We start from the raw sequence: 50425 nt of genomic DNA, 5'->3' as shown, positions 1-50425 counted from the left end.
TCTTTTGCAGCAACAGTTACACCTGGATTGCCATCTTTGTCGATAACTTTGATTTGACCATCTTCACCAGGTTTGCCGTTTTCACCTTTTTCACCTATTACTAGGTTATTAGCAAGTTTTAGGTCATAGGTGTTGTTATCTTCACCGCCATGAGTAAGTTTTAGGTTACCATCTGTGTAAGTGCCGTCTGTCGGAGCGACTGTGCCACCATTTACAGTAACTTTTGTTTTATTACCCTCTACGCCTTTTTTCAACTGCCATACATTAACAGCATCAGTGTCATCTACGCCAGGTGCGACATTAGTCAATGTTACATTTTTATCATATATAGGCTCACCCGCCTTGTTATATGAAACAAGAGTAATAGTGTCATTGTTATCACCACCTAGCTTAACAGGGACTTTCAAATCATAGTTTGTTGTCATATTATCATCGCTGCGTGTAGTAGCTATGATAACTGTTCCGTTTTTAGAAGTTACATTTGTATCTTTCGCGCTAAATTTAATGCCATACGCACTACTAGTTTCATTATTATCTTTGCTTAGCTCGACATACGAGATATCTACATTATCCCCAGCGATAAAGTCAAGACCAGTTTTATTATAATCCTCAGTGCCTACTGTGTGTTTGCCAAATGTAAGAGTTCCGTCTTTGTTCGTGCCAGTGCCATTTTTGTCTATACCCACAGACCAGATTGTGCCAGCACCGCTCACTGCTCGTTTTAGTTGAGCGACATTGACTGCGTCTGTATCATGCCAACCAGCTGCTACGCCTGTGATTTGGCGAGTGATATTATTATCAAAATCGCCTACCGAGATTGCATTGCGTGTGCCAATCCATACAGCATTATCAGGCATTTTTAAATTCTTATCGCCTGCTGTTTTTGTTTGAACATCGTAGCCTTTATAAGTTTGAGCAAGCCAAGTAGCGTTATTTTCGCCTAGATTATCTCTATTAGCCACCGAACCGCTACCAAGCGCTATGGTATCAGCCACAGATACAGTCGCGCCCTTGCCGATAGCAGCTGAATTTATACCATCTATTTCTACGATACCACCCAATGCACCAAGTGCATTTTCGGCATATACTTTTGAGCTATCACCAAAGGCAGTAGAGTAATCTCCTGCTGTATTGCCATTTTTTCTAATCCATCTTTTGACATCTTCTCTATGGTCTTGGTCAAATTCTCCTGAATAGACCCATTCCCACTCATCTTTTCTTTCAATCTCTACTAACTCACCTGCCTCATTTCGACCTTGCACCCAGTAAGTACCTAATTGGACTTGAACAATTTTTTCTTCAAATATTGGTTCGTTATTTTCATCAAGCTTTTGATTGCCTTCTTCATCAAGCACTGGCACTTTATATGTATCACCATCAGGATTATCACCTGTTCTTAATTCAAACTGGATACTAATGTCTGTATATTTTTTGCCAGTAATAGGGTCTGTCCATTCACCAGAATAAACTTCCGAATCTTTACCCCATGCAGTAGAATTATCACCGCCTGCTAAGGTATGACTTCCCCATGCTGTCGCTCCTGTGCTTGTGGCTTTTGAATTTGAACCCCAAGCAGTAGCGTTCTCATTGCTAGCTTCTGTTCTATAACCAAATGCGGTTGCTTGACTACCACTAGCCCAAGTTTCTGTTCCGAAAGAAGTAGCTCTCTTGCCAGTAGCAGCAGTTTCATGACCCCATGCAGTGGCATTCCATGCAGTAGCTGCTGAACGCCAACCAAACGCAGTAGCGTCTTGACCGGAGGCTATCGTATGCTCACCAAAAGCAGTAGCATAAGTGGCAATGTTATTTGCATCTTTATCGCCATCGCCTAGTGCATTAGGATTGGTATTTTTATTAAATAATGCACTATAACTATAAGCGTATGCTTCGCCATTAACTGCAACATGATCTTTATAGGTATCGCCTTCATTATAGAACATCACTTTTTCTTTAAGAATAGTGCCATCTTGTTTTAAAAGAACCCAAACTTCTTTTTCTCTTTTTCCCGCTTCATCTTCTAGCGTTATAACTCTTCTTAAAGGTGTAACGACTTCGCCTTTATATGTAAATACCGTTCCTGCATTTGTGTTCGCACCAAAAGCAGTTGCGCCTGTGGAATTAGCCGCCGTGCTAGAACCAAAGGCTGTCGCGTTATTTTTAGTTGCTTTTGTGTTTGTTCCAAATGCAGTAGAGTCGCTACCACTAGCTTCTGTGTCTTTACCCCAAGCAGTAGCACGATAATTGCTAGCTGTTGTGCCATCGCCAAATGCAGTAGCTTGATTTTGTTTAGCTGTTGTATTTTTACCCCAAGCAGTAGAATTATCTTTGGTTGCTTTTGTTCCCTCGCCAAATGCTGTGGCTTGTTGCCCGCTAGCCTCTGTGCCTTTACCCCAAGCAGTAGAACGCCAATTAGTAGCTTGATTGCCAGCATCGCCCCATGCCATAGCTCTATTACCAGTTACCTTTGTTCCCATAAGCGCCACAGAGTTCTCGCCCCCTGCCTTAGAGCCATTACCTATCGCTACGGCACTTGTCTTATTGGCTTCTGAATTTATACCGATTGCAATAGCATTTGAAGCTTTTGCTTGTGCAGAAGTAACATTAGTCGCAGAGCCTACACCGTTTATGTGTATATATGGGCTTACTATTTTATCATTATCGATTCTTACGACTCTGTCGTCGCTAGTGATACTACCGCCACTTGGCAAATTCTCTATCACAGAGTATAGTTGGCTTCCATTTATTGCGTCTGTGCTATCAGCAGAAATCAGACCAGCGGCGACATTTTGGATTCTGCGTGGAGCAGTGGCGTTGCCTATGCTCACTACGCCCTCAGGTTTAGCACCTGCAAAGCTTAATTTATTTGCCGCAATCTTTCCTATCGCGACAGAATTTGTAGAGTATGTATCCATACTAGCCGAGGTCTTGCCTGTCACATACGCTGCACCATCGCCTAAAAATACAGAATTTTTATAAGTGTTAGTAACATTATTTCCTAAGATAAATACGCTATTATCTCCTTCTTTTATCTTACTATTATTACCTACGACATAGCTATCATCGCTATCAATAATATTCGGATCACCAAATGCACCTGAGCGATCGCCTTTTACGGTATTGCCAGAACCCATAGCGATAGAATTTTTACCACTCACAGTATTATCAAAACCGTGAGCGATAGATTTATTGCCATCTATGGTTACGATATTACCAGAACCCACAGCGAAAGATTCCGACGCTAATGCTTTGTTTTCATAACCAAGAGAAGCCGATTTTTCACCAGCAGCTAAATTTCTCATACCAGCAGCAACAGAATTTTTCGTAGTAGCGTTGTTTTCTGAACCCAACGCCATAGAATTCAAACCAGTCGCATTGTTTTCTGAACCGATAGCTAGGGTATTTGCAACCCAAGCCTCATTTCTGATACCAAATGCGGTTGAATTTGCATCCCACGCTATATTTCCTCCACCCACAGCAATAGCACCATTGCCATGAGCATAGTTTTTTAGACCTACGGCTGAACTAGTGTTACCATCTGCGGTATTTTCCAAACCGACGGTAATAGTATTTTCGTTTTTGTTTGTATTATAGTAACCAGCTGCGATAGAGAAGTTAGAGTCATACATCCTATTGCGGTTACCTAATGCCATAGCATTTTGAGAGCGCTCGTCGATATAGTTTATTACACCGATTGCAGTAGAATTTGCGTCATAGACTTTATTTTCTACACCGATTGTGGTAGAGAGGTTACCCGCGGAGATATTATTTACACCGATAGCGTTAGAGGCGATACCACCAGCGGTATTTGTAAAACCAAGAGCATTTGCAAATGTGTTATTAGCCTCAGAGCTCTGACCTATCGCCATAGAAGAAAGCCCGCTAGCCTCTGTCGCCTTGTATCCTTTGCCTTTCATCCATCTGCTCTCAGGATTAGAGTCCTCTATTTTATTGTCACTATAAAAGGCTTCTTGTAAAAGTTTAACTCTATCGGAAACATTGTTAGGTCCGCCAACAACTTCTATATAATCAGTTATTAGTTTATATTTATTGTATGGGTTGTTAGGATCTTTATCTGTACGAGCACCGATATCATCACCGCCGATAGAGATAGAACCATATCCACTAGCCACGGTATTTGCACCGATCGCTAATGTTTGCGAACCAATAGCCTTAGCTTGCGTTCCGATAGCTACGCTTTGTCCAGCATTATCAGAGCGTTTCGATAAATCCTTTGCGATAGCTAGGTATCCGATAGCGACATTGCCTTGACCACCACCACTATCAGCCCAAGAATTAGAGCCTAACGCAACACTACCATCACCAATTGCCTGTGCGCCAGCAATCCCTATTTCATATCTTCCAAATCCATCTTTTGAAATCTCTACGCCGTTCCAATACATCTTCTGATTCTTATCAGCAGGCATCCAAGCAGTTTTACTACTATCTCCACCACCGATAGCTACGGTTCCGAGATCTTTTGCAAATGTATTTTTACCTATGGCTGTGCTTTTATCGCCAGTTGTCACTGAGTTACCTCCGACAGAAATAGAGTCTTCACCATACGCAACCCCGCCCATACCAGCTAATGCATTATTGCCATAAGCGATAGAATTTACGCCAAACGCAAATGCTTTACTACCAGTATCAGCCGTAAAAATGCCTTTCTTGTTATTGGCTATAAATTGTTTTATATTATTAAAGACTGTATAGATATTGTCGCCGACCCAATTTTGTCTTGGATTAGGATCACTCTCCATAGCAGTATCATAATTATACGCTTGGATTACATCTGGGCGTAAGTTTCCATTGCTATCATACAATTCAGTATCATCAGCCAAACCACCGATTTTGATAAATCGACCAGAAGAATCTGTATAACCTAAATAGTGGAAATTTTTAGTCGCACCAGCATGACCAAAAGCATCCATTTCTGCGCTAGTATATTTTCTAACCTCTAAATTTACCAAAGGCGCATCTCTATATGCACCTTTAAAAAGTCCAACTGCTGGCGCACCCTCACCAGCACCTGCTATCGAGCCATCACCTATCGCAACTGACTGAGACTTGTTCGCATGAGCACCAGTGCCTCTCTCAATCTGTTCTGCATACAGACCCTCTGGCGCAAATGGCGCACTAATAGCCACTATCGTAGCTAGCGACATAGCCAGCCGTCCCAGAGCAGGCGCGCTCGCTATCTTGCCAATGCTTGAAAAAATCGTGCTACCGAACCCCTCGCGCACAGTTTTTTCGCCACTGTGTCCCTTAGCGATCTCGCTAACGACCTTGACGCCGTGAGAGCTCCTTTTGAGCTTATAGACCTTGTTCATGAAAAACTCCTTTTTTCTGCGAACTTAATCGCAAAATGTGATAAATAACTCCGTATTTTATCTCTTTAAAATTTAAAAAAAGTTTAATTACACATTTGTAAAGGATAAAATTTATCGCCGTTTTTTTTTTGCGCCGTTTTGGGGGAAATTTGAGGGAATTTTTGAGGGTTGTGAGCATGGAAATTTTTTCGCTAGTTATGTCATTTTTGGAATTCGCTAAATCTGTCATTGCGAGCGTAGCGAAGCAATCCAGAAAAATTTAGAGAGAATTTAAAATTTGTCAAAATTCATTTGATAATTTGAAATTTATCTGTGAATTGAAATTTATCGGAATTTCCCTAGATTGCTTCGTCGCTTCGCTCCTCGCAATGACAAAACAAGGCAAATTTGCTTTACCCCTCACAATGACAAATCAGGTGAATTTTGATATACTTTACAAAAAATGAAGGCAAAAATTTGAAACAATACTTCGTTTATATCCTTTTTAACGAACGAAACGGCACTTTATATGTCGGTGTTACAAACGACTTAAAACGCCGAATTTACGAGCATAAAACTAAAATCATCAAAGGTTTTACCGAAAAATATGGCGTGGATAAACTCGGGTATTTTGAGAGTTGCGATAGCGTAGAAAGTGCGATTTTGCGCGAAAAACAGCTAAAAGGCGGAAGCAGAAAACAAAAACTAGCTTTGATTGAAAGCGTAAATCCATTTTGGAAAGATTTGTATTATGAGATTTGAATTTTATCATTGTGAAGCAATTTTCGCTCGATATGTCATTGCGAGAATTCGCCTAATCTGTCATTGCGAGCGTAGCGAAGCAATCCAGAAAAATTTAGAGAAAATTCTAAAATTTGTCAAAATTCATTTGATAATTTGAAATTTATCTGTGAATTAAAATTTATCTAAATTTCCCTAGATTGCTTCGTCGCTTCGCTCCTCGCAATGACAAAACAAGGCAAATTTGCTTCGCTATGCTCGCAATGACAAATCAAAGCAAAATTTACTTTGCTTTTGCAATGACAATAGCATACAAAAATCTCGGGGCAGTGTTTAGAAGTTGCGCTAGCGGAAAAAATGCGAAATAAAAAAGCCTAGACACAAGGTCTAGGCAAAAGGGAAAATGAAATTTAAAATTTAAACAAAATTTCAAGTAAAATTTTAAGCTATAAGCCCAAAATTTTAATCGTAAATTTAAACAAAATTTCAAATAATCAAAATTCCAATCACAAATTTAAATGACCAAAATTTAAAACAAAAATTTAAATAATCAAAATTTCAAACCAAAAATTTAAAAAACTAAAATTTAAACAATCAAAATTCACAATCCACACAAATTTAAATCATCAAATTTCAAGCCAAATTTAGCCAAAAAGCTTCCTCATCGCCTTAAAAAACAGCGCAGTAATCGGGTTTGACTTGCCAGTAATGCGCACAATCCAGCTCTCATAAGTCTCGCCTTGTTTTTTGAGATACTCGTTTAGAAGCGCCTCGCTAGCCTCCATACCGCCTTGCTCCTCTGCGGCGAGAAGCTTTTTATACAGCGGTTCGACGATATCGATAGCAGCGCGTGGCGGAGCCTTGCGGTAGGCTGTGTATTCGACAATCTCGCCTGTGGCGGGGTCTTTTTTAGGGATAAATTCGGTCATGACCCAGTAGTAACTGCCGTCTTTCGCCATATTTTTGACGACTGCGACGAAATCGCGACCTTTTTGGATCGTATCCCACATGAGCTTAAACGCGATTTTTGGCATATCTGGGTGGCGGATTATGTTGTGTGGCTGACCGAGTAGCTCCTCGACGCTATACCCGCAAATAGCGCAAAAATACACATTGCCAAATGTGATGATGCCCTTAGGATCGGTGCGAGAGACGATATACCTGCCCGGATCTAGCTTGATTTCGTTGTTTTTAGGGGTTGGTCTTGGCATTTTTTTCCTTTACGATAAAATTTCTCTCAATTTTACAAAGTGATTTATAAAATTTAACTTAAAATAAAAAAATAACAATAATATTATGTGGAAAATTTAAAATTCAGGCAATCTAAGTATCTCAAATGGCGCGATGAAACCCTGCGCGAAATCCGCGAAAATCGCTATTTGCGCCTGAGAAAGAGCGCACGAAAATACAGCCCCTGTGTCGGTGAAATTTAGCGTGTAAGCGAAATTTTGCTTTTTCATAAAATGCTCAAATTTCGCAATTTGCGCAAACGGCACGAAAAATTCGCAAGGCTTTTTGAGCTCGTATAATACTAGCTCGCTCGCATTTATCGCCAAATTTACAGCCCCGCCATACGCGCGCACTAGCCCGCCAGTGCCTAGCTTGATCCCGCCAAAATACCGCACCACAAGCACAGCCGTGTCAATCAGACCTGCGCCACGAAGCGCATTTAGGCACGATGGGCCGCTCGTGGATTTAGGCTCGCCGTCGTCGCTTTGGTTTTCGACGATTTGGGAATACTCATTTAGCGCTCGATACGCCCAGACGATGTGGCGGGCTTTGGGGTGTTCGTCTTTTAGTCGCTCACGCACGCGCTCAAACTCAGCTAACGGCACCAAATGCGCGATGAAATTTGACTTTTTGACCTCTAAATTCGCGCTAAATTCGCGCTGTATGATATACATTTTCGCCTTTATGATTAAATTTTAGATTTTGAATTTGAAATTTGCAGGCTTACCACCCACCGCTGGCACCGCCACCGCCAAATCCGCCTCCGCCACCGCGAAAGCCACCTCCTCGCGAACTACGCCCAAATCCACCAGAGCCACCGAAACCGCCGCCAAATCCGCCATTTCTGCCAAATCCGCCAGAGCCGCCAAAGCCACCGCGCAAAATTTCATCAAGCCCGTCGCCCAAGATGATAGTGTTGCCATAATCCCCGTGTGAGCGCGATTTATTTCTCATCATCATAAAAAATACAAAGAAAAAGAAAAGCATAAAGATTATGAAATCAATGTCGATTTCCTCGCCCTGAGCGCGCTCGATTTTGGCGAATTTTATGTCGCCACTCTCGATAAAATCGAGGATCGTAAGCACCCCGGAAACTATTCCGCCCTCAAAATCCCCAGCCCTAAAATGGGGCAAAATTTTATACTCGATTATGCGTTTTGACACGCCGTCAGTCAGCACGCCCTCCAAGCCATATCCGACCTCGATACGCACCCTGCGCTCGTTTGGCGCGACGAGCAAAAGCACGCCGTTATCATAGCCCTTCTGCCCTATGCCAAGCGCCCTAGCCTGCTCGTTCGCGACCTCTTCGATAGAGTAATCCCCGAGCGTTTTTAGGGTTACGACCATAATTTGATTGGTAGAATTTTCGTCAAATTTAAGCAAAATTTCATTTAACGCACCAGCCGTAGAGGCGCGCAAAATACCCGCCTCGTCGATAATGGCCGTGTCGTTTGGCAAGGCTAGATAGTCTGAAATTTTAGCCTGCGAAAAAGATAAAGCCAAAAATAAAAAAAGTAAAATTCTTCTCATTTTATTTCCACAATCTTTTCTTTGATTTCATCTTTATCGCCCATTTCATGGGGGATTTTCGCCATTATTAACGCGCAAAGCCTATCTATACCCACGCTCACAGCCTCGCCAAAATTCGCAGTTTTTGCCTGGGCGCAAAATTCCTGCACAATCTGCAAAAATTCAGAATCATCAATCTTCGCGCTGATATTTTCACCACAGACTATGTGCGCGATTTTTTCGTTTTTGCAAACGCAAAAAATCACAGCGTTTGGGATTTTATCATATCCAAACAGCTCAAATTTACTCACGGCAAAGTCGTAAGTAAGCCTAAATTTAAAGAATTTAGGTATAAAAAATTCTAAAAATTTAGGAAATTTAGAAAATAGAAATTTAAAGAGCAAAAATACAATCGCAATCAACTCAAACGCGCCTATTTTGCCTACTTGCTGGAAAAACATCAGCGCAGTCCCCATTATAAAGGCAATCGTGCAAGCCACGCCCCAGCTAAGGGGCTCTAAGTCCAAAGCCTCGCCACTTAGTACGCAGATGATTTCAGCGTCGCTCGCATCTTCGGCCTTTGAAATTTTATCCGTTATGGCGTCTTTGTAAATTTGCTCAATCATCTAAAAAGAAACTTTTGGCGCGTTTTGATTGGCTTCGCCTGCGTTAAATACAGGCTTAGCTCCACCCTTGCCTACGAGTTTGGCGATGATATTTGTAGGGAAAACCCTAATCATCTTATTATACTCTTGCACCACAGCGATATAGTCCTTGCGAGCCACAGCTATGCGGTTTTCGGTGCCCTCTAACTGATTTTGCAAATCCGTGAAATTTGAGTTCGCTTTTAGCTCAGGGTAGCGTTCTACAACCAGCATTAAGCGCGATAGAGCCGAGCTTAGCTCGCCTTGTGCGTTGTTAAACTGCGTAAAGGCTTCCGGGTTATTTGCGATATCGTTTGCGTCGATTTTCACGCTCGTTGCCTTCGCGCGAGCCTCGATTACGCCCTCTAAGGTGCCTCTTTCATGGCTTGCGTATCCTTTGACAGTTTCGACGAAATTTGGGATCAAATCGGCTCTGCGTTGGTATTGGTTTTGCACCTGCGCCCAAGCCGCATTGACATCTTCGTCTTTTAGGGTCAGTTTGTTATACACAGGCACGGCGAAAATCGCAAACACAGCCAAAATTATGCCAGCGATAATCAGCCATTTTAGCCAGCCTTTTGATGATTTTTTCTCGCTAGTAGCAGAGCCATTGTAAGTTTGGCTTTGCTCTGCACCTTTTGCGCCTTTTTCGCCGTCATAGCCGATTTGTTCGGCGCCATTTTGGTTTTCTAACTCGTTCATACCACTCTCCTTGATATTTTTTCATGAAGTTTAACTAACACATCATACTCAATCGTGCCAAAAAATCTCGCCCACTCTCTGGCGTCATTTATCACGCAGACTCGCTCGCCACCAAATTCAGCACAAAAGCTATCCATGGACATTTTGCCAAGCACTCTTTCGCCACTGGCTAATCGTAAATCCCCAAGCCCAGCGTATCGCAAAAGTCCGTCCGCATAGCCTAAATCATAGGTGCCGATTTTCATATCGCACGGCGCGCAAAACACCCCGCCATAGCCTACTCTCTCTCCTTTTTTAAGCACTCTGTGGCTGATTAAATCAGCCCATAAGCTAAGCACAGGGCGCAAATTTAGGCTATCATCGAACTGAGCGTATCCATACTGCGCCATACCCACGCGCACAAACTCATCATCAAACCCCGCTCTACGCTCGATCGCTGCTGAATTTGAGGAGTGGAAAATAAGCTCATTAAATCCAGCCTCATTTGCCTTAAATTTGGCGATTTTTTTAAATTCGGCGAAATTTTGCCTTTGTGCGTAAAAATCAGAGCTTAGCTCATCGCTAGCGCGGTAATGGGTAAAAAATCCGCGTAAATTTAGCGAGTATTTTTTGCAAAGTGCCAAAGCCTCGCTTAAATCCTGCGCGCAAATGCCGTTTCTATGCATAGCTGTATCAGCCACGATATGGACTTTCGCGCCCTGTTTTAGGCGCGAAAAATAGCTCATATCGTTTATGGCGTAGGTGAAATTTAGCTCTTCGCTGCCGTTTGGGATATGCGATAAAATCAAAATTTCCTCGAAAAATTCCGAAATCTCGCGCGCTTCATCTAGCGTCCTAGTAACGGCTCTTTTGATACCAAACTCTCGCGCCCAGCCAGCGATTTCGCGCATGCCATGCCCATAAGCGTTGTCTTTGAGCACCAGCATAATGCGCTCTTTGGCTACTTTTTGCGAAATTTGCGAAAGATTGTGAAAATACGCTGATTTATCAATCAAAATTTCAGACATTAAAGCTCACTCCATACGCCTTGTATAAATACGGCAAAAGCTTGCGAATAGCGTAATCATAGCCGTAAAATTTGGCGTAAATTTCCTTTAAATTCGCCTCTTTTGCGTTTGCGAAATCAAACACATCTGTGCCCTCTATTTTTGGCACTTTTTCGTCTAGTAGCGCGAAAAATTCAGCCCTAGCGCCAAGAAGCTCTTTTATATTTTGCTCGACTAGCTCTTTTTCCATTATTTTGCAATCTCCTCTAATGCGCCCATTATCACCCTTTGCATTTCATCGCGAAATTCAGGGCTTTTTGCCTCAAATCTCGTTACGATTATCGGTGTGGTATTGCTAGCTCTCACCAAAGCCCAGCCATCATCAAACCTCAATCTAACCCCGTCGATTTCTATCATATCGCGCACGGCTGGAAGCCCAGAAATGCCGCTTTTGGCTAAATTTTTAAATTTTTCAATTATCTCAAATTTTGCGGTGTCTGTGGTTTTAAATTTAATCTCATCGGTGCTGTACATTACAGGAAGCGCGTCAAGCTCGGCGTCTAAATCAATGCCCTTTGCGACGAGTTCTAGCACTCTCATCATCGCATATACGCCATCATCGAAGCCAAAATATCGCTCCTTAAAATAAATATGCCCGCTCACCTCAGCTGCCAAATCAATGCCAAGCTCCTTCATAGCCTTTTTGATATTGCTATGACCTGTTTTGCCCATAAAGCTCTTGCCACGGCGGTTTATCTCATCATACATTACCTGCGAGCATTTCACCTCGCCCAAAATTTTCGGCTCTTTCATATTTAGCGATAAAAGACAGGCTAGCTCGTCGCCTTTGATATTTCGCTTCGCTGTTAGCACGGCGATTCTATCGGCGTCTCCGTCAAAACCAAAGCCCAAATTTAGCCCGTTTTCGCTAATTGCATTTTTTAAATCGGCTAAATTTTTCTCTTCGCTTGGATCTGGGTGGTGATTTGGGAAATTTCCGTCAGGTTCTGGAAATAAAATTTTAGCGTTTAAGCCCAATCTTTCCACGATTTTGCACGCCGTAACACCTGCTGCGCCGTTTGCGCAATCAATCACAAATGGTGTTTTGAAATTTTTCAAATTTGCAAATTCTTTTTCGAAATAATCCAAATACTCGCCCAAAATATTATATTTTTCGCAAAATGTATTTGTTGGGATCTCTACGCCACTAGCCATAAATTCAGCCACTTGGCGGCCGAGTGTTTTAAGCTGTGCGCCAAAAAAACTATCCGTGCCGATTGTGATTTTAAAGCCGTTATAATTTTTCGGATTGTGCGAGCCTGTAATCATAATGTTTGCATCAAATTTATGCGTAAATACGCCAAAATACCCCACAGGCGTAGGCAAAAGGCCAATATCAAAAATCCTAAGCCCAGCGTAATTAAGCCCACTTACTAGGTATTCAAACATATCTGGCGCGCTTAGCCTCGCATCATAGCCCACGCTGATGCGCTCACGGCCTAAATGGCGCAAATGCATACCAAAGGCAAAACCAATCGCCTTAACGCTCTCTTCGTTTAGATCCTCGCCCACGATTCCGCGGATATCGTATTCTCTAAAAATATCTTCAATCATAAAATTCCTTAACAAAAAAATTACAATATTTTAAATTATAAATGTTAAAATTTGTCAAATTTAAGGAGTCAAAATGAAAAAATTTTTTCTTGTTTGTGCGATTTTGGGCGCAGTTTTTGCTAAGGATTATGAGGTGATTGATAGCGTAAATACTTCGTTCAGAATTTTTGGCAAAAACGATAGAATCGAGGTTATCAGCGTCAGCGACCCTAAAATCGACGGGGTTACATGCTTTATCTCATACGCCAAAAAAGGTGGCGCCAAAGAGATTGTTGGCGTCGAAGAAGACCGCTCAGAAGCCTCTGTTTCATGCAGCCAAACAGCCCCAAAAATCATAATCAAAGAGGAGCTTAAAAAAGAGGATATATTTGCGAAAAAATCCTCGCTAATCTTTAAAAAAACCCATGTCGTGCGTATGTTTGACGAAGCAAGCCAGAGCATAATTTATCTAGTGTATTCAGATAAAATCATCGACGGCTCGCCAGATAATTCTATCTCGGCAATTCCGTGCAATCAAGCCGTAGGCAAGGTGTGTGAATTTAATTACAAAAAATGAGAATTTTTAAGAATTTTTTGATAAAATCCCAGCTCTTAATAAAATTTATCATTTAGCAAGGAAAAATATGAAATCTATTTTTAGCATGGAATCTGCCAGCATTATGCTTGCCCTGCTGGCTATCGCGTGTGCGGTGGCGACATTTGTAGAGACTGCATTTGGCACGCCAGTAGCGTGGGCGAGTGTGTATAATGCGTGGTGGTTCGGGCTGATAATGCTACTTTTAGGGCTAAATTTGGCCTACAATATCTACCGCTACCGCCTCGGCGATATCAAAAAGCTTCCGACCTTTATATTTCATTTAAGCTTTCTTTTTATTTTACTTGGGGCTGGGCTTACGAGGTATTTTGGATTTGAGGGAAATTTGCACATTAGAGAGGGAGAGGAAAGCTCGCTAATTAGCACCAAGGACGAATTTGTGCAATTAATCAGCATAGGCGAGGATAAAAATTTCATCTCAGCCGATGAAAAAAACTACCTAAGCAGCGTAGGAAAGATGAAATTTGATTTAAATTTAGATGTAAATGGCAAAAACGCAAATTTGAAATTTAAAAAATTTATCCCGCACGGCGAGCTAAAATGGGTCAAAGACGAGAGCCAAAGCGCACCCGCTAGAATCGAGTTTTTGTTTTCAAACGATACCCAAAAACAGCCCCTTTCGCTACTTTCTGGCCAAAGTATCGAGCTAGGCGAGGTTAGCATTAGCTTTAATACCATGCCAAAAACCAAATATTTCATCTATGTCAAAAACGACGGCGATAAATTTTACATAAACTCAAATTTCGACATAAACGCCACCAAAATGGGCACTAGCGAAAAAATCGCACTGAATAAAAATGAAGATAATCTAATCGATGATTTATCGCTTTATAGCTTTGAGGGGACGAATTTCGCCCCAGTTAGCCTACTAAGCTCAGCTGTGGAAAAATTTGTTAGGGTCGAGGAAAATTTAGCTGGTATGGGTGGCATTATCGCAGATCTTAGCTATAACAACGAAAGCAAAGAGGTGCTAGTAATCCAAGGCGAAAAAGGTCTTCAATACGAAGTCGGCGGCGCAAATTTTATCACGCTTTTGGGGCCAAAAATGGTAAATTTGCCGTTTAAATTAGCTTTGCGCGATTTCGTCATGGATCGCTATCCAGGCACGAACTCGCCCTCAGGATACAAAAGCGAAGTCACCGTCAAAGACAGCGCAAACAGCTATGATTACGATATTTATATGAACCATGTCCTAGATCACGGCGGATACAGATTTTTCCAAAGCTCGTATGACAGGGACGAGGGAGGCACCGTGCTATCTGTAAATCGCGACCCGGGCAAATTCCCGACATATCTAGGATATTTTCTGCTCTGCCTTGGCATGTTTTTAAACTTTTTAAACCCAAATTCGCGCTTTTTCAAGCTTTCTAAACTCATCAGCGAAAACACTCACCTTGCAAAAAGCGTGGCGATTTTGGCTGTAATTTTCGCCTGTGTTGCGCCAAATTTAGCCCACGCAGAGGGAAATGAGAGTGTGAATTTAAATGAAATCAAGCTAAATTTGCCAAATTTTGATAAGGAATTTAGCAAAGAATTAGGCAAATTAGTCGTGCAAGGTTTCAATGGCCGTATGGAGCCATTTGATACAGTTTCGCGCGAAATTTTGCACAAAATTTACCGCGGCGAAACCTACAAGGGCGAGGACGGGATTACGCTCAATCACAATGAAGCCTTGCTTTCATTTATGCTAAATCAAGATTATTGGCGCACCGCTAAAATTATCCGCGTGGGCGATAAGGAACTACGCAAAATTTTGGGTCTTAACGAAAATCAAAAATACGCTTCGATGATGGATTTTTTCGAAATGAAGGATAATGAGAGCTTTTATAAGCTTGATAAATTAAGCGAGGAAATCAACCGCAAACCACTTGGCAACCGCTCTACGCTCGATAAAGAAATCATCAAAGTAAATGAGAGAGTAAATGTGTTTTACGGCGCGATTATGGGCGAATACTTCCGCATAATCCCTGCTGGAAAGTCAAACGATAGCACCTGGATTTCGCCGTTTGCAACCCTTGAAATGCTAAGCGAAAGCGAGCGAGATAAGGTGCGCGATATGAGCGCGATGTTTGCCACAGCTGTGATTTACGCCCAAAACAAAAACGACTGGCAAAGCGCGAACAAAATGCTAAGCATTATCAAGGATTATCAAATCAAAAACGGTGGCGAGTTAGCACCTAGCGAGAGTGCGATAAAATATGAAATTTTATACAACAACGCGCATATTTTCAAACGACTTTTTTCGATTTATACAACCGCTGGATTTTTGCTTTTAATCTTTATTTTTATCCGTATGATGAAGCCAAATTTGGGCTTAAAATGGGCGTTTAATCTAGTTTGGTTTGTAAATGTAGTGGCGTTTTTGATACATACTTTCGGACTTGGGCTTAGAGCGTATGTATCAGGACACGCGCCATGGTCGAATTCGTATGAGTCGATGATTTATATCGCGTGGGCGCTAGCACTTAGTGGAATTTTCTTTTCGCGCAAATCCGCGATTTCTTTGGCGCTAACGGCGATTATGGCGGGAATTACGCTAATGGTGGCGCATTTAAGCGATATGGATCCGCAAATCACAAATCTACAACCAGTGCTAAAATCACACTGGCTGACAATCCATGTCTCTGTAATCACCGCTAGCTATGGATTTTTGGGGCTTTGTATGTTGCTTGGAATTTTCACGCTTTTGATGTTTTGCTTCGGCAAAAACAACCCAGAAATCGCGCGCAATATCACAGAAGCCACTAGAATCAACGAAATGTCGATGATTCTAGGGCTTTGTTTGCTAACAGCTGGAAACTTCCTAGGTGGCGTGTGGGCGAACGAGAGCTGGGGCAGGTATTGGGGCTGGGATCCGAAGGAAACTTGGGCTTTGATTACGATTTTTGTCTATGCGATTGTGGTACATTTTAGATTTATGCCAAAGCTAAATTCACAATTTGCCTTCGCCGTAGCGTCGATGTTTGCGTATTTTAGCGTCATAATGACATATTTTGGAGTAAATTTTTATCTCACAGGTATGCACTCTTACGCAGCGGGCGAGAAAATCCCTGTGCCAAGCTGGGCATATATAATGACAGCTTCTATGTTTATTTTGGCAATCGTTGCATATTTTCGCTCGGGAAAATCGGCTAGATTGTAAAATTTATTATATGAAATTTAGAGTTTGTAAAAATAAAATTTCAAACTCTAAATTTTAAAATTTCATTAAATAATTCCCTTAAATAGGCATTTTAAGCCAAAATTCTTAACTCAAATCAATTAAATTTAATATTTATTTGGCTAGAATTACCCTTTTATTTCACAAAAAGAAAGGGTAAAGATGTCTGTTAAATCTGATTTTAGTGAAAATAGACGAGGCTTTATCGGACTTGCGTTTGGTGCGGTCGCTGCTGTGGGTGGCGTATTTGCATTAGGCGGTATGAAAAAAAGCTGGGATCCGCTTCCTAGCGTCAAAGCAGCCGGCGTAACGACTGTGGATTTAAGCCCGATTAAAGACGGAGAGCTATACAGGACAGAGTGGCGCAAAAAGCCAATATTTATTCTCAAAAAGACAGCCGATATGGGCAAAAACGATGAACGAGATGTCGTCGTAGGTGGCGCTAGATACACGCTTTGTATCGGTTTATGCACGCATTTGGGCTGTATCCCTAGCTACAAACCAGCTTCTAAACAATTCGTTTGCGCATGCCACGGAGGCGTTTTCAACACTGACGGCGTAGCTGTGTTTGGTCCGCCACCACGCGGCATGGATATACCTCCGTTTAAAATCGACGGAACTAAACTTGTCCTTGGCGAAGAGGGTCCTGAATATCAAGCTCTAATGGGCAAAGCGTAGGAGGATTGATATGCATGTAAGAAAATCAACAGGCATCTTGGATTGGTTAGATCAAAGACTTGCTGTTAATAAATTTATGAAAGTTATGATGACGGAGTATTGGATTCCGAAAAACATCAGCTTTTTATGGGCTATGGGCGTTATTTTAATGACGCTATTTATCGTGCTTTTCGTAAGCGGTTTAATGCTTGTAATGTATTACAAACCAGACGCTGCTTTGGCCTTTGATAGCGTAAATAAAACTATCATGCAAGAGGTAGAATATGGCTGGCTATGGCGACATATCCACGCAGTGGCTGCTTCGGTCGTGTTTTTGGTGATTTATATCCACACTTTTGTGGGACTTTATTATCGCTCATATAAGCAAGGTAGAGAGATGATTTGGGTCAGCGGTATGCTACTTTTCATACTTTTTTCAGCCGAAGCTTTTAGTGGATATATGCTTCCTTGGGGACAAATGAGCTACTGGGCAGCTATGGTTATTACAAATTTATTCGGTGGAATTCCAGTCATCGGACCAGCTGTGGTCGAGTGGATCAGAGGCGATTACGCTGTAAGCGATCCGACTTTGACAAGATTTTTTATGCTTCATGTCTGCTTGCTTCCGATAGTCGTAATCTCTGTCATCGCGCTTCACTTCTACGCGCTTCGCGTCCCTCATGTCAATAACCTAGACGGCGAAGAAATCGATTTTGAGGTAGAGAGCGAAAAATTCCTAAGCGGCGATACAAAAAATGCGAAAGTTATCCCATTTTGGCCAGGATTTTTATCAAAAGACTTCTTATATCTCTCAATCTTTATGATATTTTTCTTCTATTTGGTTGGCTTTCAATTCAATTTCGCAATGGATCCGATAAATTTCGACCCTGCAAACAGCCTCAAAACACCAAACCATATCTACCCAGAGTGGTATTTCTTGTGGCAATATGAAATTTTACGCGGATTTTTCTTTGATGTTGGACCATTAAAGGCAGCAGATATCGGACTTATGGCGTTTGCGTTCGCTGGCGTTTCACTAATGATAGTTCCATGGATGGATAGAAGCTCTGTTGTAGCCCCAGCTCACAGAAACAAAGCATATTTTATCTGGTTTTGGGTATTACTAATCGATATGATACTTTTAAGCCTATTTGGCAAACTCCCAGCAGACGGCGCAGAGCTTGGCATATCAAATACATATTGGGGCTTTATTTTATCGATACTTTATATCGCATTGATAGTAGTTGTCTTGCCTTTGATAACAATCGCAGAAAGAAAGAAAAGAGGTTAAGATGAAAGAGATAAAAACATTAGCAATACTCGTTGTTTTAGTAGCGGTTTTATACTGGATGATTGAGCCTTTTGCTCATACTAGACTTAGCCCGCATGTTGATCCTGCTAATTATGACTTTGCGGCCGAGGATATCACGCTTGCTACTACAAATGTAGAAAAAGCGCAAAAAGCCCTAGAAACAGCCCAAAACTCAGGCGATGAAGGTATGATTGCAAGTGCGACTAGAACGCTTCAAGACGCGAAAAACCAACAAGACAAAGTTACGCTATTTTGGGACGAGATCAACAAAATCGACATTATCAAAGGTGACGCCACAAGAGGCGCTGATACCTTTATGAACGCAGGTTGTGTGGCATGCCACGGCGTAAGCAAGCTTGGCATGGACGCTCCAATGGACGCGACAAGTGCTAGCGAAGCTTATGGTGTAAATCCGCCAGATCTTAGCAGTGCAGGATATCTATACTCACCAAAATTCCTATCCGCTCTTATCAAAGATCCTGTAATGGCGATGAAGCTAGATCATAAATTTGGCGATGAAAATCCGCACCCAATGCCAGCATTTTACGGACTTGGCGATGATATAAACCAAGAAATCGCAGATATCGTAGCATATCTACGCTCAATCGCACCAAGCGCAATGGAAAACGCGCAGGTTTTCGAGGACTCATGCCAAAGATGCCACGATGTCAAATATGCTGGTCGCAAAGTCACAAGCGATATGGAGAAAGTCGCAGCCTACATGGGCTCTACTCCGCCAGATTTATCAATGATGATTCGCTCGAAGTTGCCTGATTATTTGCACGAGTTTATCAACGATACACAAAAGAAACTCCCAGGCACATCTATGCCTCGCGTTGGTTTGACACAAGAAGCTGAAAATCAAGTCGTCGCCTACCTCGAAGAAGTCGGCGATAGCAAAAAAGATGAGCGCGAAAAAACAGCACTTTACATAATGCTATATTTCGCGATTTTATCAGTTTTCGCTGGACTTTGGAAAAGCAAAGTTTGGTCAAAACTACACTAAAACTAAGTAGTCGGTTCGCCGACTACTTTTAAATTTATCCCCTAAATTTCAATAAATTTTCTCAAATTTTACCTTTAAAATTCACTAAATTTCGATTTTGAATTCATATAAAATTTGCCCTAAATTTGGCTAAATTTCGGCTATCATTTAGCCTTGTTTTTGATAAACATTTTTATTATAGTTTAAGTATTTTGCTGTATAATCCCAAACTGATTTTGAAACCAATTAGCAAAAAGGCAGGTTATGAAATTTATCCTAAAATCATCTTTTTTACTGATTTTTCTGTTTTTATCATCGCTTTTTGGCGCAGATTACCAAGTCCATGCCCAGGCGATAAAGGCTAAATTCGAGCAGGCTTTGAGCGCGTATGATAGCGGCGATAGCACTAGTGCGCGCAAACTAACCCAAGAGGCGTATTTTAGCCATTTTGAAAATTTAGAAGCTGGAATCCGCATAAATTTAGGGCAAAAAAAATCCTACGCTATGGAAAAGCAGTTTGGAAATATCCGCAAAGCCTTTAAAGCAGGCACTCCAAGGGGCGAAATCGAGGCTATGATAGCAAAGCTAAATAGCGAAATCACTGAAATTTTGCCAGTCATCGAAAGCGGTCATAAACTAGTCGCCCAATATCAAAACGAGGGCGAAGAAGGGGAGCAAACTAGCGCAAATCAAAGCGAAAATTCTGCTCCAAACGCTACGCAAAATTCTAGCGCAAATTCGGGTGCAAATTCGGCAAATCAAACCCCAAATTCCGACCCAAATTCTCCATGGCTTAGCGTTTATAATGATTTCATCACCGAGCTAAATAATGCAAAAACTGCCTTTGATAACAAAGACGAAACCGCGCTAAAATCGGCTCTAAACAAGGCTAAATTTGACATTTATCGCAACACTAGATTCGAAGAGGTCGTGCGAAAATATGTTTCTAGCAAAAACGACCAAATGATTCAACGAATTATCTCAAATTTATTGCGCGATAGCCTAAATATGGACGAGGCCAAATTTAACCAATCTCTAAAAGATTTAGACGATTTGCTTCTTAGTGCCACGCAAAATTTGCCTAGCCAAACTTACGCCCTAGCCCCACAAAGCGCGCAAGAGACTAGCGAAAGTGAAGTGGCGCAAAATGCAGATTTTAGCCAAACCGTAGCAAACATAAAATCCAAAATGGCGCAGGTTTTGGCTCTGTATGAGGCTGGCAAAACCGATGAGGCAATCGATGAGAGTGGAAATATCTACTTTGACGAATACGAAGAAAGCGGTATGGAAGCCCTCGTGGGGGCGAAAAACTCCCAACTCAAACTTGACACCGAGGCTAGCTTTAATAAAATTTCAGCTCTAATTAGCTCTGGCGCGCCAAAAGAGCAGATTATCGCAGCGCAAAACGAGCTTTTCGCGCAACTTAAAGAGAGCCTAAATTTGACGCAAAATTCTAGCGCATGGGATCTGTTTTTATACTCACTCATAATTATTTTGCGCGAGGGTATGGAGGCCCTAATCATCGTGGCTGCCGTCATCGCCCTACTTATCAAATCAGGTAACGAGGGCAAACTAAAAATCGTTTATAGCGCGCTTGCGGTCGCAATTGCGCTTAGTTTTGCCACAGCATGGGGCATAAGCGCGATTTTTGGCGCCGCAAAAGCAGGTCAAAGTCGCGAAATCCTAGAAGGCGCGGTCATGCTAGTAGCCGTGGGATTGCTGTTTTATGTCGGGTTTTGGCTACTTTCAAATGCAAATTCGAAAAAATGGAGCGCATATATCAGTGGAGCGATTTCGCAAAGCCTGAGCGAAAAAGACGGCAAAATGCTATGGTGGATGGTCTTTTTAGCGGTATATCGCGAGGGAGCCGAGACGGTGCTGTTTTATCTAGCGCTAATAATTGACGCTAAAACCCCAAGCGCGCTAGGTATGGTGGGCGCGGGATTTGTCGTAGGTGTAATCGCACTGCTCGTGGTTTATATCCTAATCAAAAAATTCTCGCTTCGTATCGCAATCAAGCCGTTTTTTATGATAACTTCGGCGATTATTTTTTATATGTCGATTGTCTTTGTCGGCAAGGGAATAATGGAGCTAGTCGAGGGCAAGGTATTTACACCAACCATAATCGAGGGCTTGCCAACGATTACATGGCTAGGATTTTACCCTTACAAAGAGAGCCTTATCCCGCAAGCTGCGCTAATCGTGGCTTTAATAGTTGGAATTTTGATAATCAAGCAAAAAAACAAATCTATTTCAAAGGAGAATTTATGAAAAAATTATTTTCATCAGTTTTGGCTTTAAGCCTTGCTTCAAGTATCGCCTTCGCTGGCGAGCAACCTATCGGTGAGCCTGTGGAGATGAACGGCATGGAGATAGCCGCTGTGTATCTACAACCAATCGACATGGAGCCAAAGGGCATTGATCTAGCCCCTAGCTTAGCTGATATTCATTTAGAGGCTGATATCCACGCGATCGAGGGCAACGCAAACGGCTTTGGCGAGGGCGAGTGGATCCCATACCTAAAAATCGGCTACGAGCTAAAAAACCTAGATAACGGCAAAATCCAAAAGGGAAATTTCATGCCAATGGTCGCAAGCGACGGCCCACACTATGGCGCAAATGTCAAAATGGAAAATGGCGTGGGAAATTATGAGCTGATTTTCCATATCGAAAACCCAGGCGCAAACGGCTTTGGTCGCCACGCTGACAAGGCCACAGGCGTGGGCAAATGGTGGGGCGCATTTGATGTGAAATACACATTTGCATACACTGGAACTCCAAAAGAATAACGAAATTTCACCCTTTTTGGGTGAAATTTTAGAAGTGTTTGAAAAAAGGAAATTTGCAAATTTGGCGTTGCGAGAAATGCGAAGCATTTCAGTAAAAATAAAACCAGCTAAATTTTAAAAAGCGAAGCTTTAAATTTAGCCACCTTAAAAGCGTCGTCGGGGGTTGGGGGTTTGTAAGGGGGAAGGGGCGCGACCTCGCAATTCAAGCCCCCTTCCCCCTTACGAGAAAAGCAAAATTTCGCCTAAAATTTCAGTGTTCGTTCAATGCTAAATTTAGGTTGAATTTTGAATTTAAATTTCCCTGGATTGCTTCGCTTTCTGCGAAAGCTCGCAATGACAGCAAATTTAGCGCAAGGAATTTTAAATTCGTAGATTGCCACGAATTTTGCTAACGCAAAATTCTCGCAATGACAAATTAGACAAAATTTAAATTTTAAATTTGCATTTATTTCGAACAGCTCTAAAATTTCACATTTAGGTTGCAGTTTTGTCGATATTTTTTTACCATTTTGTTTTGGCATTTTTGCCACTATTTATCATCACCGCGCACTTTGGCAAAAAAGATTTTGCATTTGCCTTTTTTGGAGCGTTGCTAGGAAGCGCCTGTTTTAGCGCGCTAAATCATAGTCTAATCGCGCAAGAGGGCAAAATTTTCTTTGATATTTTGGCTTTGGTTGCGCTATTTTTACTGCCTTTTTGCGCTAAATTTTGCCTTTCAAAAATTGCCAAATTTTGCATTTTTGCCCTTGGCGTTTGCGCCTGTTTTGAGTATTTTTTAATCAGTGCAAATTTCAAAATTTTTAGCACCGAACTCCTTGATAGCGGGGCTATTCTAAACCTTTTTATGGTGATTTTGGCTCTTTCGTGCTTAGTTTTATTTTACCTGCTTTATAGCGAAATTTTAAAAAATCGTGCGCGCGCAAATTTTGGCGCCCTTGCCCTAACCTGCGCCCTCTTATTCATCGCCAAGCTCGGATTTGTGGGGCTAGGGATTAGGCAGGGCGGATACTTCACAAATTACGCCTCGCTAAAATTTATAAATTCGAGCGAATTTCTAAGTATAATCGCCAAAATCATCTACCACAACAACCAGCATTTAATATTGATTTTGTGCGCAATCGCCCTATTTATGGGGATTTTCTACCTAAATTTAGCCCCCAAAAAACTAGCGCGAGATAAAAATATCATCGCTTGGCGCATAAACAAAAGCGCAAGGTTTAAAATTTGGCGCACTTTCCTCTGCACACTCGCACTTTGCGCCCTATTTTGCGCTATTAGCCTCTATTATTTGCTAGTGGCCTCTCGCCCGCCTACGATCGATACGCCCACGCTCGTAGAGCCAGTAAATGGCGAGTTTGTCTTTGACGCGCAGGCTTTGCAAGACGGGCGCCTTCACAGATACGCCTATATCAGCGATGATGGGCATAAAATCCGCTTTTTTTTGCTAAATAAATTTAGCACTCATCTCTCGCCGGTTGCGGTCTTTGACGCGTGCTCGATTTGCGGAGATATGGGCTATGTCAAAAAGGGTGACGAGCTAATCTGCATAGCGTGCAATGTGCGAATTTTCTTGCCAAGTGTGGGTAAAATGGGTGGCTGCAACCCAATCCCTATGAAATTTGACTTTGACGGCGAGCGCGTAAAAATCGCGCTTAGCGAAATTTTAAGCGGGGCAAGCTATTTTAGCGAAATCGTCGAAAAACAGGTCATCGACCCTGTCTCGCGCGCGCAAATTTCGAATTCATCGAAATTTAGCTATTTGTATTATGGCAGGATTTACTTTTTCGAAAACGAAAAAAACGAAGAAATTTTTACTCAAAATCCGCAAAATTTCGTCGATGAAAACGGCACTTTAAAGGAGCTTAAATAATGTTTTTTAGAATTTTAAAAGCTTCGATTTTTGGGGCTAAGGAGTCGAAATTTTTAGCGTTTTTGACGATTTTTTTATCTGTTGGCTTAATCGCTTGCATGCTAAATATCACTCTTAAAATCGGCGACAAACTAGCAAGTGAGCTTGGAAGATATGGCGCAAATATCGTGGTTTTGCCCAGATCTGCTAACCTAAATATCGAAATTGCAGGGCGCGATTTTTCGCCACTTGCAAACGATGATTTTTTAGCCGAAAGCGATTTAGTCAAAATCAAAGAGATTTTTTGGCGCAACAATATCACAAGCTACGCGCCGTTTTTATCCGAGCAAATCGATGAATTTGAGGTCGTTGGGACATACTTCGACAGACCCGCAGGAGTGAGTGATGAGCCTGATTTTAGAGTCGGGGTAAGGCACCTTTATCCATTTTGGCGCGTTAGTGGCGAGTGGGCAAAGGACGGCGCAAATGATGAAGTCATCGCAGGCGAAAAGCTGGGTTTAAAAATCGGCGATGAGATTGATCTTGGCATTTATACTGTGCGCGTGGTGGGGATTTTGCACGACGCGGAGGAATACAGCGGTAAAATCATCGCGAATTTGGGCTTCGTGCAAAAGCTCACTCACCGCGAGGGTCAAATCACCAAAGCAGAAGTATCTGCAATGACAATCCCAGAAGATGATTTATCAGTAAAAGCTAGGCGCAATTTAGACAGCCTAGACGCCGTCGAGCACGATACTTGGTATTGCTCAGCCTATGTTAGCTCCATAGCATACCAAATCGCCGAGGATTTCCCAAACGCAAGCGCCAAAGCAGTCCTTAGCGTGAGCGAAGCCCAGAGTGGAATCACCAAAAAAATCCAAGGCCTAATGGGCGTGGTGAGTATCCTCTCGCTCATCATTTCTAGCATTTGCATTGCAAGCTTGCTTAGCAACGAAACTTTCAAGCGCAAAAAGGAAATCGGGCTTTTAAAGGCGCTTGGGGCAAGCGGTTTGGCTATATATTTGCAATTCATCGCCGAAACCCTCGTCGTTTGCCTTTTCGCTTCGATTTTAGGGGCGAGCGCGGGATACTTAGCAAGCCAAATTATCGCACAGCAAATCTTTGACTCGTTTTTGGGCTTTGCTCTGCTAGTTTTGCCACTAAGCATTGCATTTGGGTTTGTAATCTGTCTAATCGGCTCGATTTTGCCACTTCGTAGCGCGCTAAAACTGCCACCAGCGGAGATTTTATATGGTAGAAAATAATAAATTTTATCGCACGATAGTCTTAAAAAGCATTTTTGCCAACTCTTTGCGCTCATTTGTGATTTTTATCGCAATCGCCCTTGGCTCGGCAGTTTGCGCGGCGTTTGTGAATATCTGGGCAGATATCGACAAAAAAGTCGCAGGAGAATTAAACTCTTATGGGGCAAATTTGATAATCTCGCCAAATTCCTCGCAGAATTTTATCATTAGCGAAGATGAGCTAAGGGCAAAATTTGAAAAAATTCCAAATCTCAAAGCGCACAATAGCTATCTGTTTAAAAGTGCGAATTTAGGGGTAAATTCGGCTGTGGTAATGGGCGTGGAGTTTTCAAATTTAGCAAAAACAATGCCATATTTGGGGCTCAAAGAGGGCGAGCTAATCAGAGTGGATTTCGACGATAAAAACGCCCTAATCGGCGAGGATTTAGCCAAAATTTTAGGCGTGAAGCTAGGCGATGAAATCGGCATTTCTCCGCACAACGCAAATGCAAATTTCACTCACAAAGTCCGCATAAAGGGCATTGTTTTTGACGGAGGCAAGGAAGATGGCTTGCTTTTAATCTCGCTAAATTTGGCGCAAAATATCTTTAATGCCAAAGGCGAAATCAACTACGCCGAAGCGATTGTAGATAGCGATTTTAAGGGTCTTAGCGAAATTTCACAAAATTTAAGCGATGAGAAAATGAGCTTTAATGTCGTGGGCAAAGTATCCAAAACACAAGGCATAATCCTTGATAAAATCAAACTTTTAATGCTACTAAGCGGTTTTACTATTTTAGCCATAACCTCGATTTGCATAAATACAAGCCTAAGCCAGGTCCTACTCTCTCGCATTAAAGAATTCGCCCTGCTTCGCGCAATCGGCGCAAACAGGGCCAATATCTTTCACATAATTTTGGGCGAAATTTTGCTTTTGTGCGTTAGCGGGGCAGTATTTGGCGCGATAATCGGGTATTTTTTAGCCATAATTTTGGGTCAAATTTTATTTTCTAGCGGAGTGGATTTTAGATTTATAGGGCTTGTAATGGCGGTGATTTTATCGCTGATTTTCGCGCTTAGTGCGAGTTATTATCCCATAAAACGGGCACTAAATCCAAATTTGGCAAATTTATTAAAGGAATAATATGGAAATTTTAAAATTTAATGGTATTTGTAAATATTTTGGCGATGTAAAGGCGCTAGATGACATTAGCTTTGGCGTGAAAAAGGGCGAGTGGGTGAGCATAATGGGGCCAAGCGGGAGTGGCAAAAGCACACTTGTAAATATCCTTTCTTTGATGGATAGCCCCACAAAGGGCGAGTATTTGCTAGGCGGAGATGATGCTAGCTCGCTAAATGAAGCGCAAATTTTAGAATTTCGTCGCAAAAAAATCGGCCTTGTTTTCCAGCAATTCCACCTCATACCATACCTAAACGCCATTGAAAATGTTATGCTAAATCAATACTACCACTCCTGTGTCGATGAAAAAAGCGCAAAAAGCGCGCTCGAAAGGGTTGGCCTAGCGCACAGACTGGCGCATAGACCAAGCGAACTTAGTGGTGGCGAACAGCAGCGATTATGTATCGCGCGCGCCCTAATCAACGAGCCTGATATCATCATCACCGATGAGCCTACGGGCAATCTAGACGAGGCGAACGAGGCTGTGATTTTGGAGCTTTTTAAGGGACTGCGCGCCGAAGGAAAGAGCCTCATACTCGTTACGCACAACGAAGAATTAGGCAAATACGCTGATAAAGTCGTGCGTTTAAGGCACGGAAAATTAGATAAAATCGAGGTTTTAAATGAAATTTAAAATTTTAAAATTTGCGCTAGGGCTAGCGTGCGCCTTAATGCTTGGCGCATGCGATGGCGAAAAACGCCATTTGGCCCTAAATGGCGAGAGTATCGCGACGAAATTTGACCCAAAAACTCGCTCTTTTAGCGTGAGCGGAAACGACAAACCTGTGATTTTGTTTTTTTTCACGGCTTCGTGTGGGGCATGCGGGGCGCAAACCCCTATCCTAAATGAAATCCACGCCTCGCAAAAAGCCCTTGTAATCGGCGTTTTAGGCGGTGGTGGCGAGCTAGAAACGGATCTGAAAACCGCGCGCGAAAAAGGGGTAAAATTCCCTACGCTTAGCCCGCCAGCCTCCGTGAAATACCTATCAAATGTCGCTGGCGGGATATTTGGCACGCCAACCTCGCTTATATATGATAAAAACGGCAAAATGGTAAAAAAACTAATCGGTCTGTATCCAAAAAGTGCGTTTGAAAATGAAATTTAAAAATTTAGCCTAAATTCAGTAATTATTTAAATTTTTCCACTAGAATTAGTAACTTTTTTATTTAAGGATAAGAAAATGACAAACCGCATATTAATCGCGATTTTCGCCCTATTTAGCGCACTTTGCGCCGAGCCGTATAGCGCGTATTCAAACGACGCTATAATGAAAAAAAATCCTAATGGTGGTGCAAACCTCGACATCGCCAAACTCTACGAATACTCCGACGCGCTGTGCAAGCATGCCTGCGAGTATCCGCTGAAATTTGACAGCGAGGACGAAGCCGAGCAAGGATACAACGACTCCGTGCTAATGGCGAGCGTTTTTGAATACATAAACAAAGAGATCATCACCGATCAAATCGACGCCAAAGACCGCACGCAATTCGATATGAAATTCGCCCAAATTTATGTATCCCAGCACAATTTCGATGTGCTAGGTGCGAAGGAAAAAGCTGACGCGATTTATGAGAGAATACTAGCGCGCGATAGCCAAAACGCCGAGGTTTTAACCACTTATGGCGAGTTTTTGCTAAATTCCACTCGCACAGACAAGGCAAAAGAAATTTTATCTCGCGCTACCGAACTTGGCGCAAAACGCCCGTATTTAGCACTCGCAGCAATCGAGCTAATGAATCAAAACAACGCCAAAGGGATTGAGTATTTGGAGATTTACTGCGCCGAGTTTAAAGACGACGAAAAGGCCAAAACCACGCTCGAAGGGCTAAAATCAGGCGATATCATAATCGAAAAAATTGAGCGATAATTTTGGGCTAAATTTGCGAAATTTGGCGAATTTTAAAATTTCTCAAATTTGCAAATTTTAGCCAAATTTAGCCAAATTTCGCGCGCTAAGTTTAGAATTTATCGCGCGTGCCACGCAAAGAGCGCTAGCAAAGGCAAAATGCAGATTATATCCCCCTAGCATTCCAGATGCGTCTATGCACTCGCCTGCAAAATACAGCCCGGGGATTTTCCTACTTTCACAATCTGTGCCTAGCTCGTCCGTGCAAACCCCACCCGCGCTAATTTCGGCCTTTTCAAAGCCAAAAGTGCCAGCAGGCGCAAACTCGTAAGAAAAAATTCGCGCGATTTTTTCCAACTCACTTTCGCTGTATTTTGAGAAAATTTTATCCTGCAAATTTTGCGAGCGCAAAAACTCCAAAACAAAGCGTTTTGGCAAAAACGGCAAACTCGAAAGCTGTTTTTTCCCGCCATTTAGGGCCTTTTCCAGGCTTTGCATATTGTGATTTGGGGCGAAATTTAAAGTGATTTTGCCACTTCTCCAAAACAGCGACGCATTTAAAATCGCAGGCCCACTAATGCCTCTGTGCGTAAATAGCGCCTCGCCTACAATCTCGCGCCCTGCGAGCTTTGCGCGCACGCCAAGGCTCACGCCGCTTAGATTTTTGAACCAAAACTCGCCCTTTTGCACGCAAAGCCCCACAAGGGCTGGGCGAAATTTCTCGCACTTTATGCCAAAATTCGTAGCGATTTCTAGCGCGCTATCACTTGCACCAAGCGCCCTAAAACTGGGCCCGCCTGTGGCGATTATGAGATTTTTGGCGCAAAATTTCTCGCCTTTGACGCTAAGCACATTAAAAATTTCGCCACTCTTTGAAATTTCGCAAATTTCACAATTTGTGCGAATTTCACAGCTCTTTTGCGCCATAGATAGTAGTTTTTGCAATACTGCGCGCGAGTGGTTTTTGCAAAAATACTGAGCGTTTTTTTCTAAGCCAAATTCCAAAGGCGCAAACACGCTCAAAAGCTCATCTACGCTTAGCCGGCGCAGTATTTGCGAGATAAAATTTTCATCTCCTAAATAATTTTTCGCACTCAAATTTGCATTTGTGATATTGCACCGCCCGCCACCGCTGGCTAAGATTTTGCGCCCTGCTAAGGCGTTTTTCTCCACAATCAAAACGCTTTTTGCACGCAAATTTATCGCGCTAAAAAGCCCAGCCGCACCCGCGCCCACAATAATCACATCGTAAATCAAAATTTCTCCTATTTTTGGCACATTTTACTAAAATTTGCAAAATTGGGCAATAAATTTGGAGAATTTGTCTAAGCAAAATTTCAAAATTTCGCTAATATAAACCAAAAATTTCAAAGGGAAAAAATGATTTTAAAATCGGTTTTTTGGTTTTTTGCTACGGTTTTGTTTTTGGGCGCGCTCGTGCTTTGCTTCGTGAAATTTCACCCTGTTTTTGGCGGAGTGCCAGATGAGATTTCTATGGCGAAAATCCGCGCCAGCAAGGCTTACAATGGCAAAACCTTCGAAAACGCCCAGCCTACGGTGCTTGCGACCAGCGATGAAATGCCAAGCATGCTAAGCTGGCTTTATGATATGATTTTTACCCCCGAGGGCAAAAACCCCTCCCGCGCACTTCCTAGCGTGAAATTTGAGCCTAGCACCCTCAAAAACGGCGATTTTGTCTGGTTCGGGCATTCGAGTGTGCTATTTCGCATAAATGATTTAAATGTCATCACCGACCCTGTATTTTACCGCGCCTCGCCGATTTTCGTGGGTGGTGCGCCATTTGAGTATGAGATAACGCCTAGGATTTCGGACCTGCCTGAAAAGCTATGCGTGGTAATCAGCCACGATCACTACGATCACCTCGACATGCGCACTATCAGGGAGATTGACGCCAAAGCAGAGCGCTATATCGTGCCTCTTGGCGTGCGCGCCCACCTGCTTCGCTGGGGCGTAAGCGACGAGAAAATCACGGAGCTAGATTTAGAAGAGAGTACGCGTGTAAATGGCGTGAGCTTCACGCTCGAACGCGCTAGGCATTTTAGCGGTAGATTTCACAGAAATACCACGCTGTGGGGCTCGTATGCGATTATCGCTGATGAGGCTAGGATTTTTTACGGAGGCGATAGCGGAGATGGCGAGCATTTCGCGCAAATCGCGCAAAAATACGGACACTTTGATATCGCCATGCTAGAAAACGGCGCCTACAACCGCGCCTGGGCGCAGATCCACTCCATGCCAGAGCAAAGCGCAAAAAACGCCAGCGTGCTTGGTGCGCGCGCGATTTTGCCGATACACTGGGCGAAATTTGATTTAGCCTATCATAAATGGAGCGAGCCTATGGAGAGATTGGTGCGCGCTAGTAAGGAAGCTGGGGCGAAATACACTATCGCAACGCCGCTTGTGGGGGAGGTTTTCAACCTCTCAAATTTACCGCAAAACAGATGGTGGGAAGGTGTAAAATAGCGAAATTTGGCGTTAAATTTCGCTTTAAATTTTACTATATTGCTTCGTAATTTCACGCCTCGTAATGACAATAACAAGCAAATTTCAGGGCAGTATTTTGCAAAATTTATGAAATTTTATAAAATCCGTCTTTTAGAGTGATTTTTCCTAAATTTAGCAAATTTGCTAAATTTGCCTTTGAGAGTTCGCTAAATTTAGCTTCTATATCGCTTAGGCTTTGGGGACGGCGAACTAGCATAGAGAGAATTTCTTCTTCGCTAAAATCGAGCTTTTCGCTATCATATTTTGGTTTTGCGACTATATTTACGCTTTGATTTTTCAAAAATTTGCTTAAAAATTCTAGCCTATCAAAGCTTACTGGCTTAGCATTTTTAAACGCAGGCGGACGATCGATCGTGCCTAAATCAATGCGAGCGGGATTTATTTTTTCAAGCACCGAATTTAGCGCTTCAAATTCGCCGACAGTATCATTTAGCCCAGATACGACGAGAATTTCTATGACTAATTCGCCCTTGAATTCGGCACTAAATTTAATCAAATTTGAGATAATTTCGTCCAAATTTACACTATCATGCGGATTATCAATTTTTTTAAAAGTTTCACTAACCACGCTATCAAGGGAAAATTTACAAATATCGCATTTCAAAAACGCTTCGCGGTTTTGAGAAATTCTGCTTGAATTTGATAAAACTAGCAGTTTTTGGGGCAATTTTAAAGCCTTAATCTCGCTTACAAGTTCGCCAAATTTAGGGTGAAGGCTGGGTTCGCCATTAGCCGTAAGCGTGATGACTTGGGTATTTTTAAATTTAGCCAAAGCCGTTTTTAGCTCATCAAGCACGGGCGAAATATCGCAAATCTCGCTCATTTGAGAAATAGGCTTTTTGGCTTTTAATTCGCAATACGCGCAGTTAAAGTTGCATTGTTTTAAATTCGGGCTTAAATCAATCCCAAGGCTCTGCCCAAAACGGCGAGAACTCACAGGACCGAAAATGTATTTCATTTTCCCACGCTCATTTCATGCACTAAATTTATGAAATATTTCGCATTTTCCACAGGAATATCAGGCAAAATTCCATGCCCCAAATTAAAAATGTGCGGGTGATTTTTCATAACTTCCAAAATCTGCGAAACACCCTGTTTTATGGCATTTTTGTCATAAAGGCGGGTTGGCTCCATATTTCCTTGAAGCGTATATTTCTGCCCAAGTTTTGCCGCAGCTAGCTCTATCGGAGTGCTCCAATCCACGCCAAAAACATCGAAATTACCGCTAATCTTATCCAAATATCCGCTAATGCCCTTTGGAAAGACAATAATCGGCACTTGCGGAAATTTCGCCTTTAAATAGTCGCAAATTTCTAAAATATACTTCCAGCTAAACTCGAAAAACGCGCTTTCTTCTAACGCACTCGCCCAGCTATCAAAAATTTGCACCGCATTTACGCCGTTTTTGATTTGATTTTCAAGGTAAAGTTTGGTCGTCTCCGTAACGGCGCGCAAAATTTCGTGCAAAAGCTCAGGGTTAGAATACACCATTTTTTTGCAAATCGCATAGGTCTTTGTCGTGCCGCCTTCGATCATATATGTCGCCACCGTCCAAGGCGAACCACAAAAGCCAATCAACGCCTTATCATCGCTTAAATTCTGCCTTGTTAGCGCGACCGTATCATAGACATATTGCAGATTTTTCACGGCTTTTTCGGGGCTTAGGGCCTTTAAATCTTCCAAATTTTTCAATGGATTTTTAAATTTTGGACCCTCACCTGCGACAAATTCCAAATCAAGACCCATTTCAAGCGGAACGACCAAAATATCGCTAAATAAAATCGCCGCATCGACGCCTAAAATCTCCACAGGCTGGATTGTAACCTCGCTTGCTTTGCGAAAATCCTTGCAAAGCTCCAAAAATCCGCCCACGCTTTTTCGCACTGCCATGTACTGGGGCAAATAACGCCCGGCTTGTCGCATCATCCACACAGGCGTATAAGGTGTCGGTTTTTTCAAACATGCGTCGATAAAAATCATCATTGCTCCTTAAATAGGCTAAATTTAGTGAAATTTGTAAAATTTAAAATGGGCGCAACGAATTTGCGCCCATAAATTTATTTGTTTTCTTGAAGTTCAATCCAATCAAGTGCGATTCTAACGGCATTTGTAGCCGCTCCGACGCGGATTTGATCGGCACTGCACCAAAGGTGCAAGATTTTATCATCATAAATATCGCGGCGAATCCTACCTACGAAAGTCTCGTTCGTATCGGTCGCCACGATTGGCATAGGGTATTTTTTCTCGCTTGGATCATCGCAAAGCACGACGCTTTTTGCGTTTGCTAAAATTTCGCGCACCTTTTCAAGGGTGAAATCTTGTTTAAATTTAATCGTAATCGCCTCGCTGTGGCTTCTCATGACAGGCACACGCACGCAAGTGGCGGCTACTGGGAAGTTTTTGTGCAGGATTTTTTGCGTTTCATTGACCATTTTTAGCTCTTCTTTGGTAAAGCCATTTTCGTTGAAAACATCGATATGAGGGATTACATTCATTGCGATTTGGTGAGCGAAAACCTTTGGCTCACACTCATCAAGCTTAAAGGCAAAAAACGCTTGGAGTTGTTCGACTAGCTCGCTCATACCCTCTTTACCTGCGCCACTTGTGGCTTGATATGTGCTCACATCTACGCGCTCGATATCAAATGCGTCGTTTAGTGGTTTTAGGATTTGCACCATTTGGATAGTTGAGCAGTTTGGATTGGCGATGATTCCTGTTTGCTCCCATAGCTCGATATCGCCAGGATTGCACTCAGGCACCACAAGAGGGACATCATCTTGCATTCTAAAATGGCTTGTATTATCGATTACCACTGCGCCACTAGCTGCTGCAAGCGGTGCGAAATGCGCCGAAATACTGCCACCTGCGCTAAAAAACGCGATATCAATCTCGTTTTCTTCAAAAGTAGTATCGGTAAGCTCTTTTACCACATACTCTTTGCCCTCAAATTCTACGACCTCGCCAGCCGAGCGTGCGCTAGCTAGTGGCAAAATATCTGCTACTGGGAAATTTAACTCAGACAAAACTCTAAGTATCTCTTCGCCAACAGCGCCTGTTGCGCCAACGATTGCGATGTTATATCTATTCATCACCCTCTCCTTGTATGATTTGATTTTCGCTATTTTCTAAATTTAGGCTCTCGCCACCATTTTCTTCGCCCACTTCGCCCTCATCATCGCTTTCTGCTTTCGGGCAAGTGGCAATGCTTACCACATCATCGCCCTCGACATTTACCACGATGACGCCACTTGTGTTGCGTCCGGCTTTGCGTATGCTTTGGATATCTGTGCGAATCATCTTGCCACTTGTGGTTAGTGCCATGAGATCCATTTCCTCATCAACCATTACTACGCCTACCAAATCGCCGGTGCGGTTTGTGAGCTTCATGCAGATTACGCCCTTGCCACCGCGGTTTGTGAGGCGATATTCGCTAGCTGTGGTGCGTTTGCCAATACCTTTTTGGCTCACGCTTAAAATTTCTAAATTATCATTTAAAATAAATGTCGCACCGATTACCTCATCGCCAGCTTCTTTAAATTTAAGCCCTCTCACGCCTCTGGCTACGCGTCCCATTTGGCGGACCTTGCCGAGTTTAAATTTAACGCACATACCCTTTTTAGTAGCGATGAAAATCATATTTTCGTTGATTTCGCTACTGTTTTCATCTAAAATTTCGCTCTCAACTTCTTCGATTTCTTGCGAAATTTCTAAATTTTGTCCATTTTCATCATCGCTCTCAATCGGCGCGCTCTCGCCTGCCTCATTTGGCACGATTAGCGCAGTTACTAGCGCGTCATCATCGTCTAGGCTGATAGCCCTTACGCCAAGTGAGCGGATATTTGAAAACGCGCTTAAATTTGTGCGTTTTACGATACCATTTTTGGTGAAAAATACTAACGATTTGCTATCTGAAAAATCGGTAGTCGGGATTATCGCCATGATTTTTTCATCGCCTACGAGTTTGATTAAATTTACAATCGCCTTGCCTTTGGCTGTGCGTGAGCCTTCTGGGATTTTATAGACTTTGAGCCAGTAAAGCTGTCCGCGATCAGTCACAAACATAAGCGTATCGTGGGTGTTGCTAGTGAAGAAATTTTCGATGAAATCATCGTCGTATGTGGTTACTGCCACTCTACCTTTGCCACCTCTTTTTTGCTTCTCGTAAGTCTTGCTTGGCACGCGTTTGATATAGCCTCTATGCGTGATAGTTACGACCATATTTTCGTTTGGTATGAGGTCCTCGATATCGATATCATCGTAGTCATCGACGATTTCTGTAATGCGCGGGCATTTAAATTTATCTTTGATTTCTAAGAGCTCATCTTTGATAATTTGCTCGATTAAATTTTCAGATTTTAGGATATTTTCAAGGCGTGAAATTTCGACCAAAAGCTCTTTTAGCTCGTTTTCGATTTTTTCGCGCTCTAAGCCAGTTAGCTTGCTTAGCCTCATATCCAAAATCGCGTTTGATTGAAGTTCGCTTAGGCCGAATTTAGCCATTAAATTTTCCCTGGCTATCGCAGTGTCGGCTGAATTTCTAATGATTTCGATCACTTCGTCAATATTATCAAGCGCGATTTTAAGGCCTTCTAAAATGTGCGCCCTAGCGCGTGCCTTTTGAAGCTCAAAAATCGTGCGTCTAATAACAACGGTTTTTCTGTGATTTAAGAAAAGTTTAAGTAGCTCGATTAGCGAGAATACCTTTGGCTCTTTGCCGTCTATTGCGAGCATAATTACGCCAAAAGTGCCCTCCATAGTGGTTTGTTTGAAAAGGTTATTTAGCACGATATCGCTCATAGCGTCGCGTTTGAGCTCGATTACGACGCGAATTCCCTCGAAATCGCTCTCATCGCGCACTTCGCTAATACCATCGATTTGTTTATCTTTGACCAAATCCGCGATTTGCTCGATAAGGCGGGCTTTGTTTGTCTGATATGGAAGCTCGTCGATGACGATGACATCTTTGTTGGCCTTTTTTTCGATATGCGTTTTGGCTCTGAGTTTGACCCTGCCACGCCCAGTGCGATAAGCATCAATAATGCCTTTTTTACCAAAAATAAGTCCGCCAGTTGGGAAATCTGGACCTTTGATGTATTGCATGACCTCTTCAAGGCTAGCGTTTTTATTGTCGATTAAAAGCAAAAGCCCATCTACAAGCTCATCAAGGCTGTGTGGCGGGATATTTGTCGCCATACCCACAGCGATACCGCTTGATCCGTTTAAAAGCAAATTTGGCACGCGCGCAGGAAGCACATCAGGCTCACTTAGGCTCTCATCGTAGTTTGGTATGAAATCGACCGTCTCTTTGTCTAAATCTTTTAAAAGTTCCTCGGCTAGTGGCGTCATTCTAGCCTCTGTATAACGCATAGCAGCCGCGCCATCTCCGTCAATCGAGCCGAAGTTTCCCTGACCATCGACAGTTGGAATTCTCATAGAAAAGCTTTGTGCCATACGCACTAGCGCATCATACACCGCTATATCGCCGTGCGGGTGATATTTACCGATGACATCACCCACAATACGCGCTGATTTTTTATATGGTTGGCGAGAGCTAACTCCAAGGTCGTTCATAGCGTATAAAATTCGCCTATGCACAGGCTTCAAGCCGTCTCTGGCATCAGGCAAGGCGCGACCTATGATAACGCTCATCGAATAGTCTAAATAGCTTGTTTTTATTGATTCTTCAACATCTATGTCTATGATTTCTTGTGTGTCAAAAATACTTTCTTGCATATCTTTCCTTATTGCAAATTTAAACTTTTGATTTTAGCAAAAAAACCTTTTGAGTAACCTAAAATTCGCGTAAATTTGCTTAAATTTGTGCATTTGCCAAAACTATACCAAAAACCACTCTAAATCCAGCCTTTTTTAAAACCTCCCTAGCCTCCAACATACTAAGCCCGGTTGTAACGATATCATCGACTAAAATCACGGGAAATTTTGGCTCTTTTGTAATTTTATAATCGCGCCTGTGTTTTAGGCGAAATTCCAAGGACTGACCTGCATATTTGACCTTGTTTTGGGCTTTAATCACGCCATAAGTTGGCGTTATTTCGCGCGATTTTAGCGCGCGAGCAAGCACGGCAGTATGCGAAAAACCCGAACTGATATCATCATCTAGCGGGACAGCTTGAAATTTGAAATTTGGGATTTCGCGCGTCAAATTTGGCAAATTCTCATCTAAAAAAGCCTTAAATTCATTTGGAAATTTCGCCAGGCTAAATTTAGCCAAGCGCGATAAAACCGCGCTTCCGTGCAAATGGTGCTTTGAGAGGATTAAATTTTTAACCTCCGAGTATCCGTAATAATAAAATACTACGAAATCCTCCACCACACGCGCGTTTAGGCGGTTTTGCGAGAGGGTGTGCGCACAAGAGGCGCAAAAAAGGCGCAGGGAAAATGCGCCACAATTAATGCAACGCATTTAAAATTTATAGCGAAGAGACGATTTGATCGGCTGATTTTTTGATGATATCTCTTAGCATACTTTCGACGAAAGGCTCCATTGTGCGGGCATTGCGAAGGGCTGCAAACTCGCTTTGATCTTGGGCGACGCGTTTTGTAATTGTCCTAGTGCCATTTACGATAGTGATGAAAACTTCGGCTTTTGCGCTCATATTTTGTTTAGAATACCCCTCGATTGCGGCATTTAAGGTTTTGATATCCACACTTATGCTAGCCCCGCCTGCGCCTATGGCTACGCCACGCGCGCTAAGCTCGGTTTTAAGGGCGTTTTCGAACCACGAACTCAAATCTGTTTTAAGCAAAACCTCGTCGATTAAATTTCCGCTATTATCGTTGATAGTGCCGATGATTAGGGTATTTTGGCGAGAGTCTTTGATATTTAGCTCGCCAGCGCTTTTGGTTTTTGCTTGTGGCGCAACACCAGAAATATATGGACTAAGCCCCAAAACAGGCGTATTGCTCGAACACCCCGCGATTAAAAGTGCAAAGATTGCGACAAAAATTGATTTCATTTTGATCCTTTTTTGAAAAATTTGGCGTAATATAGCGATAAATTTTAAATTTATAGTTTTTTTTGTATCATTAAAGGTTTTAAATCAAGGAGAAATTTTGCAAGCACTCGCACTAAAATACAGACCCAAAAACTTCGACGCCCTAATCGGACAAAACGCAATCGCAAGCTCCCTAGCACACGCACTCGATGGCGCAAGACTAGGACATGCGTATCTTTTTAGCGGACTTAGAGGCTCTGGCAAGACCTCGACCGCGCGTATTTTCGCCAAAGCCCTGCTTTGCGATCACGGCCCCACTTCGAAGCCTTGCGAGAGTTGCGATAACTGCATCATGGCAAACGAGGGTCGCCATATCGATATCATCGAAATGGACGCTGCAAGCCACCGCAAAATCGACGATATCAGGGAGCTAATCGAGCAGACCAAATACTCCCCGGCTAGTGCGAGATTTAAAATTTTTATCATTGACGAGGTTCATATGCTTACCAAAGAGGCTTCAAACGCCCTTTTAAAGACGCTTGAAGAACCGCCTGCGTATGTGAAATTTATCCTAGCCACCACAGACCCGCTCAAACTACCAGCGACCGTGCTTTCGCGCACGCAACACTTCCGCTTCAAACCAATCGCCCAACTAGCGATTATTTCGCACCTTGAAGCGATTTTGCAAAACGAGGGTATTTCTTACGAAAACGGCGCGCTCAAAATCCTAGCTAGAAGCGGTTCTGGCTCGCTCAGGGATACTCTCACGCTTTTAGATCAAGCCATAATTTATAGCGAAGAAAATGTCACGCAAACCGCAGTAGCCGATATGCTGGGGCTCCTAGATCCCGCCAAAATCAATGAAATTTTAGAAATCGTTTTGCGCCAAGACCGCGTGGGCGCTATCGAAATCGTCAAAGAGATCGAAAACTACAACGCCGAGACCATAATCGACGAGATGATTGCGAATTTAAAAGAGAAATTTTTGCGAAATGACACCAAATTTAGCATGCTAATTTATGAGCGATTTTTCCGAATTTTAGCCGGCGCAAAAAGCATGCTAGGTGTGAGTTCGGATAATACTTACTCGCTTTTGATGATGATATTTTTGATGATGGAAGCTGTGAATTTGCAAGAAATCGACGAGTTAATCGAAATTTCAAAATCCATTGGTGATAGCGGTGCAAGCGGGACGAATTTGGGCTCTGCGCCAAATTTTGCTACGCCGAAAAGCGCGCAGGCAAATGCAAATTTCAGCGCACCGCGAAATGCGCCAAATTTGGCGCAAAATCCAGCGCAAAATCCAGCCCCTGCGCAAAACAGCACTAGCCAAAATTTAAACGATTTAGAGCAAAAAGTAGCGCAAAAAACAGGCGCAGATACGCTAAATGCGAATTCGGCGTATGATAAATTTCTCTCAAATTTATACGATAGAAGCTACGAGTTGGGCGAGAAATTTGATAATTGCATTGAATTTGTCAAATTTGAAAACTCCACTTTGTATCTGATTTCGCGCGCCAAAAACGAGGACAAAGAGTATTTGCGCGCCGCGTCAAGGGCGATAAATAGCGTTTTGAAAATGACTTTTGGCGAAAATGCTAAAATTTCAATCACCCAAAATGCCCCACTTCGCGAGGCGGAGCCAAAGCCAAATTTGGCAACCCCGCCAAAGGATTTACCCAAGCCAAATTTGCTAAATCAGACAAATTTGAGCAATTACGAAATCAGCACCGAAGTAGCCAAGCCTGATATGCAAAAAACTAAAAACGAGCTTGCCAAGCTTGCAAGCGAAGCTGTGAGCAAGGAAGAAATTTTAAAAACCGAGCTTGCAAATCTTTTCGGCGAACCGAGTAAAATCGTAGAAAATTAGCTTAAATTTATCAGCTTTGGTGTAAAATTAGAGTTCATCTTATCACAAAGGCAAAATATGCGTGGCTATAAAATCGTATCAGGAAGCGCCAATCCTGACTTCGCAAAAAAAATCTCAAAATACCTATCCCTGCCACTTAGCGAGTGTTCTATCAAGACATTTAGCGACGGCGAGATTAGCGTGCAAATCGGCGAAAGTGTGCGCGGCAAGGATGTTTTCGTCATACAACCGACCTGCGCTCCGGCTAACTCAAATTTAATGGAGCTTTTAATCCTAAGCGACGCGCTAAAAAGATCAAGCGCTAGATCAATCACAGCCGTGGTGCCGTATTTCGGATACGCTAGACAGGACCGCAAGGCAGCCCCAAGAGTGCCAATCAGCGCCAAACTCGTCGCAAACATGATGCAAACAGCAGGCATTGACCGCGTAGTTACGATGGATCTGCACGCTGGACAAATTCAGGGATTTTTCGATATTCCGGTAGATAATTTATATGGCTCTTTGGCGTTTTTGGACTATTTCAAAAACAAAAATTTAAAAAACCCTATCATCGCTAGCCCAGATGTCGGCGGTGTGGCGCGCGCAAGATCCTTTGCTAAAAAGTTAAATTTGGATATGGTTATTGTAGATAAAAGACGCGAAGAAGCCAACAAAAGCGAAGTTATGAATATCATCGGCGATGTAAATGGCAAAGATGTGATTTTAATCGACGATATGATCGATACAGCCGGCACTATCGTCAAAGCCGCCGCTGCGTTTAAAGAAAGGGGTGCTACTAGCGTTATGGCGTTTTGCACACACGCAGTTTTAAGCGGACCAGCTTATGAGAGGCTAAATGAGGGCGCGCTAGATGAGCTAATCGTCACAGATACAATTCCGTTGCGCCAAGAGTGCGATAAAATCAAAGTCATCTCGGTAACATCGCTATTTGGCGAGGTTATCCGTCGCGTATATCACGACGAGAGCGTAAATAGCCTTTTTGGTTAAAATTTATACTAGAAATTCTTTAAATTTACCCACATTTGCCGTGAAATTTAAATTTTATTTTAAAATTTCACGGTAAAATTACTCCTAATATCTTTTTAAAAAAAACTAAAATTTCATTTATAGGAGTATATAATGAAAAAGTTTTTACTTTTATCACTTGGCTGTGCATGTGCATTTGGTGCCTCTTTGCAAGAAATTCAATCAAGCAAAAAGGTCAAAATAGGCGTCAGAGAAAACCTGCCTCCATTTAGCTCGCAAGTAAATGGAGGAAGTGAGGGATTTGAGGTATCTTTGGCCAAAGAAATCGGCACAAAGCTAGTAGGAAGCGACGGCTCAATCGACTTAGTAGTCATCGAGGCAAAAGACAGACTTCCTATGCTTAAAAACGGCGATTTAGACCTAGTGGTCGGCAACTTTTCTGCCACACCAGCGCGCGCTAAGGAAGTGGATTTTTCAGTGCCATACCTAGCAGATGTGCAAGTCGTAGTCACCAGAAAAGCTGACGGAGTTACAAAACTATCTGATTTAAAGGGCAAAAAAATCATAGTCCAAAAGGGTACCACAAGCGATGATTGGCTCAAAACAAATGCACAAAAATATAGTTTTGATGTTTCTTACTGCGAACATGGCGTAGAGTGCGCGGAAAAAATGCTATCAAACGAAGTCGATGGCTACATGCACACAAATATCACAGCCGCCGCAGTTGTGATGAATAATCCTAGCTTAGAAACTGGCGTCAAAAGCGTAGGCGAGATAGATTATATCTGTGTGGGCGCGCAAAAAGGCAACGCAGAGCTTGTAAATTTCGTAAATAACGCAATTATCGAGCTAACAAAGGCAGAGTTTTTTCAACACGCATATACCGATACTTTCGAGAAATTTTACAAAGGCAGTATTGATAAAAAATACCTTCTGCTAGACGATTTCCTTAGCAATTTTTAAGCTAAATTCTACTTTATAAGCCCGAATTTGGGCTTATAAATTTCCCTGATTTGTCATTTGCAAGCAAACGCAGCTAACATGCCAATCCATGGGAATTTCATTGACTTTTAATTTGTCATTGCGAGCCGTGCTTGCAGGGCGTGGCAATCTACGAATTTAAAATTCTTACCGCTAAATTTGCTGTCATTGCGAGCGTAGCGTTGCAATCCAGAGAAATTCAAACAAATTTTAATTCGCAGAAAAATTTATCGGAATTTATATTTTATGGAATTTTAAAAAACTCACTCTAAATTTTACTGGATTGCTTCGCTTTCTACGAAAGCTCGCAATGACAAATTAAACAAATTTTACCCTCGCAAAATTCCTGCGGCAAAAATCACACGAGAAATCCGAGGCAGTATTCCCCAAAGAGCCAAATTTTAATCAATCTTCAAAACACTTAAAAACGCCTCACTAGGCAAATTCACCTTGCCGATAGCTTTCATGCGCTTCTTGCCCTCTTTTTGCTTTTCGAGCAGTTTGCGCTTGCGCGTGATATCGCCACCGTAGCACTTGGCGGTTACATTTTTGCCCATAGCGCGGACATTTTCGCGGGCGATGATTTTGTTGCCAATACTAGCCTGAATCGCCACTTCAAAAAGCTGACGCGGGACGATTTCCTTCATCGCCTTTACCAGATCCCTGCCCTTAGACTGCGCCTTTTCTACCGGCACGATTATAGAGAGCGCATCGACAGCCTCGCCAGCGACGCGAATATCGAGTTTGACCAAATTTCCGCGCCTATAATCGCTAGGCTCATAATCAAAACTAGCATAGCCTTTTGTGCAGGATTTGAGCTTGTCGTAAAAATCCATAATAATCTCATTTGTCGGCACATCGTATTCGAGCAAAACACGCTCTGGCGTGATATAGTCCATTTTGGTCTGCACGCCACGGCGAGAATTTAAAAGCGTGATTAAATTTCCCAAAAATTCACTCGGCGTAATGATTGTAGCGCGCACATAAGGCTCTTCGATATGATCTATATAGTTTGGCTCAGGCAGTTCGCTAGGGCTGTGGATTCGCTTGATAGAGCCGTCTGTGAGATAGACCTCATAAGTAACAGTCGGCGCAGTAGCGATTAGATCGAGGTTAAACTCGCGCTCCAAACGCTCTTTGACAACCTCCATGTGAAGCAAGCCCAAAAACCCCACGCGAAAGCCAAATCCAAGCGCAAGCGAGGTCTCAGGCTCGTAGCTAAGTGAGCTATCATTTAGGCTGAGCTTATCTAGCGCGTCGCGTAGCTCTTCGAATTTATCGGTTTCGACGGGGTAAATTCCAGCAAACACAAAAGGCTTTGCCTTTTCAAAGCCACCGATTGGCTGGGAAGCTTGATTACGATAGAGCGTAATCGTATCGCCGACTTGCACATCGCTGACATTTTTTAGCCCCATTACTACGATACCGACCTCACCACTTCGCACGGCGTTTGTTTTAATCGGCGCAAGAGGGTTTGGATACATGAGCCCTAGCACCTCGTGGCGACCGCCAGTGCCCATGACATAGACCTCATCGCCTTTTTTGACCACTCCGTCATAAATGCGCACAAGGGCGAGTGCGCCAAGATAGTTATCAAACCAGCTATCATAAATAAGTGCTTTCAATGGCTTGTTTTCATCGGTTTTAGGGGCTGGGATTTTCGTGATAATCGCCTCTAATAGCTCTTTTATGCCCTGCCCTGTTTTTGCGCTTACTTCGATTGCCTGGGAGCAATCAAGTCCGATTATATGCTCGATCTCGTCCTTGACGCGCGCAGGATCTGCTGATGGAAGGTCGATTTTGTTTAGCACAGGGATAATTTCTAGGTTGTGTTCGAGTGCGATATAGACATTTGCGATAGTTTGAGCCTGCACGCCCTGGCTGGCATCGACGACGAGTATCGCGCCCTCGCAGCTAGCCAGACTTCTGCTCACTTCGTAGCTAAAATCCACATGGCCTGGGGTGTCGATGAGATTTAGGACATATTTTTCGCCACCAAGCTCGTATTCTAGACGCACGGATTGGGCCTTGATAGTGATACCGCGCTCTTTTTCGATATCCATAGTATCCATGATTTGCGAGCTCATTTGGCGATCTTCGACCGCCTTACACTCGCTGATTAGTCTGTCTGCAAGGGTGCTTTTGCCGTGGTCTATATGGGCAATAATGCTGAAATTTCGTATATTTTTCAAATGTCTTCCTAATTTAAATTTTACTATTTTTTTAAATTTGATTAAATTTAAAAAAGCCTAGCACCAAGGCTAGGCTTTAAATTTTAGCTGGCGTGAAAATTACCAGTTAATGCGGTTGTTGCGGTATCTTCTACCCATATCGATTTTCATTTTATCTTCGTCGAGATCAGTGTCTTTACCGCTACCGCCAGCGACGCTACCTACATCTTTGTAACTACCTTTGACTCCACCTTCGCCTACCCAAGCACTAGGGAGAGTAAATCTGACCTTAATAGGGTTATAGTATTGATGTATACCGCTATATTTCGAAGCATACTCGCTAGAAGTAGGCGCACTCTCTGTCGAGATGTAATTGCCTTGATTTGTGCTATTCGTATAGATAAGCCAAGGGTTGGTTAGTATCTCTATAACATCGCTATGTACTTCACCATAACTTACTTTTATGATTTGTTCGCCATCTTTAAAGCTCTTTCCGTCATTTCTGCCACTAGGAGTTATTTTTACTTGTTTATTTATAGCAGTATCGTATCTAGACACAAACACATCAGCAGCTTTATCGCTATCAAGTGCAGAAATTTTATTTGTGATAAATCCCTGGAACTTACCTTCCACATGACCTTCTTTTTTCAAGGAGTTAAATATGTTGTTCTTAGGGTTCAGATAGTTAAAATCCGCACTAGGTGAGAGCATAGTCGCGCAATGCTCGATATCTTTACCACAATACAAAGCTTCTAATATCTTTATGTCACAAACTTGCCCGACTACGCATTGATACTCTTTTGACCCATCGTCTTGATCGTATGACTTACCATATATGAAATACGCATAAGTACCAGTGCCAGCTGGCATATTTACGCCACCCACACCCGCATAATCTTTAAAATTCGTCAAAGATGTAGATACACCAGAACTCATTGCTGCCTTAGCTTTTTTAATGTCGTCAATTTTATAATACATGACTTTATAGCTATTATCAAATTTCGCTGGTGTAATCTCTCCGTCTCCCTTGCTAAATGTCAGACTATTTAGACTAAAATCCGTAGGGTAGATAAGAGCAGGCAAATGCGCATGTTTTTGCATCCTATCGAAGTTAAAATAGATAGTAGCAGTAGGCGTTTCGCCGTTTTTAAACGCACTAGACATCAGAATAAACTCAGGAAATTTTGGATCTAAAATATTCTTTCCATCTAACTTATGCGCCTTATGAACCAAACCACTATTCAATGAGCCATCTGTATAAAAACTAATGGCATGTTTCAAAGAAAATGGTGTTTTCTGACCTTTAATTTCAGATGAATCATCTATATTTTTATCATTATAACTATAACATCTGCTGTCATAATTCGCACTAGCTTGACATATTTGTTCATCAAATTTATCTTCTTCACCTTCGTTTTTGGCGGCAAAATACTCCGTGCCCTTAGGTATGGTAGTGTAAGACAATAAATTCTTATCTTGTTTATATGTTGCATTGTTTTTAGTGACATTAGCATCAACTTTTAGACAACGACCATCGCTATTGTCCTTGGCACAATCATAATTAAACCCTACGACCACATCCATATCGCTAGCGAAGCCACAAAGTGGTTGCAAAGCTGCATCAGTGGCATTAGCATCAGCCTTATACATCCTGCCATCATATAGCGTAGCTACCACATCTTTATAGACAGCATTATCCAAATACGCAGTAGCATTTATGCGCAACTTAGCTAGTTCGCTCAGCTGTTTAGTCACAGCTTCGTTTATCGTCTCATCTTCTTTATATCCACTGGCATTTAAATCCTTTATTGTATTAGAATCATTCTCAATCTCGACAGAGTTGAAGTATGCAAAACGAGTACCGTTAGTATCAATTACACCGTTTGAGTGAGTAGAAGAAAGCGCAGACGCATTCGCATCATAGCTACCACCACCGTGATTCCAAACAGGTTCATAGTGTCCGTTCTCTAAGCCCACGATAGCCATATTTATCCTATCTGGTTGATAGCGTAGCACTAAACCTAGCGCGTTATTTTCTTTTTTATTGGTTTTTTGTTTTATACCGATATCGCAACCGATTCTACCTCTTTCATCGTGCTTATTTGCAGTAGAGTTGATGATACATTTGGTGCCCCAGTAATCTTTATTTTTTTTACTATCGGCTTTATCACCGCCAGTAGTATTATCATCGGCACTAGCACTTGGATTTTCTCTCTTATCAAATGTCTGATCACCCCAAGCATCTGTCCATGAGTTGTCATATACACTTACCATGACATCACCGACATTGTAATAATTGAAAATTTCGCCCTGTCTGCTTGCTGAATTTTTATCTTTATATAAAATTTCAGTAAATAATGCAGCTGGTTTTCTAGTCTTCGCTTCTGGCTCTTTCAAGGCTTCTAGTCTAATATCACGAGAAGTAAAAGACTCTATATTAGCCACACCTTCACCATTGACATGGATATCCTTCGCTCTAAAATCTGCCCACAGTGTTATTGCGTCTTTATCCCAAACTCTCCTATAATTAGTGCTAAATTCTTTATCATCTACCAAGCATTGCTCTGTTTTGCTTACTTTACCAAATGTAGCATTTTTATCTTTATTTAGCTCAGCATAATTATTTAGCTGATATCTGCCATTATCGATAGCAAACCCAGTATATCCTACGCTCTTATTAGCGCATTGATATTTGCTTGTTCTTCTTAGATAAGTTTGCTCTTCTAGCTTACTTTCTATGAAAAATGATTGGTCTGATATGCTATTGCGACAATCATTTGAGATAAATGGTTTTAGATAAGTCAGTGTTTCCCTATATGACGCCGCTGTCGCATTCGCCTCAGAAGCACTAGCTTCTAATGCTCGCGTAGAGTAATAGCTATTTCTTATACTAAATCTTTGTTGGCTCAAATTTCCGCCTATTCGATTTGTATAGTTTGGCACAGCATGCTCTTTAAAGCTCTTTGCATAAAATACCTTGCTTAGCACATCTTTATTGCTTGCATAGTCACCACCAGTGCGCAACTCATCAGTATGTGCTTCATCCAATTTCTCGGTAATATCGCCTTTGGCGGCAGGATCGACTAATTTAGCATATTTATCGGTAGCTTCCATATCTACTTCGAAATACGCAGGTCTGACTACGAAGCTATCACTATCGCAGACATGGAAAGATCCATCTTGCGACATTTCTACACCGAAATACGATTTAGCTCTATTGATCTCATCGAGGATAGCTTCTTTTTCCTTTTCGAAAGCCTCTCTCTCATCTGTATATCCAGTCGCGGTCTTTGTCTCATTTAGCCATGCCACTTCTAGTGGGCGCTTGTCGCTCTCAGCATCGTTCATGTTATATTGGTTGCGATTACCCAAAAGCTCTGCTACTTTCTCAGGCAAATTTCTATCTTTATTTATATAGTATTCATATAATCTTTCGATTTGATATCTTACATAGTAATCAGTTGGGTTAGAAATCGCCGTAGCTTTGCCGTCTGCGTCATACTCATATAAAGTCAGCGTATCCATAGATAAAGTCGTATTTTCATCTACGCCTATTGTTTGTTGCTCGCTACCTAGACCATTAGGATAGTAGCTAAGCATAAATGTCACGCCCTGAAATGCGTCTAGTATCTCTACATCCTTGATACCTAAGACTTTATTTTCCTTGGTTTGTTTTGTTTCAAACTCGGTATGATAATCCACCATGCTCTTGCCATTACCTACTTTAAATGGCAGTTTAAACTCTCGTGTTATATCTCTACACCTTCCCCTATCTACCGCTCTGATAGCTGACATATAGACCTTGCCAGGCAACTCAAATACTTGCAAATTGCCATTAGCCTCATCGTAGTCTATGCCTATCGTGCCATCACTTAGCTTTTTATCTTTTATTGGCTGGCAAGTGCCGTCAGATTCGATTTTAAAAATTTTTGGGAATCTCGCGCACAATCCACGATTTTGAGTTGTTTGTCCATCGCTTGATAACTCCAAATCCCAGTTAGGGCATTTTCCGCTTTCTGTTACTTTTATCGCACATTGGAATATATCATTGATATCTGGCTGAAAAACCATATTTACATCAAATGGCAACTCTGCTACTTGGGTATATAATCTATCGTCTTGTTCGCTGTTTTTATCTCGGTCTTTTAAATCTTTGAAATTTTGATTTACCACTTTAAGACCATTTAAAAACCTAATCTTAACACTCTGTTCCGTTTCGTTGCTATCACATCTTTCTAGCACAGTCTTAGGTCCTACTATGTTTTTACCATCACGATTCATTGAGTATGAAAGCGTATATCTCATAGGTGTATATACATATGTATTTCCGACAGTAGCGTTAAACTCCATATATGCTGATTGACCTACACCTATACGACCACCAGCGTATTCGACATCACCCATTTCGCCACCAGCATCGCTACCGACACGGAATTTCATATTGTTATTATTCGTCGTAAATATAGTCTTGCCAGCGTAATTCGAATCATAGCCTTCCGCTGCCTCAGCAGATCTTGCTTTATTGGTAGTATATGCACCAGGCTTATCATCTACGAGATAGCTAAATTTCACATTTCTTAGCCGATTGCTATCTAGGTCGGTATTGTTAATACCAGCAGAATTTGGATTGTATGTATTAGACGCACCTGTGGCTAGCTCTACTACTGCACCCTCGATAGCCTCACCTTCGCCTTGGTTGCCTTCTTGGTTTCGAATCTCTGTCCTATAATACAGCGTCTCGCCTACGGCTACCGCGTCTGGCGTATCGACATTACCGACAGTAGTTATTTTTTCGCCAGTTTCTTTGCTATAAAATTTCAACCAACCAGCTGTGTCGTAAAATTTCTGGTTATAACATAGTTTTGGGGTATACAAATCAATAGAAATACCGAAAAACGGCACCAAAGCACGGTTATACGATCCGTCATTTCGCGTGACTATCGCTGCTTCTAGGGTATTTTGTCCATTACCCAATACAGGTTTATCCTGTTCATCTTTCATAGCATAACTTGAAATGTCAAATTCATCTAAGTCAAAACCTTGATGATATTTATTGCTACCTTGTGTTATATATTTTCCACCATCATTCAATACTAACTTTGTTTTTGAACCGTTAAATGCAACTCTATCTTTTGCATTATACTCATTGCTTGTCCTATATGGACTATCTTTGCCATAGGTCAATTTGCCTTTGGTTTTTGCTACATACAGAGCAGAAGTATCATCGCCAGTCAATGCAGGACCACCTGTATCAGTCCTAGAAAGAGTTCCGACCCCGTTAGCACCAAATGACGCTAATATTAACTTGCCTTGGACTTCTCCATTTTTTGGTGTATAAAAGCCGTCTATTGTATAAAAAATACTATCGCCTTGCGCTTCCAAATATCCATCATACAAAGTAACACTTTTAGGTTTGTAAAATTTATCAATATATTCTTTTGCTTTCTTTTCATCAGCCATGCCAATCTTAGAGTAATTATCCATAAGCTTTTTTTGTGATCTTATAGTTTTGTCATAAACCAAAACTACATACCAACCACCATAAGGAAGACGCTGGCTGTTTATAATCTCATTGCCAATCGCATCAGGAGACTTATTATTACTAGGAGCGAAACCGCCACTTACATCCCAAGTTTGGTTTCCATAAGGATCTTGATCGCTATGATAAATTTTGTCTTGTGCATTTATATTGCCTACGGCAAATTCGATTTCATCTGCATAATCTCTAAAACTATCTCTTACAAGGTTAGTTATGTCAGCAGAACAAGTATATATCATAGAATATCTTTGATTTGCTTGACCACCATTATATTCAGATACCCTACCCCTAGATGAGTTGTAACCAAGTCTTCCTTGGCAAGTATCTCTTTTGATATCATAAGTTTTGCCATCAGCTATTTTTAGCTTGATATCTTGGTAGCCAGCTACTGATTTTATATTTAGGACTTTTGGCCATTGTCCATTACTGTATCTATCATCAAGTTCGCCATCATAGTGATTGTTGTATAGATGGCCATACCAATATACACGAGCAAAAACAATATCGTTTTTAGTTACACCTTTTGGTAGCTTAATGCTGTCTTTTGAACTATTAAAACCATCTATGCCACCATCGGTAATATAGCCACCTCTATAACCATTACCAGTAGCACGACCGATTGTTGGATTTGACATGGATTTTATGATTGGGTTACCAGCCGATACTACATCACCATATACAAAGGTGCCAGCTCCACCAAATCTAAGTTGCAAACTCGCTTGTCTAGCTTTATCATCGTTATAGTTTTGGTAGTTAAGATCAGAAAAATCAATTATTTGTTTTTTTCCATTTTCATTACTAGAACCATCATGAGCTGGGACATTTGTGCCTCTTCCGCCAAATATAATCTCTCCTAAATGCGTTCCTTTTGCATCAGAAGGAATTTGACCATCATTTGGAATTTCACCTTGTCGCACAGAAACTTTGTGTATTTTGATATTATGAGTATCATCATAGGTATCATACGCCGCATCATCGTCTGCAAACGCGCCAACGCTAACTCCAAACAAAATCAACATAGCAGATAACGCCCTGCTAAATACCTTTTCTTTTTTCATAATATGAC

Annotated in this window: 35 protein-coding genes and 1 pseudogene; 18 read left to right on the top strand and 18 right to left on the bottom strand. The window is 42.1% G+C overall.

Annotation, left to right across the window (positions count from 1 at the left end; all coding sequences use genetic code 11):
- Window positions 1-5327, bottom strand: a pseudogene (locus OFO01_RS08235) (hypothetical protein); the annotation flags it as partial.
- Between the two features lie 456 nt (window positions 5328-5783).
- Between OFO01_RS08235 and OFO01_RS08230 the strand changes: the two are divergent.
- Window positions 5784-6068, top strand: coding sequence for a GIY-YIG nuclease family protein (locus tag OFO01_RS08230; protein WP_270859969.1), 285 nt, complete (start codon window positions 5784-5786; stop codon window positions 6066-6068).
- A 623-nt stretch (window positions 6069-6691) separates the two neighbouring features.
- Here OFO01_RS08230 and OFO01_RS08225 read toward each other — a convergent pair.
- The 8 genes from OFO01_RS08225 to OFO01_RS08190 all read right to left on the bottom strand — a co-directional run bounded on the left by OFO01_RS08225 (window position 6692) and on the right by OFO01_RS08190 (window position 12732).
- The gene (locus tag OFO01_RS08225) at window positions 6692-7258 is read right to left on the bottom strand and encodes a PAS domain-containing protein (RefSeq protein WP_270859968.1); all 567 of its coding nucleotides are present in this window, start codon (window positions 7256-7258) and stop codon (window positions 6692-6694) included.
- 96 nt (window positions 7259-7354) lie between these two features.
- Complete coding sequence (locus OFO01_RS08220) at window positions 7355-7951, bottom strand: IMPACT family protein (RefSeq protein WP_270859967.1); 597 nt, start codon at window positions 7949-7951, stop codon at window positions 7355-7357.
- 49 nt (window positions 7952-8000) lie between these two features.
- On the bottom strand, window positions 8001-8807 hold the full coding sequence (locus OFO01_RS08215; RefSeq protein WP_270859966.1) for a TPM domain-containing protein: 807 nt from the start codon (window positions 8805-8807) through the stop codon (window positions 8001-8003).
- Complete coding sequence (locus OFO01_RS08210; protein ID WP_270859965.1) at window positions 8804-9412, bottom strand: hypothetical protein; 609 nt, start codon at window positions 9410-9412, stop codon at window positions 8804-8806. Before OFO01_RS08210 ends, OFO01_RS08215 begins: the two co-directional genes overlap by 4 nt.
- On the bottom strand, window positions 9413-10132 hold the full coding sequence (locus OFO01_RS08205; RefSeq protein ID WP_270859964.1) for a LemA family protein: 720 nt from the start codon (window positions 10130-10132) through the stop codon (window positions 9413-9415).
- On the bottom strand, window positions 10129-11139 hold the full coding sequence (locus OFO01_RS08200) for an alanine racemase (protein ID WP_270859963.1): 1011 nt from the start codon (window positions 11137-11139) through the stop codon (window positions 10129-10131). Before OFO01_RS08200 ends, OFO01_RS08205 begins: the two co-directional genes overlap by 4 nt.
- Window positions 11132-11368, bottom strand: coding sequence for a CmeU family protein (cmeU, locus tag OFO01_RS08195; protein ID WP_270859962.1), 237 nt, complete (start codon window positions 11366-11368; stop codon window positions 11132-11134). Before cmeU ends, OFO01_RS08200 begins: the two co-directional genes overlap by 8 nt.
- Window positions 11368-12732, bottom strand: a complete 1365-nt coding sequence (locus OFO01_RS08190; protein WP_270859961.1) for a phosphomannomutase/phosphoglucomutase — start codon at window positions 12730-12732, stop codon at window positions 11368-11370. The genes cmeU and OFO01_RS08190 overlap by 1 nt, the downstream gene beginning before the upstream one ends.
- Before the next feature lie 73 nt (window positions 12733-12805).
- On the opposite strand from OFO01_RS08190, the gene OFO01_RS08185 reads away from it, so the two are divergent.
- The 13 genes from OFO01_RS08185 to OFO01_RS08125 all read left to right on the top strand — a co-directional run bounded on the left by OFO01_RS08185 (window position 12806) and on the right by OFO01_RS08125 (window position 28371).
- Complete coding sequence (locus OFO01_RS08185) at window positions 12806-13288, top strand: CreA family protein (protein ID WP_270859960.1); 483 nt, start codon at window positions 12806-12808, stop codon at window positions 13286-13288.
- Window positions 13289-13355: 67 nt separating this feature from the next.
- Window positions 13356-16469: a cytochrome c biogenesis protein gene (gene ccsA, locus OFO01_RS08180; protein ID WP_270859959.1), complete on the top strand. Its 3114-nt coding sequence runs from the start codon at window positions 13356-13358 to the stop codon at window positions 16467-16469.
- A 180-nt stretch (window positions 16470-16649) separates the two neighbouring features.
- Entirely contained in the window at window positions 16650-17165 is a 516-nt protein-coding gene (gene petA / locus OFO01_RS08175) for a ubiquinol-cytochrome c reductase iron-sulfur subunit (protein ID WP_270859958.1), read from the top strand.
- 10 nt (window positions 17166-17175) lie between these two features.
- Window positions 17176-18435: a cytochrome b gene (locus tag OFO01_RS08170; RefSeq protein WP_270859957.1), complete on the top strand. Its 1260-nt coding sequence runs from the start codon at window positions 17176-17178 to the stop codon at window positions 18433-18435.
- A gap of 1 nt (window position 18436) precedes the next feature.
- Window positions 18437-19462, top strand: a complete 1026-nt coding sequence (locus OFO01_RS08165) for a c-type cytochrome (protein WP_270859956.1) — start codon at window positions 18437-18439, stop codon at window positions 19460-19462.
- Between the two features lie 243 nt (window positions 19463-19705).
- Entirely contained in the window at window positions 19706-21712 is a 2007-nt protein-coding gene (locus OFO01_RS08160; protein ID WP_270859955.1) for an FTR1 family iron permease, read from the top strand.
- Window positions 21709-22230, top strand: a complete 522-nt coding sequence (locus tag OFO01_RS08155) for an iron transporter (RefSeq protein ID WP_270859954.1) — start codon at window positions 21709-21711, stop codon at window positions 22228-22230. Before OFO01_RS08160 ends, OFO01_RS08155 begins: the two co-directional genes overlap by 4 nt.
- Before the next feature lie 487 nt (window positions 22231-22717).
- Window positions 22718-24100 carry a Fe-S-containing protein gene (locus OFO01_RS08150; protein ID WP_270859637.1) on the top strand — a complete coding sequence of 461 codons (1383 nt, stop codon included), beginning with the start codon at window positions 22718-22720 and terminating at the stop codon, window positions 24098-24100.
- On the top strand, window positions 24100-25344 hold the full coding sequence (locus OFO01_RS08145) for an ABC transporter permease (RefSeq protein WP_270859638.1): 1245 nt from the start codon (window positions 24100-24102) through the stop codon (window positions 25342-25344). Before OFO01_RS08150 ends, OFO01_RS08145 begins: the two co-directional genes overlap by 1 nt.
- Complete coding sequence (locus tag OFO01_RS08140) at window positions 25331-26467, top strand: ABC transporter permease (protein WP_270859639.1); 1137 nt, start codon at window positions 25331-25333, stop codon at window positions 26465-26467. The genes OFO01_RS08145 and OFO01_RS08140 overlap by 14 nt, the downstream gene beginning before the upstream one ends.
- A 1-nt stretch (window position 26468) precedes the next feature.
- Window positions 26469-27137, top strand: coding sequence for an ABC transporter ATP-binding protein (locus tag OFO01_RS08135; RefSeq protein ID WP_270859640.1), 669 nt, complete (start codon window positions 26469-26471; stop codon window positions 27135-27137).
- Window positions 27127-27609 (top strand): TlpA family protein disulfide reductase, encoded by a 483-nt coding sequence (locus tag OFO01_RS08130; RefSeq protein ID WP_270859641.1) that lies wholly within the window; start codon window positions 27127-27129, stop codon window positions 27607-27609. Before OFO01_RS08135 ends, OFO01_RS08130 begins: the two co-directional genes overlap by 11 nt.
- Before the next feature lie 75 nt (window positions 27610-27684).
- Window positions 27685-28371 (top strand): tetratricopeptide repeat protein, encoded by a 687-nt coding sequence (locus tag OFO01_RS08125; protein WP_270859642.1) that lies wholly within the window; start codon window positions 27685-27687, stop codon window positions 28369-28371.
- A gap of 57 nt (window positions 28372-28428) precedes the next feature.
- Here OFO01_RS08125 and OFO01_RS08120 read toward each other — a convergent pair whose 3' ends face one another.
- On the bottom strand, window positions 28429-29607 hold the full coding sequence (locus OFO01_RS08120; RefSeq protein ID WP_270859643.1) for an NAD(P)/FAD-dependent oxidoreductase: 1179 nt from the start codon (window positions 29605-29607) through the stop codon (window positions 28429-28431).
- Between the two features lie 123 nt (window positions 29608-29730).
- Here OFO01_RS08120 and OFO01_RS08115 point away from each other — a divergent pair, with 123 nt between their 5' ends.
- Window positions 29731-30834, top strand: coding sequence for an MBL fold metallo-hydrolase (locus OFO01_RS08115; RefSeq protein WP_270859644.1), 1104 nt, complete (start codon window positions 29731-29733; stop codon window positions 30832-30834).
- Window positions 30835-30940: 106 nt separating this feature from the next.
- Here the strand turns inward: OFO01_RS08115 and OFO01_RS08110 are convergent, their stop codons facing one another.
- The 6 genes from OFO01_RS08110 to OFO01_RS08085 all read right to left on the bottom strand — a co-directional run bounded on the left by OFO01_RS08110 (window position 30941) and on the right by OFO01_RS08085 (window position 37853).
- Window positions 30941-31834: a radical SAM protein gene (locus OFO01_RS08110; RefSeq protein WP_270859645.1), complete on the bottom strand. Its 894-nt coding sequence runs from the start codon at window positions 31832-31834 to the stop codon at window positions 30941-30943.
- A complete protein-coding gene (gene hemE / locus OFO01_RS08105; protein ID WP_270859646.1) occupies window positions 31831-32856 on the bottom strand; it encodes a uroporphyrinogen decarboxylase in 1026 nt (341 codons plus the stop codon). Before hemE ends, OFO01_RS08110 begins: the two co-directional genes overlap by 4 nt.
- Before the next feature lie 77 nt (window positions 32857-32933).
- Window positions 32934-33965 carry an aspartate-semialdehyde dehydrogenase gene (locus OFO01_RS08100; protein ID WP_270859647.1) on the bottom strand — a complete coding sequence of 344 codons (1032 nt, stop codon included), beginning with the start codon at window positions 33963-33965 and terminating at the stop codon, window positions 32934-32936.
- Window positions 33958-36609: a DNA gyrase subunit A gene (gyrA, locus tag OFO01_RS08095; protein WP_270859648.1), complete on the bottom strand. Its 2652-nt coding sequence runs from the start codon at window positions 36607-36609 to the stop codon at window positions 33958-33960. Before gyrA ends, OFO01_RS08100 begins: the two co-directional genes overlap by 8 nt.
- Window positions 36610-36688: 79 nt before the next feature.
- Complete coding sequence (locus tag OFO01_RS08090; protein ID WP_333720421.1) at window positions 36689-37300, bottom strand: ComF family protein; 612 nt, start codon at window positions 37298-37300, stop codon at window positions 36689-36691.
- Between the two features lie 7 nt (window positions 37301-37307).
- Window positions 37308-37853, bottom strand: coding sequence for a YajG family lipoprotein (locus OFO01_RS08085; RefSeq protein WP_270859650.1), 546 nt, complete (start codon window positions 37851-37853; stop codon window positions 37308-37310).
- A gap of 94 nt (window positions 37854-37947) precedes the next feature.
- On the opposite strand from OFO01_RS08085, the gene OFO01_RS08080 reads away from it, so the two are divergent.
- From OFO01_RS08080 to OFO01_RS08070, 3 genes are all read left to right on the top strand, one after another.
- Entirely contained in the window at window positions 37948-39702 is a 1755-nt protein-coding gene (locus tag OFO01_RS08080; RefSeq protein WP_270859709.1) for a DNA polymerase III subunit gamma/tau, read from the top strand.
- Between the two features lie 57 nt (window positions 39703-39759).
- Entirely contained in the window at window positions 39760-40689 is a 930-nt protein-coding gene (locus tag OFO01_RS08075; protein WP_270859651.1) for a ribose-phosphate pyrophosphokinase, read from the top strand.
- A gap of 132 nt (window positions 40690-40821) precedes the next feature.
- Window positions 40822-41631 (top strand): transporter substrate-binding domain-containing protein, encoded by an 810-nt coding sequence (locus OFO01_RS08070; RefSeq protein WP_270859652.1) that lies wholly within the window; start codon window positions 40822-40824, stop codon window positions 41629-41631.
- A 419-nt stretch (window positions 41632-42050) separates the two neighbouring features.
- Here OFO01_RS08070 and lepA read toward each other — a convergent pair whose 3' ends face one another.
- Window positions 42051-43841: a translation elongation factor 4 gene (gene lepA / locus OFO01_RS08065; protein WP_270859653.1), complete on the bottom strand. Its 1791-nt coding sequence runs from the start codon at window positions 43839-43841 to the stop codon at window positions 42051-42053.
- Window positions 43842-43940: 99 nt separating this feature from the next.
- Complete coding sequence (locus OFO01_RS08060) at window positions 43941-50417, bottom strand: hypothetical protein (RefSeq protein WP_270859654.1); 6477 nt, start codon at window positions 50415-50417, stop codon at window positions 43941-43943.
- Window positions 50418-50425 lie beyond the last annotated feature (8 nt).

This window comes from Campylobacter sp. JMF_01 NE2, from assembly GCF_027737365.1.
Lineage (GTDB): Bacteria > Campylobacterota > Campylobacteria > Campylobacterales > Campylobacteraceae > Campylobacter_B.
This window is presented reverse-complemented; position numbering and strand designations above follow the sequence as displayed.

Excerpts from the sequence above, each read along its gene's own strand:
- OFO01_RS08225 (WP_270859968.1), bottom strand. The coding sequence starts at position 7,258 with ATGCCAAGACCAACCCCTAAAAACAACGAAATCAAGCTAGATCCGGGC.
- OFO01_RS08220 (WP_270859967.1), bottom strand. The coding sequence starts at position 7,951 with ATGTATATCATACAGCGCGAATTTAGCGCGAATTTAGAGGTCAAAAAG.
- OFO01_RS08215 (WP_270859966.1), bottom strand. The coding sequence starts at position 8,807 with ATGAGAAGAATTTTACTTTTTTTATTTTTGGCTTTATCTTTTTCGCAG.
- OFO01_RS08210 (WP_270859965.1), bottom strand. The coding sequence starts at position 9,412 with ATGATTGAGCAAATTTACAAAGACGCCATAACGGATAAAATTTCAAAG.
- OFO01_RS08205 (WP_270859964.1), bottom strand. The coding sequence starts at position 10,132 with ATGAACGAGTTAGAAAACCAAAATGGCGCCGAACAAATCGGCTATGAC.
- OFO01_RS08200 (WP_270859963.1), bottom strand. The coding sequence starts at position 11,139 with ATGTCTGAAATTTTGATTGATAAATCAGCGTATTTTCACAATCTTTCG.
- cmeU (WP_270859962.1), bottom strand. The coding sequence starts at position 11,368 with ATGGAAAAAGAGCTAGTCGAGCAAAATATAAAAGAGCTTCTTGGCGCT.
- OFO01_RS08190 (WP_270859961.1), bottom strand. The coding sequence starts at position 12,732 with ATGATTGAAGATATTTTTAGAGAATACGATATCCGCGGAATCGTGGGC.
- OFO01_RS08185 (WP_270859960.1), top strand. The coding sequence starts at position 12,806 with ATGAAAAAATTTTTTCTTGTTTGTGCGATTTTGGGCGCAGTTTTTGCT.
- ccsA (WP_270859959.1), top strand. The coding sequence starts at position 13,356 with ATGAAATCTATTTTTAGCATGGAATCTGCCAGCATTATGCTTGCCCTG.
- petA (WP_270859958.1), top strand. The coding sequence starts at position 16,650 with ATGTCTGTTAAATCTGATTTTAGTGAAAATAGACGAGGCTTTATCGGA.
- OFO01_RS08170 (WP_270859957.1), top strand. The coding sequence starts at position 17,176 with ATGCATGTAAGAAAATCAACAGGCATCTTGGATTGGTTAGATCAAAGA.
- OFO01_RS08165 (WP_270859956.1), top strand. The coding sequence starts at position 18,437 with ATGAAAGAGATAAAAACATTAGCAATACTCGTTGTTTTAGTAGCGGTT.
- OFO01_RS08160 (WP_270859955.1), top strand. The coding sequence starts at position 19,706 with ATGAAATTTATCCTAAAATCATCTTTTTTACTGATTTTTCTGTTTTTA.
- OFO01_RS08155 (WP_270859954.1), top strand. The coding sequence starts at position 21,709 with ATGAAAAAATTATTTTCATCAGTTTTGGCTTTAAGCCTTGCTTCAAGT.
- OFO01_RS08145 (WP_270859638.1), top strand. The coding sequence starts at position 24,100 with ATGTTTTTTAGAATTTTAAAAGCTTCGATTTTTGGGGCTAAGGAGTCG.
- OFO01_RS08140 (WP_270859639.1), top strand. The coding sequence starts at position 25,331 with ATGGTAGAAAATAATAAATTTTATCGCACGATAGTCTTAAAAAGCATT.
- OFO01_RS08135 (WP_270859640.1), top strand. The coding sequence starts at position 26,469 with ATGGAAATTTTAAAATTTAATGGTATTTGTAAATATTTTGGCGATGTA.
- OFO01_RS08130 (WP_270859641.1), top strand. The coding sequence starts at position 27,127 with ATGAAATTTAAAATTTTAAAATTTGCGCTAGGGCTAGCGTGCGCCTTA.
- OFO01_RS08125 (WP_270859642.1), top strand. The coding sequence starts at position 27,685 with ATGACAAACCGCATATTAATCGCGATTTTCGCCCTATTTAGCGCACTT.
- OFO01_RS08115 (WP_270859644.1), top strand. The coding sequence starts at position 29,731 with ATGATTTTAAAATCGGTTTTTTGGTTTTTTGCTACGGTTTTGTTTTTG.
- OFO01_RS08110 (WP_270859645.1), bottom strand. The coding sequence starts at position 31,834 with ATGAAATACATTTTCGGTCCTGTGAGTTCTCGCCGTTTTGGGCAGAGC.
- hemE (WP_270859646.1), bottom strand. The coding sequence starts at position 32,856 with ATGATTTTTATCGACGCATGTTTGAAAAAACCGACACCTTATACGCCT.
- OFO01_RS08100 (WP_270859647.1), bottom strand. The coding sequence starts at position 33,965 with ATGAATAGATATAACATCGCAATCGTTGGCGCAACAGGCGCTGTTGGC.
- gyrA (WP_270859648.1), bottom strand. The coding sequence starts at position 36,609 with ATGCAAGAAAGTATTTTTGACACACAAGAAATCATAGACATAGATGTT.
- OFO01_RS08090 (WP_333720421.1), bottom strand. The coding sequence starts at position 37,300 with ATGCGTTGCATTAATTGTGGCGCATTTTCCCTGCGCCTTTTTTGCGCC.
- OFO01_RS08085 (WP_270859650.1), bottom strand. The coding sequence starts at position 37,853 with ATGAAATCAATTTTTGTCGCAATCTTTGCACTTTTAATCGCGGGGTGT.
- OFO01_RS08075 (WP_270859651.1), top strand. The coding sequence starts at position 39,760 with ATGCGTGGCTATAAAATCGTATCAGGAAGCGCCAATCCTGACTTCGCA.
- OFO01_RS08070 (WP_270859652.1), top strand. The coding sequence starts at position 40,822 with ATGAAAAAGTTTTTACTTTTATCACTTGGCTGTGCATGTGCATTTGGT.
- OFO01_RS08060 (WP_270859654.1), bottom strand. The coding sequence starts at position 50,417 with ATGAAAAAAGAAAAGGTATTTAGCAGGGCGTTATCTGCTATGTTGATT.